The sequence below is a fragment of the uncultured Chitinibacter sp. genome, assembly GCF_945957625.1.
GTDB classification, from domain to species: Bacteria; Pseudomonadota; Gammaproteobacteria; order Burkholderiales; family Chitinibacteraceae; genus Chitinibacter; species Chitinibacter tainanensis.
On record NZ_CAMFLP010000008.1, the window covers coordinates 1 to 57,671 of the forward strand.

At 52.5% G+C, this 57,671-nt stretch carries 42 protein-coding genes and 1 tRNA gene (1 of these 43 running past the window's edge); 21 read left to right on the forward strand and 22 right to left on the reverse strand.

Annotated elements, in window-relative coordinates; all coding sequences use genetic code 11:
- The 3 genes from QV747_RS10315 to QV747_RS10325 form a co-directional block, all read left to right on the forward strand.
- A partial coding sequence (locus QV747_RS10315) for a type I secretion C-terminal target domain-containing protein (protein ID WP_288791502.1) occupies nt 1-1,497 on the forward strand: 1,497 nt, incomplete at its 5' end.
- Nucleotides 1,498-1,892: 395 nt separating this feature from the next.
- Nucleotides 1,893-3,203, forward strand: coding sequence for a sphingomyelin phosphodiesterase (locus tag QV747_RS10320; RefSeq protein WP_273432654.1), 1,311 nt, complete (start codon nt 1,893-1,895; stop codon nt 3,201-3,203).
- Nucleotides 3,204-3,205: 2 nt separating this feature from the next.
- Nucleotides 3,206-4,177, forward strand: a complete 972-nt coding sequence (locus QV747_RS10325) for a lipase secretion chaperone (RefSeq protein ID WP_273432656.1) — start codon at nt 3,206-3,208, stop codon at nt 4,175-4,177.
- Nucleotides 4,178-4,179: 2 nt separating this feature from the next.
- Here the strand turns inward: QV747_RS10325 and QV747_RS10330 are convergent, their stop codons facing one another.
- A complete protein-coding gene (locus tag QV747_RS10330) occupies nt 4,180-5,454 on the reverse strand; it encodes an alkaline phosphatase D family protein (protein ID WP_273432658.1) in 1,275 nt (424 codons plus the stop codon).
- Between the two features lie 160 nt (nt 5,455-5,614).
- On the opposite strand from QV747_RS10330, the gene QV747_RS10335 reads away from it, so the two are divergent.
- Complete coding sequence (locus QV747_RS10335) at nt 5,615-6,370, forward strand: ABC transporter substrate-binding protein (RefSeq protein ID WP_273432660.1); 756 nt, start codon at nt 5,615-5,617, stop codon at nt 6,368-6,370.
- A 117-nt stretch (nt 6,371-6,487) separates the two neighbouring features.
- On the opposite strand, the gene QV747_RS10340 is transcribed toward QV747_RS10335, so the two are convergent.
- A complete protein-coding gene (locus QV747_RS10340; RefSeq protein ID WP_273432663.1) occupies nt 6,488-6,946 on the reverse strand; it encodes a nucleoside deaminase in 459 nt (152 codons plus the stop codon).
- A 354-nt stretch (nt 6,947-7,300) separates the two neighbouring features.
- On the opposite strand from QV747_RS10340, the gene QV747_RS10345 reads away from it, so the two are divergent.
- The 3 genes from QV747_RS10345 to QV747_RS10355 all read left to right on the forward strand — a co-directional run bounded on the left by QV747_RS10345 (nt 7,301) and on the right by QV747_RS10355 (nt 14,604).
- Entirely contained in the window at nt 7,301-8,770 is a 1,470-nt protein-coding gene (locus tag QV747_RS10345; protein WP_273432665.1) for a site-specific integrase, read from the forward strand.
- Nucleotides 8,771-8,992: 222 nt separating this feature from the next.
- Nucleotides 8,993-14,116: an RHS repeat domain-containing protein gene (locus QV747_RS10350; protein ID WP_288791503.1), complete on the forward strand. Its 5,124-nt coding sequence runs from the start codon at nt 8,993-8,995 to the stop codon at nt 14,114-14,116.
- Nucleotides 14,113-14,604 (forward strand): hypothetical protein, encoded by a 492-nt coding sequence (locus QV747_RS10355; RefSeq protein WP_273432668.1) that lies wholly within the window; start codon nt 14,113-14,115, stop codon nt 14,602-14,604. Before QV747_RS10350 ends, QV747_RS10355 begins: the two co-directional genes overlap by 4 nt.
- A 207-nt stretch (nt 14,605-14,811) precedes the next feature.
- Here the strand turns inward: QV747_RS10355 and QV747_RS10360 are convergent, their stop codons facing one another.
- The 4 genes from QV747_RS10360 to QV747_RS10375 all read right to left on the reverse strand — a co-directional run bounded on the left by QV747_RS10360 (nt 14,812) and on the right by QV747_RS10375 (nt 18,472).
- Nucleotides 14,812-15,228: a lecithin retinol acyltransferase family protein gene (locus QV747_RS10360; RefSeq protein WP_273432672.1), complete on the reverse strand. Its 417-nt coding sequence runs from the start codon at nt 15,226-15,228 to the stop codon at nt 14,812-14,814.
- Nucleotides 15,229-15,441: 213 nt separating this feature from the next.
- Nucleotides 15,442-16,425, reverse strand: coding sequence for a hypothetical protein (locus tag QV747_RS10365; RefSeq protein WP_288791504.1), 984 nt, complete (start codon nt 16,423-16,425; stop codon nt 15,442-15,444).
- A complete protein-coding gene (locus tag QV747_RS10370; protein ID WP_273432678.1) occupies nt 16,418-17,422 on the reverse strand; it encodes a YqaJ viral recombinase family protein in 1,005 nt (334 codons plus the stop codon). Before QV747_RS10370 ends, QV747_RS10365 begins: the two co-directional genes overlap by 8 nt.
- A gap of 96 nt (nt 17,423-17,518) precedes the next feature.
- Nucleotides 17,519-18,472, reverse strand: a complete 954-nt coding sequence (locus QV747_RS10375; RefSeq protein ID WP_288791505.1) for a DUF932 domain-containing protein — start codon at nt 18,470-18,472, stop codon at nt 17,519-17,521.
- Between the two features lie 419 nt (nt 18,473-18,891).
- Here QV747_RS10375 and QV747_RS16650 point away from each other — a divergent pair, with 419 nt between their 5' ends.
- Nucleotides 18,892-19,467, forward strand: coding sequence for an inovirus-type Gp2 protein (locus QV747_RS16650; RefSeq protein WP_373317327.1), 576 nt, complete (start codon nt 18,892-18,894; stop codon nt 19,465-19,467).
- Between the two features lie 247 nt (nt 19,468-19,714).
- The gene (locus QV747_RS10380; RefSeq protein WP_273432682.1) at nt 19,715-19,957 is read left to right on the forward strand and encodes an AlpA family transcriptional regulator; all 243 of its coding nucleotides are present in this window, start codon (nt 19,715-19,717) and stop codon (nt 19,955-19,957) included.
- Between the two features lie 8 nt (nt 19,958-19,965).
- Here QV747_RS10380 and QV747_RS10385 read toward each other — a convergent pair whose 3' ends face one another.
- The 7 genes from QV747_RS10385 to QV747_RS10415 are packed head-to-tail and all read right to left on the reverse strand — an operon-like array spanning nt 19,966 to nt 30,369.
- Nucleotides 19,966-20,688: a M48 family metallopeptidase gene (locus QV747_RS10385; RefSeq protein ID WP_273432684.1), complete on the reverse strand. Its 723-nt coding sequence runs from the start codon at nt 20,686-20,688 to the stop codon at nt 19,966-19,968.
- On the reverse strand, nt 20,678-23,812 hold the full coding sequence (locus QV747_RS10390; RefSeq protein ID WP_273432686.1) for a type I restriction endonuclease subunit R: 3,135 nt from the start codon (nt 23,810-23,812) through the stop codon (nt 20,678-20,680). Before QV747_RS10390 ends, QV747_RS10385 begins: the two co-directional genes overlap by 11 nt.
- Before the next feature lie 56 nt (nt 23,813-23,868).
- Nucleotides 23,869-24,528: a hypothetical protein gene (locus tag QV747_RS10395; RefSeq protein WP_273432688.1), complete on the reverse strand. Its 660-nt coding sequence runs from the start codon at nt 24,526-24,528 to the stop codon at nt 23,869-23,871.
- Between the two features lie 10 nt (nt 24,529-24,538).
- Nucleotides 24,539-25,462, reverse strand: a complete 924-nt coding sequence (locus QV747_RS10400; RefSeq protein WP_273432690.1) for an endonuclease NucS domain-containing protein — start codon at nt 25,460-25,462, stop codon at nt 24,539-24,541.
- Nucleotides 25,463-25,491: 29 nt separating this feature from the next.
- Nucleotides 25,492-26,763 (reverse strand): hypothetical protein, encoded by a 1,272-nt coding sequence (locus tag QV747_RS10405; protein WP_288791506.1) that lies wholly within the window; start codon nt 26,761-26,763, stop codon nt 25,492-25,494.
- A 22-nt stretch (nt 26,764-26,785) separates the two neighbouring features.
- Nucleotides 26,786-27,976, reverse strand: a complete 1,191-nt coding sequence (locus tag QV747_RS10410) for a restriction endonuclease subunit S (protein ID WP_273430873.1) — start codon at nt 27,974-27,976, stop codon at nt 26,786-26,788.
- On the reverse strand, nt 27,967-30,369 hold the full coding sequence (locus QV747_RS10415) for a type I restriction-modification system subunit M (protein WP_273430871.1): 2,403 nt from the start codon (nt 30,367-30,369) through the stop codon (nt 27,967-27,969). The genes QV747_RS10410 and QV747_RS10415 overlap by 10 nt, the downstream gene beginning before the upstream one ends.
- A 161-nt stretch (nt 30,370-30,530) precedes the next feature.
- Here QV747_RS10415 and QV747_RS10420 point away from each other — a divergent pair, with 161 nt between their 5' ends.
- The gene (locus QV747_RS10420) at nt 30,531-31,826 is read left to right on the forward strand and encodes a hypothetical protein (RefSeq protein WP_273430869.1); all 1,296 of its coding nucleotides are present in this window, start codon (nt 30,531-30,533) and stop codon (nt 31,824-31,826) included.
- Nucleotides 31,827-32,059: 233 nt separating this feature from the next.
- Here QV747_RS10420 and QV747_RS10425 read toward each other — a convergent pair.
- A tRNA-Leu gene (locus QV747_RS10425) sits at nt 32,060-32,144 on the reverse strand.
- A gap of 188 nt (nt 32,145-32,332) precedes the next feature.
- Here QV747_RS10425 and QV747_RS10430 point away from each other — a divergent pair.
- Nucleotides 32,333-32,836: a hypothetical protein gene (locus QV747_RS10430; RefSeq protein ID WP_028448473.1), complete on the forward strand. Its 504-nt coding sequence runs from the start codon at nt 32,333-32,335 to the stop codon at nt 32,834-32,836.
- A gap of 79 nt (nt 32,837-32,915) precedes the next feature.
- Here the strand turns inward: QV747_RS10430 and purL are convergent, their stop codons facing one another.
- Nucleotides 32,916-36,869 carry a phosphoribosylformylglycinamidine synthase gene (gene purL, locus QV747_RS10435; RefSeq protein WP_273430866.1) on the reverse strand — a complete coding sequence of 1,318 codons (3,954 nt, stop codon included), beginning with the start codon at nt 36,867-36,869 and terminating at the stop codon, nt 32,916-32,918.
- A gap of 218 nt (nt 36,870-37,087) precedes the next feature.
- Nucleotides 37,088-37,966, reverse strand: coding sequence for an AraC family transcriptional regulator (locus QV747_RS10440; RefSeq protein ID WP_273430864.1), 879 nt, complete (start codon nt 37,964-37,966; stop codon nt 37,088-37,090).
- Nucleotides 37,967-38,175: 209 nt separating this feature from the next.
- Between QV747_RS10440 and QV747_RS10445 the strand changes: the two genes are divergently transcribed.
- A complete protein-coding gene (locus QV747_RS10445) occupies nt 38,176-40,710 on the forward strand; it encodes a family 20 glycosylhydrolase (RefSeq protein WP_273430862.1) in 2,535 nt (844 codons plus the stop codon).
- 65 nt (nt 40,711-40,775) lie between these two features.
- Here the strand turns inward: QV747_RS10445 and aceB are convergent, their stop codons facing one another.
- Together aceB and aceA are read right to left on the reverse strand one after the other, a co-directional pair.
- Nucleotides 40,776-42,428, reverse strand: coding sequence for a malate synthase A (gene aceB / locus QV747_RS10450; RefSeq protein WP_273430860.1), 1,653 nt, complete (start codon nt 42,426-42,428; stop codon nt 40,776-40,778).
- Between the two features lie 87 nt (nt 42,429-42,515).
- On the reverse strand, nt 42,516-43,796 hold the full coding sequence (gene aceA / locus QV747_RS10455; RefSeq protein WP_028448476.1) for an isocitrate lyase: 1,281 nt from the start codon (nt 43,794-43,796) through the stop codon (nt 42,516-42,518).
- A gap of 249 nt (nt 43,797-44,045) precedes the next feature.
- Between aceA and grpE the strand changes: the two genes are divergently transcribed.
- The 3 genes from grpE to dnaJ all read left to right on the forward strand — a co-directional run bounded on the left by grpE (nt 44,046) and on the right by dnaJ (nt 47,876).
- A complete protein-coding gene (gene grpE, locus QV747_RS10460; protein WP_273430857.1) occupies nt 44,046-44,600 on the forward strand; it encodes a nucleotide exchange factor GrpE in 555 nt (184 codons plus the stop codon).
- Between the two features lie 162 nt (nt 44,601-44,762).
- Nucleotides 44,763-46,685, forward strand: a complete 1,923-nt coding sequence (gene dnaK, locus QV747_RS10465; protein ID WP_028448478.1) for a molecular chaperone DnaK — start codon at nt 44,763-44,765, stop codon at nt 46,683-46,685.
- Nucleotides 46,686-46,757: 72 nt separating this feature from the next.
- On the forward strand, nt 46,758-47,876 hold the full coding sequence (gene dnaJ / locus QV747_RS10470; RefSeq protein WP_028448479.1) for a molecular chaperone DnaJ: 1,119 nt from the start codon (nt 46,758-46,760) through the stop codon (nt 47,874-47,876).
- Between the two features lie 123 nt (nt 47,877-47,999).
- Here the strand turns inward: dnaJ and QV747_RS10475 are convergent, their stop codons facing one another.
- Nucleotides 48,000-49,157, reverse strand: a complete 1,158-nt coding sequence (locus QV747_RS10475; protein ID WP_051258634.1) for an ABC transporter substrate-binding protein — start codon at nt 49,155-49,157, stop codon at nt 48,000-48,002.
- A 97-nt stretch (nt 49,158-49,254) separates the two neighbouring features.
- On the opposite strand from QV747_RS10475, the gene coaD reads away from it, so the two are divergent.
- From coaD to QV747_RS10495, 4 genes are all read left to right on the forward strand, one after another.
- Nucleotides 49,255-49,752: a pantetheine-phosphate adenylyltransferase gene (gene coaD, locus QV747_RS10480; RefSeq protein ID WP_028448481.1), complete on the forward strand. Its 498-nt coding sequence runs from the start codon at nt 49,255-49,257 to the stop codon at nt 49,750-49,752.
- Between the two features lie 68 nt (nt 49,753-49,820).
- Nucleotides 49,821-51,035, forward strand: a complete 1,215-nt coding sequence (gene purT / locus QV747_RS10485; RefSeq protein WP_288791507.1) for a formate-dependent phosphoribosylglycinamide formyltransferase — start codon at nt 49,821-49,823, stop codon at nt 51,033-51,035.
- 114 nt (nt 51,036-51,149) lie between these two features.
- Nucleotides 51,150-52,088, forward strand: coding sequence for a class I SAM-dependent methyltransferase (locus QV747_RS10490; RefSeq protein WP_273430880.1), 939 nt, complete (start codon nt 51,150-51,152; stop codon nt 52,086-52,088).
- A 47-nt stretch (nt 52,089-52,135) separates the two neighbouring features.
- The gene (locus tag QV747_RS10495; RefSeq protein ID WP_273430849.1) at nt 52,136-53,587 is read left to right on the forward strand and encodes an exonuclease domain-containing protein; all 1,452 of its coding nucleotides are present in this window, start codon (nt 52,136-52,138) and stop codon (nt 53,585-53,587) included.
- A 46-nt stretch (nt 53,588-53,633) separates the two neighbouring features.
- Here QV747_RS10495 and QV747_RS10500 read toward each other — a convergent pair whose 3' ends face one another.
- Nucleotides 53,634-53,834: a hypothetical protein gene (locus QV747_RS10500; RefSeq protein WP_047394637.1), complete on the reverse strand. Its 201-nt coding sequence runs from the start codon at nt 53,832-53,834 to the stop codon at nt 53,634-53,636.
- A gap of 201 nt (nt 53,835-54,035) precedes the next feature.
- Nucleotides 54,036-54,893, reverse strand: a complete 858-nt coding sequence (locus QV747_RS10505; RefSeq protein WP_273430846.1) for a PIG-L deacetylase family protein — start codon at nt 54,891-54,893, stop codon at nt 54,036-54,038.
- Nucleotides 54,894-55,102: 209 nt separating this feature from the next.
- Here QV747_RS10505 and QV747_RS10510 point away from each other — a divergent pair, with 209 nt between their 5' ends.
- Nucleotides 55,103-56,146, forward strand: a complete 1,044-nt coding sequence (locus QV747_RS10510; protein ID WP_273430844.1) for a DUF475 domain-containing protein — start codon at nt 55,103-55,105, stop codon at nt 56,144-56,146.
- Between the two features lie 104 nt (nt 56,147-56,250).
- On the opposite strand, the gene QV747_RS10515 is transcribed toward QV747_RS10510, so the two are convergent.
- Nucleotides 56,251-57,249: a TerC family protein gene (locus QV747_RS10515; RefSeq protein ID WP_047394631.1), complete on the reverse strand. Its 999-nt coding sequence runs from the start codon at nt 57,247-57,249 to the stop codon at nt 56,251-56,253.
- An 84-nt stretch (nt 57,250-57,333) separates the two neighbouring features.
- Here QV747_RS10515 and QV747_RS10520 point away from each other — a divergent pair, with 84 nt between their 5' ends.
- On the forward strand, nt 57,334-57,671 hold the 5' portion of the coding sequence (locus QV747_RS10520; RefSeq protein WP_273430841.1) for a TatD family hydrolase. It continues 445 nt past the right edge of the window; the window shows 338 of its 783 coding nt (coding positions 1-338); its start codon is at nt 57,334-57,336; its stop codon lies off the right edge, out of view.

Consider the following 57,671-nt stretch of genomic DNA (forward strand, 5'->3'; position numbering starts at 1 on the left):
AGCACCCTGACGCTGACCCTGGCCGACGGCACTGCCCTGAGCCCAAGCGACTACAGCAAAGGCCAATACAGCTACAGTCTGGATGGCGGTAAAACCTGGACCGTGTACACCGGCGCGATTGCGCTGACTGCCGGCACCAATGACGTTCTGGTGAAAACCACCACCGCAGTAGATGCAGAGACTGATCCGAATGAGCGTTTCTCTCTTACTGCGAAGCTAACCAGCTTGGGTAAAGACTATAGCGATGTTGGTGAAGCCATCATTCAGGATGTGCCGAAGAACAACTCGGTGATTGCGGTGGATGACTACACTTATGCTCGCGTAGGTCAGACTGTTACTTACAACGTGATGGGTAACGATCGTGATTTGGAAAATGATCCGATCAGCATTACCGGCACACCTATCGCAGAAAACGGCACTGTAGTGAAAAATGCAGATGGCACTTTGAGTTTTATTCCGAAGGCCGGCTTTATTGGTGATGCCAAAGTCACCTATACCATCACCGATGGCAAGGGTGGTTTTGATACTGCGGTGTGGTACATCAAAGTGGTGCCAAGCAAAGATGTGATCGGCGGTAGCGATTTGAACGACCAGATTACGGTGATGTATGGCGAAAGCCAAGACGGTAAAACCTTCTATGCCTCCTTGCAGGCTGGGGCGACCGTAAAAGACATGTATGGTAATGAGGTTACTAAACCTACTGCTGCGCTGGTGACCACTGATGGTGTGGATCAAGTCTTCTTTGCCGGTGCCTCAAATGATCATGTGGAAGCCGGTTCTGGTAATGATCTGATCTATATGGGCGATACACTGCCTAACAGTGCTAACCCTGCCGTCACTCAAGCGACATTGCTGGGATTGACTGTTATGACCACCGATGACGAAAAAGCATTGGTTGATAGTGCTAATGCCAGCTTAACTTCGATCTCTACGCCAACCCAGAATATTGCCGACTACGCAAATGCGGGTTCTGGTGATGATATTGTCTTTGGTGAAAAAGGTACGGATGTACTGTATGGCAACTCGAGCAATGACAAACTGTATGGTGGCGTAGATAACGATGCGCTGCGTGGTGGTGACGGCAATGACTTGCTCGAAGGCGGAGCTGGCCATGACGTACTGCGTGGCGACGCGGGCTCCGATGTGTTCAAGTGGACCTTGGGTGATCAAGGCACCGCAGGTACGCCAGCACGCGACATTATTATGGACTTCAATAATGCGCGCGCCGGCAATGCCGCTGGTGATGTTGATAAACTGGATCTGCGCGATTTGCTGCAAGGCGAGAACTCGAACAACATTACGCAATACCTGCACTTCGAAAAATCAGGTACCGACACCATCGTGCACATCAGCAGTAAAGGCGAATTCAGTGGCAGTAACTGGGTGGCCAAGGAAGATCAGGTGATTACGCTGCAAGGTGTAGATCTGACTACGGCTGGCAATGATCAGGCCATTATTCAAGATCTGATCAAAACCGGTAAATTGCTGGTGGATTAAGCGGTAGTTACTCTTAACGTTCAAAACGGCGACCCATGGTCGCCGTTTTTTTTGCCCTTGTGGCCGAATGCGTTGGCCAGCGAATGTACTGACGGGGGGGAGGCTGATCTACTTGCTGGTGTGCTGGCTGCGCCAAATGCAACAGTGCTTCGAGCTGCGATCAGATTTATTAGGTGGGCAAAAGTCGTTCGACTTTTGATCTTTTTGTGGGTATGGCCTTAAAGGTCTTTTATTTCTTGGTTTATATGGCTATACCCTGTGTGGTAATGTGGCGCATAGTCATGCTGTCGGCATGTTTTGAAATGACTTTTTTCTTTCATGCCCCTGCAACCTGAAATATGTCTAGATGTAACTTTTGCTACTTAAGCTGCCCGCTTTTGCCAAGGAGGTGGCTTATGCCGGTCTGGTTATGCTGGTGTGTATTGTGGCTGTGCGGTGTGGTGCACGCCGAAACTTATGTGTATGTGACGAACTCAACCGCGCATACGGTGCAGGTGTCGACCGTACAAAGCGGCGCTGGTAGTTTGGCCAAGGGTAGTACCTGGGGCACCGAGGCGACCGAGATTCCACCCTATGCCACCCGCAAAGTGCTGTGGATGAACCGCAATGTCGGCATCAAAAACGGGAAAACTTATTATTTTGATACCCGCATTAGCGCCGCTGGCAGCGTGGTTACCCTAAAGCAAAAACTCACCGGGACTTTTTCTTCCAGCAATTTAAGCCATTCGGCGAGCGACGCGAGCTTTACCGATCCTTGGTATGGCGATCGCGACATTCATACCCGGGCTACGCAATACGCTGGCCTGGCGAGCAAGGTGTCTTACCGGGCAGAATTTACCGGTGGCTACGATGATCTGTATTACATCATTCAGCCGGATAACCAGCCAGAGCGTGCCAGCAAAGATAATGAGTTCAAGCTGCTGACCTACAATCTGTGGGCCTTGCCGCCGGTATCAAGTAATAACTGCGTGCGCTTGGATGAAATTGCCAACAATCTGGCCGGCTATGATGCGGTGGCGGTGCAAGAAGCCTTTGATAACGATTGCCGCGCCGCTTTCCTGAATAAGCTGCGCACGCAATTTCCGTATCAATCGTCTCTGGTGGATATCCCCGACAATATTTATCAGGATGGCGGTACGCTAATTCTGAGCCGCTGGCCGATTTTGCAAGATAAAACCATCGTGTTTGATCAGTGTACCGGTTCGGATTGCTTGGCCAATAAAGGCGCCAATTACGTGCAGGTGCTGAAAAAAGGCCAGATCTATCATCTAACCAATACCCATGCGCCCTCATTTGATAGCGATGAAGCACGGCAGCTGCGCAAATACGCCTTTGGCAAAATTCGTGGCCTGCTCGATGCCCAGAGCGTCGCCAGCCAAGATGTGGTGCTGATTGCCGGGGATATGAACGTCAATAAATACAAATTCCCTGATGATTATGCGCAGATGCTCAGCATTTTGCGTGCGACGGCACCAAGCAGTACCGGCTACAAAAACACCTTTGATGCCGGGGTGAACCTCAATGCGGGCAATGGCCTATCGGGCGGCACGGTGGAGTATCTGGATTATGTGCTGGTCGGTAGCGGCACGCGCCAGCCACTGAGTGCGAGCAACGATGTGCGTATTTTGCGTACTTTGCGCCCAGAGCTGTGGTCGATCCGCGATTTGTCCGATCATTTTCCGGTTGCCGGTTTGTTTAGCTTTTAATCATGCGGCCGAACCGAATTGCGATCATCGCGCTGGCCGCGCTCAGCGGCCTAGCCTGGTATGCGCTAGCGCCACACTCAACCGCGCCTGCGCCTGCGCCGGCGTCAGCCGCCGCTGCGCACACTGCTGCGCACACTGCTGCGGCAAGTTTTCCGGCCCACTGGGGCCGGAGCACTTCGCCAGAGCTGGCTGCGCGGCAAGCTGCGCAATGGCAGGCGGCGGCGGGGCCAGTGCAGCAATGGGCCCAGCAAGGCCAGCTGCAGCGCTGGTGGCAACAGGCGCAGCAAGACTGCGCGCGCGCGGCCGAAACGGACTGCCGGGGTTATTGGCTAGCGGTGCTGGCGGCACAACCGGCAACACCGGCGCAGCAAGTGTTACTGCAAGCCTTGCAAGCGCTACCCAAGCTCAACGAAGCTGAGCCAAAACTGGTGCAATCGCTCAATACGCCGCTGGCCGAGCGGCTGGCTAAACTCAGCCAATTGCGCCAGCAGGTGATGGGGCCCGAGGCGGCCAAGGCGTGGTTTGGGCAAGAAGAAGCGCTGCTGGCGTATAAGGCCGCGGTGAATGATTTTGCCCGCCATGAGGCGAAAACCCTGCGCCAGCCAGCGCGGTTGCAAGCGCTGGAGGCGCTGCGGGTGCAGCATTATGGCGATTATTATGCTGAGCTGAAGGCCGCCGAAACACCGGCGCAACGCTTCGAGCTGGAATACCGGCTGGCCCTGCTGGATCAACCTAGCCCCGAGCAGGCCGCGCAGTTGCGTGAGCAGCTACTCAACCGCTATTTCGAGCCGCTGGCGGCCCGTGAGCGCGCCGAGCAGTTCCGCCAGCAGGCCCAGCAGCAACAGCAACGGGCGAATTATCAGCAGGGCTTGCAGGCGCTGGCGCAGCAACGGCAGGCACAAGGCTGGAGTGAAGAGCGTTATACGCAAGCCGTGGCGCAATGGCGGGCGCAGGTGTTTGGCCCGGGGGCCTGAGCTTAGCGCGTGGTGACCGGCCCTAGCGGCTGGCCGTTGGCGCCAAACCATTGCCAGCTGAGCGCGGCGCCACGAATCTGTACGCGCAGATAGTTATTCTCGGCATAGAACTGCCGCAGCTGCGTAGCGCCGTAGCCGGTTTGCTCGGGATCAGGCGGCGAGGTGAGGGCAGAGGTGGTGAGCTCATGCACGACTTCTTGGCCAAACTGGCGGGTGAATTCGGCGCTGTGATGGCGATCGCCGCTCATGTAGAGCAAGCGGCTGGCGGGCGGTTGTTGCAACAGTCGTTCGCGCCAGCGCTGCTGCTCGGCCGCCGCATGCGACCAGCCTTCTTCGCCCGGCGCGCCGACCCACCACTGGCTACCGCCCAGCAACAGGGTATGGGCAACATCGCGCTGCAGCAGTTGTTGGTGCAACCAAGCGAGCTGGGCCTCGCCAAAGAGCTGGCGCTGATAGGCCGGTGCACTGCGGCCGCGCCGCGCACTGCGGTTATCGGTGAACAAGAGCCGCACCTGCCCGAGCTGGAGCGCAAAATACGGCGTGGGGCTGGGTGGGTTGGCCCACATCAGGGGAAACACCTGCGCGCTCAGTTTCGCGCTGGGGGCGCTGCTGTCGGCGTCGTTCAGGCCAAAATCGTGGTCATCCCAAATGGCATAATTGGGCATGGCGGTCAGTAATTCGGCCAGCGCGGCATGCTGGCGTTGCCGCTGATAGGCGCGGCACATGGTGCCCGCCTGGCTAAGATCATCGGGCGCGAAGTACAGATGATCGCCCAACCACAGCATGGCCGGATTGGGCTGCTGGCGTGCATCGGCGACGATGCTGGCCAAAATCGGCTCTCGCCCAAACCAGCCCAGTTTTTGCAGGCAAGAGCCGATGTAGAGCGTGTGCTCGCTTGCCGGTGCGGCGACCGGTAGCTGAATGCGGCGTGCAGTGCCGAGCGTTTGATCGTTCGCGCGCAGTTGCGCGGCCAGTGTTTGGCCAGCGAGCTGGGCCGGCAGCTGAAACAGCGCGCTCGTCCAGCCCTCAAGCACCTGTAGTTGCAGTGGTGGGAGGTATTGCTGAGCCAGTTGCAACTGTAGTTTTAGATATACACCTGGTATGTATGCCCGTAGCAGCCAATTCATATTTGATGTTTGACCCAATACCCATTGAGCTTCGGCTTGCGTTTGGCAAGCCGGCAGGAGTGCGCCGGCGGCGAGCCCAGCTAAAAACTGCCGCCGGGGCAAGACTGGGGCAAGATCTAAACGGGTAGAAGAAGTGGCTGCTTGAGGCATGATCAATCGCTGGGTGCAAGGCTGGCACGGCAGTGCCAGCGGCTAAAGAGGGCGATTGTAATGCTTGGCGGTGCGCCGTGCATGCCTAAGCGCAGGTGCACTGGCAGGGCGCTATACACGCTGCTAGTCTGAGTGGTGTCTTGCTGACTCGGATAACCCCATGCCACGCTGCTGGCTACTCTTACTTTTGCTGTGCTGGTGCGCCACGGTGCCGGCGGCGCCGGCGCTGAGCATCACGCTGAGCAATGGTGAATGGCCGCCGTATATGGGCGAAAAGCTACCTGAAGGCGGGCGCTTAAGCTGGGTGGTGAGTGAGGCATTCGCGAGCGAAAATGTCAGTGTTCGCTATCAATTTATGCCCTGGGTGCGTGCGCTACATGATGCGCGACAAGGGCGGGTGGCGGGCTCGGTGGGCTGGTTGCTCACCCCTGATCGACAGCGCGATTTTCTGTTTTCCGACCCGCTCTACACCGGCCGCGTGGTGATGTTTTACCGCCGCGATAGCACTGCGCCCTGGTCGCCGTGGCGCCTGATCAAAGGGCGGCGGCTGGGCTTATCACGCGGCTATGATTATGGCGCGGCAGTGTGGCCGGCGCTCACCCAGCCCAGTGCGCAAAATACGCTGGATGAGGCGGTAGATGATCTGACCAATCTAAAAAAACTGGCCGCCGGCTATATTGATGGCTTTCCCTGCGATGAAGCCGTGTGCTGGAATCTGATTCAAACGCATTGGCCGCCGGCGGAGCAAGGCCAATTTGCCACCACCAAAGAGGCTCTGCACGAGTCGCCGATACATCTGGTGATTAATCGTCAGCATGAACACGCTCAAGAGTTGATCGAGCGCTTTAATCGCGGTTTGCATAAGTTAAAACGCAGCCCACAATGGGCACAAATCATGCCCGCTTCACCACGATAATGAGCCACCTTTTTCCCAGCAAAACCTAGTGCTACTCTCGCTGTGATTCAGCTTGGAGCTGGTTTTCAGTTAGTCGATCACCGCCGTTGACAACTGCACTTAGCGCCAGCTATTGCGCTAGCCCTCGGCATTCGCGGCTAAATGCTGACGCACTCCCGTACGGCGCACGTATTCGGTGAGTAAAGCTTGTGCCTCGGCCTGCATAAAGCCCGTGATCACCTGCAAACGGCTGTGTTTGTAGGCGTAATAGTCTGCATGTGGAAGCAAGCGCAATGCGCCCACATCGGGGTCGGGCCGGGCGATCACGATTGATTCAATGCCCACATTAATGATCGCCCCCAAGCACATCATGCAGGGCTCAAGCGTGGTGTAGAGCGTGCACTCGCGTTTATGTTCAGCTAGAAATGTCGCGATTGATTCAATGGCTGCTAGCTCGGCATGCCGCGTGTCATCGGCGGGAGTAGAGATAGCATTACGGCCCAGCGCAATAACTCGATCATGGTGAACAATCGCAGCCCCAATCGGTAAGTTGCCGGCTTCAAGCGCAATCGAAGCTTCATTAAGAGCGGCAAGCATAAACTCTGGAGCGGGATGTGCGGGCATGGCTGATGGCGAGGCGAGAAAGTAGCTAGAGCTTAGCATGTCCGCGTAAGTTTTAGCGTGGCAGTGTTGGTGCTTAGATCGCTGTGTTGATGCCGTGTTGTGATTGAGCAGGCTGGGGCTTGCCATCGGCCTGATTCTTGCGAGGCGCTTTTTGCTGTGATGACCTGCGTTCTGCTCAATACGTTTGAGTAGATGAATTGTGGGGTTCTGCGTTTGTGCGCAACGGCGCAGAAATGAAAAAAGCCCGTAAAACCTAGTAAATACATGGTTTTGCGGGCTTTTCTACTTGTCCTGCTAGAAGCAGGTGGCAACACGAGACTCGATTAGATGTCCAGTGCATTGATTTTATTGGGTTTGATGTGCTTTTTTATTGAAAAAGACCATCAAATGAACCAACAATGGCCAATCAATGGGCATCAAACGAGGGGGCTGCAGGTGGCTGGTATATCAAAATCTGACAATTTAAGCGTTCTGGCTTTGAAGAAAAAAATAGGTCAAGCCCAAGAATACATCGCCTCAGGACTGAAGTCACCACCGTGCAAAATTGCCTGTGGATTCGGCTTGTCTTTATGGGTGATGGGCGACTCTGGCTATTGGAAACTGCCGTATCGATATCAGGGTAAACAAAAAACCATATCACTGGGCGTCTGTAATCTGATTAAACCCGATCTAGCGGATGCCCGTGCCCGTGCGCTCAAGGCCAAAGAACTGTTGGCTGCTGGTGTAGAACCATGTTCAGCAAAAAAAGCAAAAGAGGGGAAAGTAGCTGCGGAGCTCTATCAGCAAGAAAATACTTTCGAAGCAGTGGCACGAGCATGGCACAAAAAAGAGGTCGAGAGCGGCACCTGGATCCCTAGTCATGCCGAGCGGATTATGAAGCGCCTCGTAGCTGATATTTTCCCGATCATTGGGAGTAGGCCCGTTGATACCTTAGAAACTCATGATCTGCTTCAGCCTCTGAATCTAGTGGCTCAGCGAGGTACTTATAGTCTTGCAAAAGCCTATCGGCAATACATTACCGTCATCATGCGTTATGCAGTGCAAATTGGCAGGATCAAATCCAACCCTGCCCTAGACTTGCAAGGCGCAATTCCAACGCGTAAGCCGGTTAATCGCCCTGCATTGCCGCTATCTGAGTTAGCTGAGCTGATTAGTCGGATTAATGCCTACCAAGGTTTAGTAACAGTTAAAACGGCCACCAAGTTTGCTTTATTAACCGGCGCACGTTCATCGGAGTTTCGCTTTGCTCGTTGGACTGAGTTTGACTTGGATAAAGCCATTTGGACGATTCCTGCTGAGCGTGATGAAGTTGAAGGGGTTCCAAATTCTGTTCGTGGTGAAAAAATGCGCCGTGAACGAATCATCTACTTATCTCATCAAGCGATTGAGCTGATTACGTTACTGCGTAAATTAAACGGCGATGCAATTTTTGTATTTCAAGGTCGCAAATTAGGTACCCCGATCAGTGAAAATACAGTCAACAATATGTTGAAGAAAATAGGATACAACACTGCTGCTGACATTTGCTTACATGGTTTTCGCACCATGATGGTTTCATCGCTCAATGAATCAAACCGTTATAGCCATGATGCTATCGAACGGCACATTGGACACGAAGGCGGTAGTGGCAATCGGGTAGAGCAAATTTATAAGCGGAATGCTTTGTATTTAGCTGAACGTCAGCGGATGCTGCAGTGGTGGGCTGACTATCTTGATGCCAACTCGCAAGGGAGATACATTCCACCTGATGTATTTTCTAATGAAACAACCGACATGCAAGCAATCAAGGTGGCTTGATGTTTTTTCTATATTTTTATGTTTTTTGATAGTTTAAATTAATGGCTTCGACATTGGCCATCAAGCATCTCCGCTGAGATCGTGCAGCACTAGAACTCACCACAAATAACTAAGGCCGCAACCTGATGGGATTATGGCTAGTAAATGAGCAGAATTTGAGTTGTAAGCTTGCATGGCACATGGGTAAAATGGCAAGAATAACAACAAGTTTTGGTATGAGTTGTGCTCCGAATTATCCTCTGCTCTGTACTTGGCCTTTTTTTGAACTCTGCGCATGGTGAAGCAACTGTTAGCGGCGCAGGTTTACCCGTCAAAAACATTTTCATGGAAGACAATCTTCCAACGAAACGAACAAGCTCCCCTGATGCTCACTATGAGACTATTGATCCATTCAGTGGGCGTCTCAAAATTAATATCCCAGTCCTTTCGTGGCAGGGAAATGGCCATTTGCCGATAAACCTGAGCTGGAGCTATAGGCAGGGCTCGCCAGAGAGTAGGGGTATCTTTGTTCCACGAGTGAAATTCTCAGGTCGTGATGAGAATTTATGTGGAATCCCCGCGCAGCATTCCCGTACAGAGGGGTTTTATCAGTACGACGGACTACAGCCCGTCATAGAAATGCCTGATGGCTCGACTTTCGAGCTATATGCAAAAGATTCAACATTTCAGGCGTTCATCTCCGCAAACCAATGGCGACTGACCTGTTCAGGGCCCAATACTGCGCAGCTAGATTCGCCTGATGGTTTAAGTTATCGGCTGGATCAAAAACATATTGTTGAGCATCAGCAAACGGATTATCTGCCGGGCTACTTCTCTAAATGCCAAGTTGGGAACTTAAACACGTGCACTGAATATGGCACGACATCGAGCACAATTTCGTACCTATCGCCAAGTCAAATTAAGGCTCCAAATACGGAGAGTCTAAGTCTGTCCTATCAGGGGGGGCGGTTGGTTCAAGTTTCAGCCTCTGATGGCCGTCTTGTGCAGCTCAGTTATTCTGGTGCAATACTGACGGGGCTTCGTGCAGGTGATCGTGCTTGGCAATTCTCTGGCTATGCCTCTACAAATCCACAAGTCGTAAACGAGCCTGATGTCGTTATTACGAATCCAGATGGCACAACTTGGAAAGTAGGTTTTTATCAAGCTTCAAGGGTACCTGCACTCAGGCCCCTTGATATGTTCGTGGGTATTCCAAATCGACTAACCACACCGCAAGGTGGCGTAATTAACTATGAGCACGGTTGGCAACCCTATGATGTTAATGCATATGCCAATCTGAACAGTCCTGCTTGTTTGCGTGTTGATGCCTCCCCCGCAGACAAAGCCCAGTGTAAAGGCATTATCAAAAATGCTTTGGTTGGTAACGCGCTCACTTCAACAGCCGCTGTTTGGAAAAAAACGACCTCGGATGGTGGTGTTTGGGTCTATAGCACCTATGCACCTGGTGCAGATTTATTCATCAATCGTAATTCAACGACTCCGCTTGATATTCGAAAAGTAATCCGTCCAGATGGATCATCTGAGATTACCAGCTATATGAATGCTGCCGATGTGCCTAGCTGCGCTACAGATCGCTGGAAAATCGGATTACAAAAGAAAAGTGAGCTGCTTGATCAAGCCGGTAATGTACTTCAAACCACAGAGTTTGGTTGGACCTCTTTAGTCATCAATAACTTTGGTCATCACTATCTGACTTTAAAAACCAACGATGAAATGAGTTGCGTTGGTCAGCAGGTTCGACTTCCTCTAAACGAACGTAAGACTACAGTACGCCAAGGCAGCTCATATTCGGTTCAAACAAGCTTCGATGCCTTTGCTCGTCCGCTGACTGTTCTGGCCTCAGGTGATGGGGTTAATACGTGGACGCAATATGCATACGAAACACCCGCATCTGCTTGGCGATTAGATCGCGTGAAGTCAGAGACAATCAGTCCGGGATCTGGCCAGCCTGCGCACTCGGCCATCGCACGTTCATTCGATATCTATGGCAATTTGCTGCTTGAAAACAAAAATGGTGTGGTGACTGAGTATGATAATTTTCCAAATGGGGAAGTCAGGTCAGTAAAAGATCCGCGGGGTTTAGTCACGACCTATGACAATTACTATCGTGGCGTCCCACAAATTGAAGTTAAGCAGCTTGCCACAGGAAAAGAAGGCCCCTCCTGTCCGGCCAATATTAACTCAGTTACCACGAGTCGAACTGTTGATGATTTTGGCAATATCACGTCCGTGAAGGATCCTCGGGGCAATACGATCTCATATCGTTACGATAACATGAGTCGCCCCATCACAGTGACACCAGCCAGAGGCAGTGCCACGACAATTCAATGGACCCCAACATCGAGAACTGCTACCCGTGGTGGTACGACAGACTTTCAAAGTTGGGATGGTTTTGGTCGTACCAATCAAACGATAGTGAATGGATTCATCACAAGCAGTGTGATTGACAGCCTAGGCCGAAAAATCTACCAAAGTTATCCGGGCACACCCAATGAAGGGGACAGCTTCACCTATGATGCCCTGGGGAGAGTCACAAAAGAAACTCATGCTGATGGTTCGTATCGGAGTTATAGCTATCAAGGTAGTGAAGTTGCGATCACAGAGGAACGTGGGGTAAAGACAACCTATCAATACCGTGCCATTGGCGACCCAGATGAAAAGAAATTGGTTCGTGTGTCCCCGGCAATAGTGAATGACACAGTGATTATTGAGCGCGATATTTTGGGTAAAGTAACTAAAGTTACTCAAAATAATGTATCTCGAACCTGGAGCTACGACAGCAAACACTATTTAGTGCAAAGAGCTGACCCTGAGCTTGGAGTTACAACATTTGTTAATGACCCAGTTGGCAACGTGCTGACCAAACAAGTCAATCAGCTGCCTGCAACAAGCTTTACCTATGACGGAAACAACAAGCTAAAAAGCATTTCATTCGCAGATCAATCAGCTGAGCCAGCATGTTTAAAATATGATGAAAATTCAAATCTGATCGAGCAAAAGACCAACTCTGTTACTCGCTCATTTGAATATGATGCAAATAATAACCCAACGAAAGAGACCCTATCCACCGCAGGGTCAACTTACTCGCTGCAGTATGAGTATGATTCAAATGACTTTAAGACTGCGTTGGTTTATCCAAATGGACAGCGTATTGAGCTTGCGCCAGACTTGTTTGGTCGCCCAACCAAGCTGGGCTCATTCATCTCAGGCATCAAATATAATCCTCGCCATCAGGTGCTTCAGTACTACGGTGCAAACGGCCGTAATAATGTTTTTGAGTTTACCGGACGAGGTTGGCCTAAATCCCAAAAACTAGCATTGATTAATGATCAGGTTCCGCAAGAGCCTGTGGCGCCTGTTCCGCCTGCCCCATTTAATCAAACGCCACCTACTGCGCCGACTCCACCGGCACCTCTGGCATTTCCTGAGCCTGGTGCAACAATGTCAGCAGATACTGCTTGCCGAGCACTGTACAGAGAACCACTCCTCAGTGACTTTAGTGGACTTAATGGCGCGGCAGATCGCTATCGCGCTGCTTTTGCAACTTGGCAAAGTGAAATGGCAGGCTGCACAACCAATTGGAATCAAAGAGGTGTCGTCTGGAGTGATGGTCAAGCCGGATGCCGTGCCGCTAATCCTGCTCCCCTGCCTTCACAATTTGTACGTCCCGAGCAATATCAAAGCGCACTGAATACTTGGACAAACACGAAGCTGAATCCGTGTTTGGCCGACTGGCGTCCTAAGGCTGCCGCATGGGCGACCTATCGTGGACAAGTTTACACCTACAACCAACAAAATCAGCAATATCAAACCAACTTAGCAAACTACAACCAATCCCTGCAGCAGCATCAGCAAGCGACAGTAGCGTATAACCAAGCTAAGGCAAAATATGACCAAGATTTGGCTGCATATAAAGCTTCAGTGGCTTCACGGCTGCTAGTTGATACTAACTATTCGTTTGATGGCGTCGGAAATCTTAAGGAGATCAGGGATAACGTTTACCCGAAATGGAATCGAGTCAATCGCTACGATGAAGTTGACCGCCTTGTCGTCTCTGATGGCTACTGGGGTGAGGGTGATATCTACTACGATGGAAATGGCAACATAGTGAAGCAAGTTGCTGGCGACTATCGGATTGAATACACCTATGACGCAACGCAAAAACTTAAGTCTGTTACTGGGAATAAATCATTCGCCATGTCTTATGATGGCTGGGGCAATCTGATCAGCCGAGGTGATGGGCAAAGTTATCAATTCGATTCGGCAGGCAATTTACGCTGGGTTAATAAAGGTACCCCAAGTCAGATTTCATATGTCTATGATGCTGCGGGAATCCGCGTTCTCACAAACGGAGTAGGTCAAAATAAACTCGAGTTTACGGGTTTAGATGGATTGCTTTACTTCGAGAAAGATCTATCGCTTGGAACAAGCATCAATCATCTGTATATGGGGCGCCAAAAGCTTGTTGATGTAGAAGCGTATGGTACAGCCACATATTTCCATAATGACTCCCTTGGAAGTCCAATCGCAGCCACCGATGCCAGTGGGAAGCTGTTATGGCGAACAGCATTTACCCCATTCGGTGAGAAAACGCATGACGGTGCAACTGGCCCGATTAAAAACCAGCAATGGTTCACTGGCAAACCACATGAGGAAGCCACAGGTCTGAGTTACTTCGGTGCCCGCTGGTATGATCCGGTGCAGGGTCGTTTTACTGCGATGGATCCTGTCGATTGGAACGAAGCCAACCCGATCCATAGCTTCAACCGCTACGCGTACGCAAACAATAACCCGTTTAAGTTTGTGGATCCGGATGGACGTTACGCCGAGCTTGCGATTGAAGGGGTTAGTATTTCCTTAGGGGTCAAATCCTTAGTAGCGAATGTGCGAAAAGGCAACTACTGGGCGGCTGCTGCAGATGCGCTGGGTGTTGGAATTGATAGTCTTGCAGCAGCATTTCCCGGCCCACCGGGTGTGATTGGGTTGGGGATTGGCATGACAAGGAATGCCAGTGTAGCTAGCCGATTTTCAATCAGAGGTTTGGATCATGGCGCACGTCACCTAGTCAGGGAAGGTCTAATATCCGCTCCGCCTAATTCAAAGCTAGCACGAGCAGAAATGCAGAGTATTGTTGAAAAGCTAATGCAAAGCGCCCCAGTTGCGAAGAATTACGAAATGACCAGAGGGGATGCTGTGGTTGATGTCTATCTTGGTACTGTCAAAGATAAGCAAGTCGCTGTGTATATTGCAGCCCAAGATACACAAAATGCAAAAGCCGGAGACATTGTTACCACAATTACCCCTAGTGCCGAGCAGATCAACTCTTACGGTAAGGTGAATCAATGAAATGCAGAGATTTTTTTTCTAACTATGAGTTCATGCCAAGCATGGGTGATCCGAGACAGCTGTCCATTTTTATTTGTGGACTATGGGGGTTTGAAGTAACTCTCGATGAAGAAATGATAAAGGAGACTCTGGAAGAAAAGATAGCCTCAAATTCAATTGATGTAATCAATGGCGATTGCTACAGGGGTGTTTTCATTTTTATTGATATTGATTGTGACGATTTTTCGAAGATTAAAAAAATCGCAAGGTTGGTCTTTGATGAGCTAATTGCTCTTGGTGCGGTGGCTGTTTTTTTAACCAACGAACTTTGGGTTGAAAATGTGATATATGGCAATACGGCGGATGAGGGGGCGTATGTTCTCGGTTTTCAAATAGGTGATGATTATGAGTATGGGGAAATTGTTGATGATGAGGTTGTTTTTCTTAATTCATCCGCCATTGATCGTTTTTTTAAAACAAAGTCGAAATTAAAACTTGTTCAATCATGAAATTCCATTCACAAAGCTCCTACGACGCCATCGACCGCTTGATCCAAGCTGATTCGCCTAGCTATGGCTCTGGCTCGGCAAGGCGTCGCACACCAAATTGGTAAGGCATAAACAGCGAACCATTCGTGGTTTGGTTTAGGCCAAAAAAATAATCCCCATACGACAAGGCTACTCCGTTGTGGAGTAGCCTTGTTTGCATTTATGCCTTCAAAAAGAATACTGATTTCGACCGGCGAATAGCTTGGCAGCAATCACACACACTGGCACGACGCTCACTGCTACCGCATCAATTAATCGACTGACTTGATGGCTGTGGTGAAAGCCTTGTATACACCACGTAGCAAAGTGCTCGCAGTTGTTCAGGATCACGCTGTACCATTCTTCGCCAAGGCGTGATTTGGCCCGCTCGACGGTTTTATCACGACTAAAGGCGCGAAATGGATAGGTTTGAATGGTGCAGCCATTGCCTTGGCAGAAGGTTTCAAGATCGACGACTTCAATCACCCCTTTTTTGTTTCTGCCAAATGATGATCCCGAGTAATGGATGACTTTATTACGGCCAATAAAAATGCCGTGGTGCGAGTAGCCGATACGGGCTGAAATCAGGTGGTCGCCTTTTTCCATGATGTTGCTCCAAATAAAAATAGCAATAAAAAAGCCCCAGATTTCTCTGGGGCTGTGTTAGCTGTGTGGGTAGGTTATTGATCGGTGTGCGGTACAGCAGGGGCTGGATACGGCACTCGTGTTTGCGGTGGTTGTTTAGATCGGCAGTAGCCTTTGATTAACTTTGCGCACAACAAACCCGCGGCAAAGACCAAGGCAAAGGCGATCAAGGTGTCAGTGGTTGAGTTTTGATTCATGATGACTTTCTCCTGTTGTGGATGCGCCGAGGCGTGGGGTTAAAGTGGTGGGGCGAATAGTAGGACTGGCTTGGCTGGTGTTGCTTTTAGTGCTTTGGTTCGGCTTATTGCTGGTACTGGTGTTTTGAGCAGGTGATGCTTCATCGCCGACTTCGGCGTCTGGATAAAACTCTTCCAACACCAGCGGCATCTCTTCCGCACTGTCTTCAAATTGCCCATTGCCGAGCAAGGCTTTGGCGGCCTGTTCAAGTTGCGCGATATTGATTCCCGCTTCGGCATATTGCTGTGCCGCTTGATGTGCAGCAGTCACCGCACTGACCAAGGTATCGTCATCGCGTAAAGTCAGATCAACATAAAACACTGGCGCTCGATACGATTGCGTGGTGCTTTTAGCGCGAAGTTTCAGTTGCAATGGCAAGAACCGCGCCAGGCCATTCGACACCGCAGCGAAGTACTGCAACCGAGCTGCTAGTGTTCGCACCGAGTTGTAACCGGTAGTGCGAAACATAAACGAACCTAGCTCATCGTTTTGCCCTTCCACTTGCACATTCAATCGGCCATACAATTTGCAGCCTTTTTCTTGTGCGTACTGACAACGCTCGGGCGTAGGGCAGGTTACTTCCTCAATGCCTTCGCCCGAAACCCGTTTAGCATATTCACCATTGCCCACGCACAAAGGCCGTCCGGTTTGCCGATCAAATGCACTGAACTCAGCACGTAGATTCAGATCGCTGTCGTTAAACAGCAATTTCACTGGAATCGAACGAATCTTGTTGTTTGGGCTGGTTTCAGCCAACTGGGCATGCAGCGGGTGCAAAAGCCAGCCGTCTTTACCTTGAACCTGTGTGGTCAACGTAAACCCATCGTCTTTTTCAGGCACCCACTTGTCTTTCTTTTGCACCAAGCGACCAATACTGATCCGACCAATCACCGGTGGTGTAATGGCTAACCCTTTAATCATGATGAGGCCCTCCAGAAGGAATGAGTTTTTTGGGCTGTATTAAGAAACGCCGCGATCCTTCGACTGACTTGATGTACTGCTGAACAATCTCGGGGTGTTCGGCACTGAGCTTGTCCAGATCCGGTGTGAGCCGATCTTTGGCTTTTTTCCAGGTAATGCGACCGGCAGCGAAGATCGCAGCAGTCGCTGTGCCTAGGGCGTTTTGCAGGCGTTGCCGGATCAATGCTTCTTTGGCTTCGACTTCTTCTTTACGCTCACGCAACTCGATCAAGTTGCTAAACAGCGCATTGAATTCCGCCGATTCAGACAGGTCGATGGTTTGTCCGTCGTCACGCGGAAACAGCCATTGCAAAGCGGCACTGGCATCGTCAGAGCCATCGGGATCAGGTTGAATATCGGCAGTGACGTGTTTCCAGAATTGCGTTTCCAGCTGGATCAAATCCGCAATCTTGGCGTCATCGCGCTCAACCCGATAAATCCGAAAGTCCTGCCCACCAATCAACACCGCCACATCGGCCCAAGCAAAACCGGTTACGGCCAGTTGATGCAAAACCTGGCATTGATACGCCAGTGGAATGCCGTCTTCCCACTGCGGTGCCATGTGATAGCTGGCGGTTTTGATTTCGAGTACGCCAGTGCCTTCCGGTTGACCCAGTACTTCCCGATCCAGATTGGCCAACATAAAACGATGCTCGGGATGCTGCAGAATCGCATTCACTTTGCGCACCTTGTAGCCCGTGCGCTCGGCATAGACGGAAGCTAAAACGGGTTCGAGCACCGTACCCCACAACACCGCCGGTTTATCGACGATGTCGTCAGGTTGTTTGCGGTGAGTTTTTTCTAGCCACAGGGTGAGTGGGCTTTTGTACGCACTAAAGCCAATCGCAGCTGCGGCATCAGAAGACCCAATGCCCAGTTCACGATACTGCAGCCATTGTTCACGACTGAGATTGACGGTGGATGCCAGCCGAATGGCTTGGCCATAACGTTCACGCATGATGAGACCTCCAAAAGCAAAAAGCCCCGCTGGCTAACCAGTCGGGGCTTGTGATTAATGTGTTGAATGAAGTAAATAAACGACGAACAGGGTGGCTTATTGCAGCAAGGCCAACGCTTGATTCAGTGCCTTACCTTTTAGTTGTGCACCTTGGCCAAACCACGCTGAATCGAGGCGGTAATCCTGACTACGCGCTCGGCGCTGGTGATCAACAAATTCAGTCACTGCATTGAGTGCACCCCAAGCCGTACCGCGACTACTCGCCAACAAAGAGCCCATCCCGGCTCCGCTATACAGCGCCTTTACTTGTTGCATGGCACGGGAAACGGTGGGGTTATCCAGATCAAGGATTTGTTCACCCAGTACTTCACCAAAGTACTGTGCTGCTTCACTGGCAGAGATTGGGCGTTGCGATAGTTGCTTGAGATTGCCAATGAACTGCTCCCAGCCCGACAAGCCCAACCCCAAAGCTTCTTTCACCGCCTGCGGATCAAACTTGGTTGAGTGCGGCACCTTCACTGCGCCACTGCGTTCACCTACCGCCATTTGCAGCGTGTTATTACACACCACCCGCACCGACGTGAATTGCGCCGTCGTGCACATCGACCCATCGCAACTGGTGGCTAGCAACAAATAGGCCTTCACCCGATCATTGCCACGCAGCAGGCTTTCTTGCCCAGTGCGTGCCAGTGCCCAGAGTTTCTTGCCGCCTTTCAGTACCCCAGCCGTTTCCAACTCAAAACCACCAGCCTCAACCAGATCTTTATAAAAGTGCAGCACCTCATCGGGCTGCACCACCTGATAGCGATTCGACACCACCGACAACGGTGCCAGCGTATCGGATCGATACAGCACCTTGGCATCGCTGTGCGAGCGAATGTGCATGCCGGTGTTCGATACATTGAACAGCACATCGCTTTGATCAATCGACCACTCCATCCCAGCCTCACGCAACCACACCTCCAACGGCTGCTGCTCAGTTAAACGATTACCCAAACCGTGCCACGGGGTGTCACGAACGAAAGCCATAGATTCGACAAGATGAGCCATTTGATTTCTCCAGATATAAAAAAGCCCAAGTCGAAACTTGGGCTGTATTTGATTGAGCAGTAAAAAATCTCTCTGAGCAATATGCTTTGAAGCGAGTTGTTTTCTGCTTCGATTTGCATACTTCACGGAGGTTATATATGTCTGTTTTTATTTTGATTGTGTTTATAACTTGCTACATCGCACCTTGTGAGAATTGGGGCGTTTTTGACCTGGTAGGCTGCTGATTTTTGCTGGGTTGCAGTCCTGTTTTTCTTTGGGTGTATTTATGGTTTTAGTTGTTATTGTTTTTGATCTTATTTATTGCATAGATAAAGCAACTGACGCTGATATCTTTATTTACATTACGTAACTAAGTTAGTTTGGGGTGAATGATGAATGTCCGAATTGGTACGGGCAGGGGTGCTGCTCGTTGTTGTAGTATGAATCGCTATTTGAATTATCTATTTGGATTGCACTCACGAATATTGGTTGTGAGACTGGATTTAAGTTTTAGGGTTGATAGCAAATACCGATCTGATCTCGATCTGTGTCGTAGCGCACTAGATCGACTACTCAGAAATAAAGCACATAACAGCATGTTTGATCATCTCGTTGGTTATGTTTGGCGACTGGAGCTGGGGGAGCAGAATGGCTGGCATTACCACTGCATGTTTTTCTTCGATGGTGCAAAACGTAGGATGGATATTCCGTTAGCAGATGGGATTGGAGAGTACTGGAGAGATCTAATCACAGACGGAGAGGGAAGCTACTGGAACTGTAACCGGCATAAATCTGAGTATGAGCGCTTCGACAGACTGGGTATCGGCATGGTCCATCATGCAGATGAATCTATGCGAGATGGTCTAGAGAGGGCTGCTCAATATCTGTGCAAAATGGATAGAAATTTGCTTCGTGCTTATCCAGATGGTCTGCCTACACGACGCTGGTTTGGTCGGGGTGAGATTTCTGCTGAGCGTAGTAGCAAGCCAAGGCTAGGTCGTCCCAGAACATGTTGAGGTACCAATCAGCTAGGAAAAAAATTCCGTAGACCCTGATGTTTTGAGAGAAGCAATACAGCGATGGTGTAGGTGACGGTAGGGATGAATTATTCAGCCTGTTACCGTTGGATGAGCGCCGCTATATCCCTTGTAAATGCTATAAAAACATCTAAGTTTTCATTAAAAATACGACTGACTTTTACAGATTTCAACCTTGATCAGCCCCGCATTTGCGGGGCTTTTTTATTGCTAGGAGATAAGCATCATGACCACAGAAAACACAGTACGTTTCTTGCGAATCAAAGAACTCACTCAGCTCATCGGCATGGCACGATCAACGATTTATGACCGACTCAACCCAAAATCAAAACGCTACGATCCAACTTTTCCTGTGCCGATTAAGTTAGGGGTTGGCACCACAGTTTGGGCATCGAATGAGATAGAGGCATGGATGAAGGCGTGCATGGAGGCTGCTCGGGTTGGCGCTCAGCCAGCGATTGCAGCATGATTGGCTAGCTAATATCGCCACTCTTCTTGCGCCAACATCCCCTGATTTAACTCGTCCCGCAGTACTCGCCAGTTGCCCAAGTGCAGATCCATCAAGGCCATAAATCGTTCGTTGTGATGCCGCTCTAGCAGATGAATGAGCTCGTGCACCACGATGTATTCAATGCATTGCGGTGATTTCTTTGCCAGCTCAAGATTAAGCCAAATTCGTCCCGTCTGAGTATTGCAACTACCCCAGCGTGTTTTCATTTTGCGAATGCCGCAAAAGCTAGGTGTTACATTTAATGCCGGCTGCCATTTCTGCAGCAATTCATCAACGATGGCTCTGAGTTGTTTGCGATACCATTGATGCAGAATTCGTTCTTTTTGCGCTATCGATTTATCAGCGTGGCAATTTAAAACAAGATGGCGGCTACCACGTAGACTAATTTGGCCCCGCTGAGCAATTTCAACTTTGAGGCGATAGGCCTTGCCCAAAAAGAAATGAGTTTCGCCAGAAACCATTTGCCTTGCTGATTGGCGCGGCTGGTTTTGAAATTTCAAACGTTGGCGTTTAACCCAGCCCAATTTACCAATGACCGCTAAACGAATTGCTTCATCGCTAACGGCTAATGGGGCTGCAACACGCACTCTGCCATTGGGTGGGTAGACGCCCAAGTGCAGATTTTTAATATCTTTACGGTCAATTTCAACGGCAATACCGCTAACGATAATGTGGTGCTCAGTACTCATTTTGATGCTTAATTAGCTCTATCAGGCGGTCGAGCATCTTATCCATTTCATCGTCCGATGCAACATCAATCTGTGGCAAATAATTCGGGCTAGGTTCGCTGTCCACGCCAGTACTCTCAAGCGCAAACGATTCCAGGGTCAGTCGCATCGCATTGCGGATCTTTCTTTGCTTGATATTGCTGCTGCGCCAATCGTCCTGCTTGCTAGCCAGAATGACTTTGTTAAGTCGGACTGCCAGCTCTTCGTTTTTATCCAGATTGTCGTACAGCGCCTTTTGCGCAGCAGTGTTCAGGCTAGCTGGGTAAGTGCTGGTGCCCATCGGGTTTTTGGCTTTGCGGGTTAGCTCAACCACTTTGGTCAGATATTCCTGATACTTGATCGCGCCATTGCGGCGTTGTTCGATGAGCGCATCAAGTAGGGCCGACATTGTTTCGTAGTACTTCGGATTGATCGGCGTTTCGTCGATAATCAGCTTGCGTACGTTATTTTCAATCGTTTCAGCCATGCTGTTTTCATTGCCGCGAATCGCTTTAGGCAAGGTTTCAACCGCATCAGTGCCACGCTCTACAATCAGCTGGATCAGCGACATATCGTCAAAGGCCGAAATCTTCTCGCTTTCTTCAGCGCGAATATAGCTGTCGATCAAGTGCCGCATCGCGGGTTCGTAGGTTTTCAGGTCGATGTAATCGGCACTGTGGATCTTGATCTCGCTGCGTACTTTTTCGAAATGATCGACTTCCTGCTTGATCGTTTCAATCTCTTTCGCGCTATAGCCTGCTTCGGTCAGCTCGCTGGCGATATTGGCATAGGTGCGGATCAATGTCGCGGTCAGTTTGTAGAGCGCTAAACGTTTGGCTTCATTCGTTTTCAAGTCTTCGGCAGAGCCATTGCCGCAGAAGAATCGCTGATACGCAGGGCTATCTTTTGGTGGCTCTACCGGCTCGCATAGCGCCTTAATCGCTTCGCGTGCGTCTTCCAGATCGGCAGCGGCCATGCTCAGGCGATCTTCCAACAAGCCTTGCACATCGTCTTTGTCATAGCCATCGAGTGCGCCGCTGGTGTAGTCGCCGATGGAGTCTTCGAGTCGTTTGAACAAATCTTGGTAATCGATGATGTAGCCGTACTGCTTGTCTTCACCATCCAGTCGGTTCACGCGGCAAATGGCCTGGAACAAGCCGTGGTCACGCATCTTTTTGTCGATATACAGATAGGTCGCCGACGGTGCATCAAAACCGGTGAGCAATTTATCCACCACGATCAGTAGACGCATCTGGCCTGGCTCGTCGATGAATTTCTTTTTGACCTCTTTTTCAAACTGCTCTGGGTCTTTGCCCGCTAACATTTGATTGTAGATTTGATACTGGCGCAGCCGTTCGGTCAGCCCTTCACCAGTGCTTTCGCCTTTGATGTCGGCAGGGGATGGTTTGTAGCTAGTCACTATCGCGCATTGCTCGCCCATACCGGCTTTGCAAAATAGCTCGTAGCATTTGCAGGCTTCAAAAATACTGCTGGTCACCAGCATCGCATTACCGCGCCCATTGGCAAGGCGGTCGCGGGTTTCCATGTCGAACAAAATGTCGTTCACGATTTTTTCTAGCCGTGATTGGCTAGACAGCACTTTTTGCAAAGTACCCCAGCGCGCTTTGAGCTGCGCTTTGGCCAAATCGGTTAGCCCTTTGGTTTTGGCCGCAAACCATTGATCAATCTTGGCTTGTGAAGTGACGCTTTGATCAATGTCGCGTGCCTCGTAGCGCAGATCAAGCACCACGCCATCACGAACCGCTTCGTTGAATTTGTAGGTATGGATATAGCTGCCAAATACCTCGATTGATTTTTGCTTGTCTGATTTCAGCAGCGGCGTACCGGTAAAACCGATAAACACCGAGTTAGGCAGAATCGATTTCATTGCCTTGTGCAGCTCACCCGATTGTGTGCGGTGGCACTCGTCGACGAACACGTACAAATCGCCCTTGGGTGCAAAGTCGGCAGGCAAGCTTTTTTTCACTTCCTCGATGTACGCTGCGATATCGCCAACGTCTTCACCGTCTTCCTTGCCGCCGAATTTATGAATCAGCGAGCACATTAGCCACGGGCGAGTATCGTTCAGCTGGGCGATCAGATCAGCGCCGCTCTTGGCGCGGCTGATTTCTTCGTTGACGCCTTTGAAGACTTTTTCGATCTGCTCATCAAGTTCGGTGCGGTCGGTGATGATGAGTACGCGCGCGTCTTTGATATTTTCGCGTATCCATTTGGTCAGCCACACCATCGTCAGGCTTTTACCTGAGCCTTGCGTGTGCCAGATAATGCCGCCTTCGCGACGTTTCAAATATTGCTGTGCTTCACGTACGCCAAAGTACTGGTTTTGGCGGCAAAGCTTTTTTACGCCCGCATCAAACACCACAAAATCGTGGATTAGCTCCAGAAAGCGTTTTTTCTCGCAGATCTGCAATACATGCCGATCAAGCAGGTTTTCCACCGTGCTCGGCTCTTTCCATTCCAGATAGTATTTCTCGCGGGTTTCAATCGTGCCATAACGCACGCCCTGCGTATCGTTGCCCGCCATCACCAGCTGCATAGTGGAGAAAAAAGGTTGGATGAATTCTTTTTTCTGGTTATCCAGATTCTGGCGTATGCCTTCGGATACCGAAACGGTGGAGCGCTTGAGCTCCAGCACACCCAGCGCAATGCCATTGATATACAGCACAATGTCGGGCCGCTTGGTGCTCGCCTTGGCGTCCGCGCCTTTTACCGTCACTTCTTCGGCAATCGCGAAATCATTATTCAGCGGAGCTTTCCAGTCGATCAACCACACCGTCACCGTGTTCTCGCCAATGTCGGGTTTCACCTTCACGCCATAGCGGAGTAACTCGTACACCGCTTTGTTGCGGTCATACAGCGAGAGCTGGGTATTGTTCACCGTCTTATCAAACTCATACAAAGTGCGGCGGATCAGCGCATCATCCACGCCTTGTTTGGTCAACCAAGCATTGAGTTCGCCTGATTCAACATTTCGATTTCCATCGCTCTTCTCCCAGTTGCCCAGATAACCATAGCCCAGTTGATCTTTAAATAATTTAACGATGCGATTTTGCGTTGCTCTTTCGATTTGACCAACTGTGCTCATTTCGGGCTTTCCGAATTATATAGATAACTAATAAAAAGGCTTAAGAAAAACGGGAGTTACTGAGAGTAATGCTGGGCAATTTTTATTATTGAAATGCTGCCCACGGCCCAAAATGCAAGTGCATTAATAAACATCAAAGAGAGGGTGGTAAAGATAACAAGCATTCCCTGTTGTATCTTGCTTAGATTAAGCTCTTCCCCAAGAGCATTTGCAATGCTAACAAATCCATAACCATACTTAATACAAAAAACTATACATAACAAGCTGGCGATCGTTAGTGTTACTCCAATCCAAATGACTCCCCACCATGGTGAGGGCCGTATTACAGCAGCAACGGAGGCTGAAATGGCCATAAATAAAAAAATCCGCGTGGTTTCTGAGAAGTGCGACCACCAGAGATCGAGGAATTTCTTTTTGGTGTTTACATGCTCTTCAATATCAAAAAGATAAGGCAAATGAAGGATGTTGTAAAAACGTTCAAAACAAGCCAAGAGAAGCAGCATTGCTGGAAATACTGTGAATAAAAGTGCATATGAAATTTTCTGTGTATATGCAAGGCTTGAGCTTTGAAAGAAAAGTCCAGAAATCCATGCTTCTATCAAAGCTAGAAATGGAGTAAAGAGAGCCAAGGTTAGTGCAAATGCTCTGAAGATAGGGTGATAGATAAAGCTGCTTGCGTCCTTTTTATATTTAGATTTGCGGCAATAGTTTTTCATTGTCAAACCTTTAGTTTTTATTTAACTTAAAACTAATCTGATACCGATAAAAATCCACATTCCCCACTGCAGCCAGCGCCCTGCGAATTCGTTGGTCGTCTTCTAGCGCGATGATTGCGCCGCGTACGGTTTGGTTTTCTTCGGCGAGCTCGCTCATCACAAAACCCATATAGCGCAGCACTTGGCCGACAACGGCGTCGCTGGCGCGGCCTTTTTTTAGTTCGACGACTAATAGCTGCTTTTTGTCTTTGCTGATCGCCAAAATATCCATCGGCCCTGTATCGCTTGGGTATTGCTGGCCGATGGGCTCGCCATCCTCGGTGAAAATATCGTAATCCTTGCCCAGCTCGGTTTGTGCCCAGTTGGCGACGAGAAAGTCTTCCAGATGCTTTTCCAGCGCAAACGACGTTGGGTCTTCGATTTCGGGATCGGTGCTAACTAATTTAGGCGCGGCCTGCTGGCCGAGCAGGCTGTCGATCTCGCTGGCGTATTTGCTAATCGTGCTGACCGTACCAATCGAGCCGCAAGAGTTACGCAGCGCTTCGCTCATGTCGCTGCGCGCAATCGCGGCGAACCAGCGCACGGCGCGGCGATGCGGCAGGATTTCACCCGCCAGATATTGGTAATCGGCCAATACCTCACCCACGCGATACGTACCCTGCCCATCGGGGCAGAGCACGATGTCGCCGTTTTGAATGCCTTTCGATACCGTCCACAGCGCACCGCATGCCAAACCCGCCGCGACTTTGCTTTTGCTCGGGTTGATTGCCAGCCATTGCGGCACAAAGGTGTGATTAAACTCGCGCCAATCTTCGCTGAGGTGCGGCTGTAAATCTTGGTGAACGCTAAAGTGAGCTCCGATGAAGTTGCCAGCAAAGCAATCGGCAGCGTACATCGAGTTGCGGCCTAGCATGACGCGGTAGTAGTTTTTCATGTCAAATTGCAGTGTTAGGTGATAATGAATTAAGCTTCAACAGCGTCTTTACGAGCTTCTGCTTTATGAGCTTTTGGTTCTTCGTCCTTTTTCAAAATCGCCATCACTTTCTCTTTGAGGTTCGGTGTGATCTCGATTGCTTCTTTAAACTCTGCTGATTTTAACAATTCATGCATTGGGCTTCCGTGGACATCCCGTTCAATAAGGCGCAGAGGTAACTCATCTAAGCGACCAAGCGCAGTTGAAAATAGCTGAGCTTCAAACAGCGGGTCGAGTCTTGAAGCTTCATTTCGATAGCCTTCATATGCTGTTGATAATGCCGCTTTATAGCCATAATCTTCAGCCAGACGAAAACGTTGTCCAACTTGCTTTGTTGCTACCCATGCCAGCCATACCGCTGGAGCTATAGAAGCAGCCCCCAACGTTAAATTAACTAGTAAAATTCCCCAGTCAGGTTTTTCTTTAATTGCAGAAATAATTTGAGGGAAGCGCTCATGTGCGAGCAGGCCAGCAACCAGCAACGCACACAATAAGATGAATGCCCAATAAAACATAGTTTGATTTAGTTGTGCTGATTTTTCTGAAAACGCTTGGGCCAAACCCTGCGATGTTGCGGCCCTGTAGGCTTGATTTACACGATTTAGAGTTTCATTAGCTTCTTTTTTTACTTCTTCCAGCGAGGTTTTAATTTTGGTTATTTCAGCTAGTTGACGTTCGGCTTCACCTTCTGACTTTGTTGCATTGTGTTTTGATAGCTCGATTTCCTTAATTGCGGAATTCAAATCGGCCATTGTTAGAGGGAGATTCTGTGCCGCTTCAAATGCGGCATTAATAGCAGTTACTTTATTTTCTACGTTCTCTATTGTCGTGGTGGCTTCATCCAGGCGCTTTTGAGCTACAGTAGCGCTTCTACTAAGTGCAGAAGGTAGTAATAAGGAGGCTTTGATTTGGGCTGGGGTTAGCTGAGATTCAATTTGCACTTCAATGCTGTAAAGAAACGCGGAAAGAGCATCGCCAGCTTGTGGTCCTGAAAATAAATTTGCAGCTGAATGCTGTGTTGCATTTTCAACTTTTGGGGTTAGATCATCAAAAATCTCTTTTGCATCTTCGTTATCACCCCAGTCAACTGAATCAATTTTATCAGCCAGAAGTCTGGCCATAAAAGCAAAATCTCTCTTGTCGAGTGATGGGGATTGCCATGACCAACTATCAGAAAGCTTGGACGTTTGCGGTAAGCCTTGTAATGCTTTAGATAGTTCCCTAAGTTTATTAGATAGTTTTTTTGCTGATTCAGATGACATTTGGTTAGCCCATTTTATCAATTTAAATTAATCTAGTTTTCCCAGTTAAAAGCTCTTGCATCATGCCTTGCTTGAGGGCACGGGTTTTGTCGCGGCGGGCTTCGAGGGCGGTGATTTCGGTGTCCATGTCGGAGAGGGTCTCCGCAATGGCGGTTTGCTCTTCTTGTGTTGGTGGTACTAGGACCTTGAGCTGCTCCATAAAGCCCTTTGTTAAATGCAACATTGTTCCGCCATTCGTGGAGTTTTGTTTCAATTCTTGGGTTATTTCTTCAAGCTTATGATAAATAAAATATTTATCCGTTGAGCTTGGATCTGTTTCGATTTTCCAAATGTGGTAGTGGAATATTGCTTTTTCGCCAAGCCAAATATGCGGGCCAAACGTCGCAGACCACATGAAAAGTAGGTCTCCATATTCACAATACTGACGGCTTGGAAGTTGTAGATCTGAGTGATAATAATTTTCACCGCCAGTTAAATTCTGAAGACGAATTACAGGCGTACCAGAATTTTTCCATTCATGAATCCCGTATGCTCGTCCATTAATTAATGTGCAAATACTCCCTAATGGCCGAAGTTCCCACTCTCCACTAAATCCCGGTAGGCGGGTTTGGGCGGTTAGGAGTTGTTGCATGGCGGCTTGTTTGAGGTCGCGTTTTTTGGCGATCAGCGCGTCGAGCTGAGCGAGCAAGGTATCGACGTCGGAGAGCGCTTTTGTAATTGCTTTTTGCTCTTGCAAGCTTGGAGTGCAAATTACATATGGAATAATGTGTTTATTATTAATTTGTGGTATTGATGTTGTGTCTGCGACACTATCAAGCCCATAAAAATTTAAATAGTAAAATAGAAATTCGCTATCTAAAACCTCATGAGTAGTCAAAGCCATTAAATTAGTATCCATGAAAGATGGATTTTTTAATAAGCGAATTTTATTTGATAGAATTGATGCCCCTCTTTTGGGGAAGATAATACTGCCTGCAGGAACTGCTTTGTTGGATTGAATAAAGTAGTCAGTCAACTCAGCATACTTTTCTCCATTATTCAATTGTTCGACCTTAAAGTAAGGTAAACCGGAAGTATGGAAATCAAACTTGGATGGACTTTCTCCGCTTGTAATACTGACTAAGTCGCCTAGTTTTTGAGTGGACCAATCCTCTGGAATCAACCCCACTTCCGTCTGCTTATACCCCTGCGGGATGGCTTTGCTCAGTTCCATGCCAACCCCATTTTTTTCAGGTGTTCGGCCACTTTGGCGCTGAGTACGTCCACTTCTGCTTCCAGTTGCGGCAACGGCGTGACGTAGCGCTCGGCCAGCTCTTTGATGCGGCGCGTTAAGGTTTGGCTCACGCGGTCTAGCTCGCCCTGTACGCTGGCCTCTAACGCGGCCAGCCATTTGTGCTCGACGACCAGATTGCAAACTTCCACTTGGCTGATCTGGCGGTATTGCTGTACGACTTTGGTGTCGAGAGTTTTTTGCGCGTCTTTCAGCTTTTTGCTGGCGGCTGCCTCTAGTTCAGAGAGGGCAAGCCATGCTTTGAGCTGGGCGAGCTCTTCGGCTGCGCTGCTGTCTTTGGCAATCACCTTAGCGCGATCTTTGACGCTTTTGGCGCTGAGTTTGCCTTTTTCGGTTTTGGCTTCACATAGCAGGCCGTCTTCAGCGCCGTGCTCTTCTTCCATTTCTTCGAGCTGGCGGGTGAAGTCATCGCGCTGGCTTTCCAGCTCGGTCAGTTGTGCTGCCTCGGCGGCAAAGTAGTGGGAGATGATCAGCTCTTTGGGCAGTAGATCGGTATTGGGGGATGGATTAGAAGGGGCATTGTTCCAACCCAACCAGCCGCCGTCAGAAATCACCATTTGTACGTCGTCTTGCAACGTAGTGGCCCAGTAGTCGAGCAGGTGCTGGTAGAGGTCGTAGTTATCAATTAGCGGGAGGTCAGCATGGCTGGCCAGTAGATCCTCTGCGATGGTGTGGATTAGCTGCTTAGGCTTGGTGTAGGGGTTGATGCCTTTAAGCTGCGGTAATACTCGTTCGCGCCAGCCGCTGAAATGTGCTTTGGCATTAACATTAAAGGCGATGAATTCGGGGTGATTGAAAATTGTGGTTTTGATGTCGCTGGTGGCCACAGTGAGGTTGCTGTAGTCAGGGTATTGGCTTGCAGCAAAGAGCTGTGAACGCATAGCAGGCAATACCTGCCAATACGCTTGCAGCGCATCAATATCTCGATCTGGGATGCCACCGCGCAAATGGGCTGCGAGGTCTTGTAGATCTTCGGCGTCACTGGTGTCGATGTAACGCGGCAGATTCAGGTTGTAATCATTACCGGCGATTTCGGCCAGCGGCACGAGGCGGCTGTATTTGGGCGTTTCGTGTTGCTGGGTAAAGGTATCGACGATTTTGTGAATGTCTTGTTCGCGTAGGCGGTTTTTATTGCCGTCTTTGAGAAAGCCTTTGCTGGCATCGATCATAAAGATGCCCTTGCGTGCGGCAGCGTGCTCTTTATCCAGCACGATAATGCAGGCCGGAATCCCGGTGCCATAAAACAAATTGGCAGGCAGGCCGATGATGGCTTTGATATAGCCACGGCTCACGATCTCTTGCCGGATGCGGCCTTCAGCCCCGCCACGGAACAGTACGCCGTGCGGCAAAATCACGGCGGCTTTGCCGGTGGATTTAAGCGAGGTGAGCATGTGCAGCAAGAAGGCGTAATCGCCGTTCTTTTCGGGCGGCACGCCAAATTCAAAGCGCTTGTATTCGTCTTCCAGCGGATTGAGGCCATTGCTCCAGGCTTTGGTCGAAAACGGCGGATTGGCAACGATAAAGTCGTGGCGCTTGAGGCTGCCATCAGCTTCTTTGAAATAAGGGCGCGACAGCGTGTTGTCTTGCCAGATTTCTGCCGTAGGGCAATCGTGCAAGATCATGTTCATTTTGGCCAAGGCGCTGGTGGCGTTGTCCATTTCCTGCCCGTAGATCGTTAGATCGAGCGAGGTGGCGTGCTTAGCTTCGTCGTGCGCTTTTAGCAGCAGCGAGCCCGAGCCGCAGGTCGGGTCGTAAATGGTTTGATCGCCTGATTTGGCCTCGTGCAGATTAAGCACTTTTGACATTACGCGTGAGACTTCGGCTGGCGTGTAAAACTGGCCTTTGGATTTACCCGAATCAGTGGCGAAATGGCGCATCAGGTATTCATAAGCATCGCCCAGAATATCGTCGCCATCGGCACGGTTGCCCGCGAAATTGAGGTTGGGGTTGTCGAAAATGCTGATCAGGTTGGTGAGCCGATCAATCATATCCTTGCCCTTGCCGAGCTTATCTGGATCGTTGAAGTCGGCTACATCGATCACGCCTTTCAGATCGTTGGCTTCGGCCAGCTTGGCGATAATGATGTTGATTTTGTCGCCGATCTCTTTGTCGCCCTTGAGCGCAACCATATCGGCAAAGCTACCGCCTGCAGGTACTTCGATCAGCGAATCCCTGCCCCTGTATTTATCCGAGACATATTTCACAAATAACAACACCAGTACGTAGTCTTTGTACTGGCTGGCATCCATCCCGCCACGCAGCTCGTCGCAGCTTTTCCATAGGGATGAGTAAAGTTCAGATTTCTTGATGGCCATGAGGTGCTCGGTAAGGTATTGCAATGGCATTAAACGCAAGCAAAACGCCACGTTTAGCCGAAAATAAGATGGGTATTATCATACCGTGCTGACGGGTAACTTTCTATAAGTTGTTAGTGAGGTGATATGCTGAAGGCAGAATTTGTGTGCGGGAGATTGGGGTGAAAGCTGCGGAGAAAAAGAAGTATTTAATCAAACTAGCAGAATCAAAGCCGCGAACTCTAAGAGGCGTTTTTTATTTTGAGGGGCGATTTGTAGATCGTGTAAGAGTGGAGCGGTTAGGCTTTAGTGAACCGCTATTTGTGAAGATAATATTGTTTGCTGATAAAGTTAAAAAGTATGCGCGTTATTCTGAATTGCTAAATTGTACCGGGATTCATTTTCTTGATGTGTTGCCATTTGAGGTCAAAATGGTCAAGGGGCGGAAGGGCTTCTGGTTGGAGGTCGAGAGAGAGGAAGTTGGGATCCTTGATGGTGCTAAAGATCTTCATCGTGGGTATTTGCTTTCAGAAAGCTATCCTTCGTTGAGTGATACTCATTTTGATTTTACTCCATTGCTGGAGTACGTTTTAAATTCCGTTTGTTTTGTACAGCTGCTGGATGTGTTGAGAGGGTATGCGGGAAATCATTACAAAAAGTCCATGTATAAAAGTGAACTTGAGCTTGTTTCTGCATTAAGAATAGAGCTTGCACCTGTGTTGAGCGACATGATTGACTATGTAAAAAACGAATCAAATCGACTGGGAATGAAGATTAAGGCGTGGGATGCGACTTTTAATAAAAATTATTTAAGCCTTGAAAGGCAGCTGAATGCATTTGTGCGGGATGGTGTTGAGCGATATGTTGCTGAGTTGAAGTTGTTTTATCCGATTTTTGATAAGAATAACAGAAGGGTCTACTACGATTTACATCAAGCTAAAAATCATGTGTTTGAATTGTTTGGGGGTAGGTTTAAGACTCTGACTGATAAGGTAAATGGATGCATCTGGAAGGTTGAGTATGCAGAAGAGGGGGTGCAACTGCTGTTGGTTCTTTTTCTGCGAGTGGATGAAGTGGATGATCCAAGTTTGCTCCGCAAGCAGCTGGGGGAGTGCTGGGCAAGAGATGTGGTTCCTGACTCAATTGGTGGTTATGCAGTCTCATTCTGGGGTCTAAAAAAAAGCGAGGAATTTCCTATTACTAAGCTGCAATATGGTCAAGATGGTTGGTATCAAAAAGTCAAAGACATAGTAAGCAGTGTTTTGGTGCAGGACTTGGTGTGGCGTCATCGTGCCGAGGTTTTGAATCCTCTAGCTGATGAGGAGCAAGGCTCGGTAGAGAGTGGCGAGCTAGGTGAGGGCGGTGAAGTGGTGCTGCGTAGACCAAGGTCTTATGCTTTCATTGGAAAGCCTCAAGAGCGTACTAGGTTTAGTCAGTCCAGAGGGAGTAATCTCAAAACTCCAAAAGCCAAGCCATAGCAACCAACTGATGTGCTGTTCTAACGTTTGCTTTTGTCACTATGGTTTGAGTTATGGATGACAAAACGAGCAGGGTAGTTGTGATTGTTGGTCAAAAAAAGAACCAACAAAAAGACCAACAATGAAGTTGGACTTGGTTGTAAACTGTAGGATTGCGTTGGACACAAAAAACCCCGCAAACCTAGGTTTTACGGGGCTTATCGTACTTCTTTGGACACCCTTGGAAAGGGTGATGGTGCGCAACACGAGACTCGAACTCGCACGCCTTGCGGCACAGCGACCTCAACGCTGCGTGTCTACCAATTCCACCAATCGCGCACTAACTAACACTCACAAACGCTAATGAGGTATGCATTTCGTGAGGAACGGAATATTAACGGCTCGGCGGCGCTTTGTCTAGTGCTGTCTGCAAAATCGCGACTTTGCCGTGCCCGACTTGATGCACATTAAAAGGGCAGTCACACTCTTGCTATACAGTGTGTCGCAACCCCATTGGAGAATATGTGATGACAACTTCCGCTCGCTATCGCGTTTATGCTCGCGCCAGCACCAAATTGCCAGAATCTCTGCGCAGCAACGATGGCATTCGCCAAGCTCTGTCTGCCGTTGAAGAATATTTCCCGCTGAAACTGACTCTGGAAGATCAGCATTTTGAATTGCTGAAAGCCAGCTCAAAAACCTTTGCCCGTTATATGGTGCCAGGCAGCTTGGTAGACGCTTCATTCCAGTTTGACGCTTTGTGCGAGATTTCGAGCGAGCTGTTTAAAGAAGTGCGCGATGTACGCAAAAAAGTAAAAGACATCGTCAGCGATTACGAAGATGAGCTGGAAAGCGATCACGTGGGTGCGCTGCAGTATGTGAAAGAATTCCGCTCAGAAATGGGCCCGGCTTTGGCTAAATCGATTGTGTTGCGTCGCTTTGCTAACTGCGTTGATGCGGTGCTGTTGGCGCAAATCCAATACTCAGCTGAGAACGTTGAGATCGAGCTGCACATCGAAGAGCAAAAATAAGCTTTTCGCGTTTTAAGTAATAAAAAAGCCCCGCAGCGCGGGGCTTTTTGCTGACTGGCCATCGCGGCCAGTGCCGGGCTTAGCCGATGAAGGCACGTGCATTGCGGAACATCCGCAACCATGCGCCATCTTCGCTCCAATCGCTTGGATGCCAGCTGTTTTGTACGGTGCGGAATACGCGCTCTGGGTGCGGCATCATGATGCTAAAGCGGCCGTCGGCGGTGGTGACGCCGGCGATGCCTTGCGGGCTGCCATTTGGATTGAGCGGGTATTGCTGGGTTGGCTTGCCGTGGCTATCGATGTAGCGCATGGCCACCAGTGCCTGGCCGATATCACCTTGCTGGCTGAAATTGGCAAAGCCTTCACCGTGGCTCACCACCACGGGCATCTGGCTACCGGCCATGCCGTTGAAGAACAGCGATGGCGATTGCGGTACTTCCACCATCACAAAGCGTGCTTCAAACTGCTCGCTCTGATTGCGGGTGAACTTTGGCCAGTGTTCGGCGCCCGGAATAATACCCGACAAGTTCGCCATCATCTGGCAGCCGTTACACACACCCAGACCGAAGGTGTCGGTCCGCTGGAAGAAGGCCTCAAACTGCGCCCGCGCGGCGGCATTGAACAGAATTGATTTGGCCCAGCCTTCGCCGGCACCCAGTACGTCACCGTAAGAGAAGCCACCGCAAGCCGCCAGGCCCATAAAGTCGCGCAGCTGGATGCGACCACTGATGACGTCGCTCATGTGTACGTCGGTAGCGGCAAAGCCGGCGCGGGTAAAGGCGGCAGCCATTTCCACGTGACCATTCACCCCTTGCTCGCGCAGGATGGCAACCCGCGGTTTCGCTCCTTTGGCAATGTACGGCGCAGCGATGTCGTCGCTTGGGTTGTAGCTCAGTTTGGCAAACAGGCCTTTGTCGGCTTTGTCGGCGATACGGGCGTATTCGGCATCTGCGCAGGCAGGATTGTCGCGCAGACGCTGGATTTGCCAGCTGGTTTTGCTCCAAGCCTGATGCAGGCTGATGCGTGATTCATCCAGTAGCAGACGATTGCGCTTTTTGATTTTCAGCTTGTCGTCAGAATTGGTGGTGCCAATGACATGCAGCTCGCCAGCCAGTTGCGCCTTCATAAATGCGGCAATCACGGCGGCAGTGTCGCTACGGCGTACTTGCAATACCGCACCCAGCTCTTCATTAAACAGCACGCCCATCACGCGGCCGTTTTCGGCGCGCGCCACGTCTTCCGGTGTGATTTCGTGTTGCTGACGCTGACGCACGCGGCGGTCAATACACAGCTCGTCGATTTCCAGCGTTACGCCGCAATGCGAGGCAAACATCATCTCGGTCACAGCGGCAATCAGGCCGCCATCAGAGCGGTCGTGGTAAGCCAAGATTTTGCCGTCTTGATTCAGCTGCTGCACGGTGGCAAAGAATGATTTCAGATGCTCGACGCTCACCACATCCGGCGCCCAGTTACCCAGCTGATTGTGCACTTGTGCCAGTGCCGAGCCACCTAGGCGGCATTTGCCGGTGCCCAGATCGATCAACAGCAGGTCGGTATCGTGCTCGGTAGAGAGCTGTGGGGTCAGCGTTTTGGTTACGTCCGTTACTGGCGCAAAGCCGGAAATGATCAGTGACAATGGCGCCACCACGGTTTTCTTGTCGCCGTTTTCTTCCCATACGGTTTTCATCGACAGCGAGTCTTTACCCACTGGGATCGATACGCCGAGCTGGCGACACAAATCCAAGCCCACGGCCTTCACGGTGTCGTACAGATTGGCGTCTTCACCCGGGTGGCCCGCTGGGGCCATCCAGTTGGCGGAAAGCTTCACATCGCCCAGTTTGGCGATCGGCGCGGCAACCAGATTGGTCAGCGCTTCACCCACGGCCATCCGGCCAGAAGCTGCGGCGTTGATCAGTGCCAGCGGGGTGCGCTCACCCATGGCCATCGCTTCACCTTGCAGGGTGTTGTAGCCCATCGTGGTGACCGCTACGTCGGCCACAGGCACTTGCCATGGGCCTACCATCTGGTCGCGTGCGGTAAAGCCGCCCACGGTACGATCGCCGATATTGATCAGGAATGATTTATCTGCCACCGATGGCAGTTGCAGTACTTTGTACAGCGACTCTTTCAGATCCAGCGCCGATGAATCGAATACTTTGAGCTCGGGTTTAACCCGCGCCACATCGCGGGTCATTTTGGGTGGTTTGCCCAGCAGCACGTCCATCGGCATATCGACTGGCTTGTTGCCGAAATGCGGGTCTTCTACAGTCAGATGGCGCTCGGTGGTGGTGTGGCCAATCACGGCAAACGGGCAACGCTCGCGCTCACAGATTGCCTCAAAAGTCAGCAAATCGCTTGGGTGAATGCCGAGCACGTAGCGCTCTTGCGATTCGTTCGACCAGATTTCTTTCGGCGCCATGCCGTGTTCTTCGATGTTGACTTTGCGCAGGTTAAACACCGCGCCCATGCCCGCGTCGTTCACGAGTTCTGGGAAGGCATTGGAAATGCCGCCCGCGCCCACGTCGTGGATCGACTGAATTGGGTTTTTGTCGCCCAGCTGCCAGCAGCGGTCGATCACTTCCTGACAACGGCGTTCCATTTCTGGGTTGCCGCGCTGTACCGAGTCAAAATCGAGGTCCGCCGCGTTCGCGCCGGTATCCATCGACGATGCTGCACCGCCGCCCATCCCGATCAACATGCCCGGGCCACCAAGCTGGATCAGCAACGAGCCATCAGGCAGGCCGTTCTTGGTGACGTGGGCGTCGTTGATGTTGCCCAGTCCGCCGGCGATCATGATTGGCTTGTGGTAGCCACGGCGCTCGCCGTTCACGTCCAGCTCAAAGGTACGGAAGTAACCGGCCAGGTTCGGGCGGCCAAATTCATTATTAAATGCCGCCGCGCCAATCGGGCCTTCGATCATGATGTCGAGTGCCGAAGCGATACGATCTGGCTTGCCGTAAGCCGGGTCTTCCCAGTCTTGTACATAGCCAGGGATATTCAGATTCGAAACGGTAAAGCCACACAAGCCCGCTTTCGGCTTCGAGCCGCGACCGGTGGCGCCTTCGTCACGAATCTCACCGCCCGAGCCAGTGGCTGCGCCGGGGAACGGAGAAATCGCCGTTGGGTGATTGTGGGTTTCCACTTTCATCAGAATGTGGGTTTTTTGCGTTTCAAAGCCGTATTCCGCGCCGTTGCTGGCTGGGAAGAAACGCTCGATTTGCGCCCCTTCGATCACCGATGAGTTGTCTGAGTAGGCAACCACCGTGCCTTCTGGCGAGGCTTTGTGCGTTTCGCGAATCATGCCAAACAAGCTGTAGTCTTGCGCTTGGCCGTCGATGATGAAGTTCGCATTAAAAATCTTGTGACGGCAATGCTCAGAGTTGGCCTGCGCAAACATCGTCAATTCAACGTCGCTGGGGTTGCGACCCAGCTTGGTGAAATTGGCCACCAAATATTCGATTTCGTCGTCCGACAGGGCCAGGCCGTATTCGCCATTGGCGCGCTCCAGCGCGGCGCGACCACCGCCGAGGATATCCACGGTTTCCAGTGGTTTGGGCTCAAAGTGGCGGAAGAGCTCGTGGCCGGCTTCCAGACCGCGGAAAACCTGCTCGGTCATCCGGTCGTGAATCAGTGGCAGCAGCAGATTTTGTTCGGCGGTCGACAGCGGCTGGCCATCGGCCTTGCTAGCGTACAGCGCCATGCCGCGCTCGATGCGGGCGATTTTGCCATCCAGACCGCAGTGCAGTGCGATGTCGGTGGCTTTGGAAGACCATGGCGAAATAGTGCCCAAGCGGGGCAATACCAACAGCGGGGTGCCGCTAGCCAGCTCGGCTGCCGCCGGCTCGCCGTAGCTCAGAATGCGCGCCAGTACCGCGTGTTCTTCGTGGCTTAGTTCGGCAGTCAGTTCGGCAAAGTGCCAGTATTCGGCATACAGGTTGACGCTCAGCCCTTGCGCGGCCAGCGCTGAGGTGAGTTTTTCAATCCGGAACGGTGACAGCGCGGTACCGCCGCGTAGTTGGAGCACATTGGCCATGTCTTGTTAACCCAGAAATGTGGCAAAAAGTACGTAATGATACCGAAAATTGCCTTGATTTAGGGGAAAGAAAACATCTGCTTAGCCGCAAAACCGCTGGCTTGCAAGGCGCGTCATGCTACTGGCAGACCCTTGCAGGGGCATCTGTGGGGCGGTGGGGCGTTGCCGAAAGCTCTGGCGAAAGTCGCTTTTTAGGGTATTGCTCTGTGAGGTTTGAATCAGTTTGCCTGGCTGGCAATACCCCGGGTGGGTTTCCCAAGGCAGCTGTGCTGGCGAAAATCGCTCGGGGTTTGGCCGGTATGCGCTTGGAAATGCCGGTAAAACAGACTGCTGCACGGGTAGCCACTTTGCGCCGCCACCCAAGCTACGCCGCGTTCACTGCTCACTAAAAGCTGGCAGGCGTGGGCAATGCGCAGGCGGGTCAGTTCGTGACTGAAACTCGATTGCAATTGCTGGCTAAAAAGGCGCTTAAGCGTCGTGACGCTGCAGGCCGCGGCGGTGGCCACCTCATCCAGCGTCAGCGGGGTATGAAAATGCGCCTGCATATGTGCCATCGCTCGCTCCAGGCGGCGATCAGGGGTGGCCGCGGTGGCTTCACCGGCAATAAAGCGGGCGGCACGGTCGTGCTGCAGCGCCGCCAGAATATCCAGCAAGGTCGTCAGCCGCTGCAGGCCTTGTAGTTCATGCAGATGTGCCAGCTGGCGAGCCAGGCTTTGCGCGCAGCTGGGGCTAAACACCACGCCTTGGCGAATGCTGGCCAGCCATTGGCACAGCGGACGGATCTCGGGCAGACCATGTTCGGCCAGTGCGACCAGCCAATCGAGGCGAAATAAGACGACTTGCAGCTCGATATCGCGGGCATCTGCCCGTGGGCCGGCTTGCCAACTGTGCGGCTGGTTGGGCGCTACCAGCGCCAGATCACATTGCTGAAAGTGCGCGCGATCACTGCCGATTTGCCGCAACCCTTGCGCGCCCAAGGTGAGGGTAAGCTCAAATTCAGGGTGAAAATGCAGATTAAACGGAATCTCAGCGGCCACATGATGATTCAGCCGCCATGCATGGCCTTGCGAATTACCGATCCATTCCCGTATCAACATGCTTGTTTCCCCTTTTGAGCTGATTGTAGGGTGAATTGGGCTGATAGTGGAATAGCCGCGCCAGCTGCGGTCTATAAATACGCTCAAGCAGCGCTGGCGCAGCATTCGGGCGACAGCGGCTGACCTTGGCTTGGCAGAGCGCGCATCGCGCTTCTACACTGTCTGGGTGCAGGGTCAACCCACTATTTCATCCTGAGGGAGAATACATAATGAATAAGCCAGCTGGTGCGCACCTCCATTTAGCCTGGGCATGTAAAGCCAATGCCCACAACGGTGATAATTTTCTCGCCGCGCTCACGCTGACCAATCTGTCAGATCAAGTGCTGCCAGCCTCAGGCTGGGCGTTGTACTTCAACACTTGCCGCAAAATCAAACCCGAAACGGTCACTGGTAACGTGCTGGTGACGCACATCAACGGCGATTTCTGGAGCTTGGCGCCGGCTGCAGGTTTCGCGCCGCTACAACCGGGCGAATCTCGCACTTTTGATTATGAAGGCCTGTTTTGGGTGATTAGCGAAACCGATGCGCCACTCGGTTTCTACATTGTGTACGACCCCAATACCCCACAAGCGCAGATGCAAGTGATTGGCGACCCGCATATCGCCCCATTTGCCACCGAAGGCCAGCGCAATCGCAATGACAGCGACGAAGTTGCCCTTGCCAGTGCCGGCAAGACCTTTGCCGATAACGCCGGCCTGAGCTTGTTGCCGGCCGAAGCAGTGAGCAAAATTACCCCGACGCCGCTGCAATATACCGCCGGTGCCGGGCAATTTGTGATCAATGCCAGCACCTATATTGTGCATGGTGCAGAGCTGGCGAATGAAGCCGCCTTATTGCAGGCTGCGATTAAAGATGTCAGCGGGCAAACGCTGCAACGCGCCGCCTTCAAGCCGGCTGGCGTGGCCGCGATTGAGCTGAAAATCGCGCCCGTGGCAGTGAAAGACACGCTGGCTCCAGGCGAAGCCTATCAGCTGCAAGTGAGCGCAGAGGGCATCGTGCTTACCGGCGCCAGCGCCGCAGGCGTGTGCAATGCCATTCAATCACTGCGTCAATTGCTGCCAGTTGCTGCGTATCTGAACCCGCAAGCCGAGCTGGCCGTGGCCGCCTGCCAAGTGCAAGACGCGCCGCGCTTTGCCTATCGTGGTTTGCATCTGGATGTGGGCCGTAACTTCACCAGCAAAGAAACAGTACTGCGTCTGCTGGACTGCATGGCGCTGTATAAACTCAACCAATTCCATTTCCACCTCACCGACGATGAGGGTTGGCGCCTCGAAATCCCTAGCCTGCCGGAGCTGACCGAGATTGGTAGCTTGCGCGGTTACACCGCGGACGAAACCGATAACCTCGTGCCATGCTTTGGCTCGGGCGGCGACGTAGCGGGTAAAGCCGGTAGTGGCCATTACAGCAAAGCCGATTTCATTGAAATCCTGAAATACGCCACCGCGCGCCACATCGAAGTGGTGCCCGAAATCGACGTACCAGGCCATGCCCGCGCCGCGATCAAAGCCATGAATGTGCGTTACACGCGTTTGATGGCCGAAGGCCGCGAAGCCGAAGCCAAGCAATACCTGCTGTGCGACTTTAACGACGCTTCGGTGTATGAATCCGTGCAGCTATGGCACGACAATGTGATCTGCATTGCGCTTGAGTCGTGCTACAACTTCATCGAAACCGTGCTGCACGATGTGAAAGCCATGTTTGAAGAAGCTGGCGCGCCATTCACCACCATGCACACCGGCGGCGATGAAGTGCCTAATGGCGCGTGGGAAAAATCACCGATTTGCCAGGCCTTTATGCAAGAAAAAGGCATGACCAAAATCGTTGAGCTGCAAAATTACTTCCTCGCCCGTTACCGCGATCTGCTGAAGAAATATGGCCTGGTATTTGGCGGCTGGGAAGAAATTGCGCTGGTGAAAAAAGAAGTCAACGGCGAGCATACGCACGGCCCGAATCCTGAGTTTGTGAACGCCAATTTCCGGCCGTATGTGTGGAATAACGTATGGGGCTGGGGCCAGGAAGACTTTGCTTACCAATTGGCCAACGCCGGCTACAAAACGGTATTGTCGAACGTCACCAACCTCTACTTCGATCTGGCCTATGCCAAAGATCCGCTAGAGCCCGGTTACTACTGGGGCGGTTTTATCGAAACCCGTGGCGCGTATGAATTTGTACCGCTGGATATTTTCACCACGGCGACCGTCAATCTGTTTGGCAAGCCGCTGGATAAAGACAATATCGCCAGCAAAGTCCGCCTGACGCCAGAAGGGATTAAAAACATCATCGGTATTCAAGGCCAGTTGTGGGCAGAAAATATCCGTGATCGTTCGCGGCTGGAATATCTGGCCATGCCACGGATTATCGCGCTGGCTGAGCGGGCGTGGGCGAAAGACCCGGCTTGGACTTCGATTGCCGATGTGGCCGCGCGCCAAGCCAAAATGGACGCAGACTGGAACGAGTTTGCCAACCGTTTGGGCCAGCGTGAGCTGCCACGTCTGGATGGCTTCCCCCGTGGGGAAAGCTTTGGTGGCTACGGCTATCGCATCCCATTGCCAGGCGTGAAAGTGGAAGCCGGCCAGCTGTATGCCAATGTAGCGGCACCAGGCTTGGCGATTCGCTACACCACCGATGGCTCAGACCCAACTCCGGCGTCGCCGCTGTACACCGGCCCAGTAGCGGCAACGGCGACAATGAAAGTAGCGGTGTTTAGCAGCAGTAACCGTCGCAGCCGCGTGGTTAGCGTGTAATTAACTGCGGCAGCAATAAAAAGCCCCGCTTTGGCGGGGCTTTTTTGTGACCTGAGTGAGCGAGATTACGCCAGCCGGCGGTAGCCAGGCAGGGTGAGGAACTCAACAAAGTCTTCGCTGGTGGTGATGTCGCCAAACAATTTGGCGGCCTCGGCCAGTGTGGCGCTGTAGCGGCCTTGTTGCTCCAGCTTGGCGACTTCTTCTTGCAGAAGGGTATTAAACAGCGCAACGTCGACTTTACGCCCATCCTCCAGCACGCCTTTGGGCGAGCGTATCCATTGCCAGATTTGCGAGCGGCTGATTTCGGCGGTGGCTGCGTCTTCCATCAGGTTATGGATCGGTACACAGCCCATGCCGGCCAGCCAAGAGGCTAGATATTGCACCCCCACGCTAATGTTATTGCGCAGACCCTGCTCGGTGATTGGGGCTTCAGGGTGAAAATTCAGCAGGTCGGCCGCGCTGACCTGAATATCCTGGCGCTGGCGGTGAATTTGATTGGGGTATTGCCCCAAAGCCTTGTTCCACGCTTGCATTGCGACAGGTACTAGCCCGGGGTGTGCCACCCAGCCGCCATCATAGCCGTCACCGGCATCGCGCTCTTTATCGGCCTGCACTTGCGCCATGGCTTTGTCGTTGGCCTCGGGGTCGGTTTTGACCGGGATATACGCCGACATGCCACCAATTGCGGGCGCGCCGCGCTGATGGCAGGTTTTCAGTAGCAGCAGCGAATAGGCGCGCATAAAGGGCACCAGCATGGTGATCTTGCCGCGCTCGGCCAGACAAAAATCCTGATCGAGGCGGAATTTTTTAATGCAGCTAAAGATGTAATCCCAGCGCCCGGCATTCAGGCCGGCCGAATGCTCGCGCAATTCGTAAAGGATTTCGTCCATCTCAAACGCTGCCAGAATCGTTTCGATCAGCACCGTGGCCTTGATGCAACCATGCGGGGCGTTTAGCTCGCGCTCGGCCCAGTTAAACACATCATTCCACAAGCGGGCTTCAAGGTGCGATTCCATTTTCGGCAAATAAAAATAGCAGCTACTGCCAACGCTGAGACGATATTGCAGGTTATGAAAAACGGTGAGACCGAAATCAAATAGCGAGCCTGACATCACCTCGCCATCAATCTGTAGGTGTTTTTCCTCCAGATGCCAGCCACGTGGGCGAATGATCAAGGTGGCGATGTCTTTATTCAGGCTGTAATGCTTGCCCTTGGGGCTGGTGTAGCTGATGCTGCGGCGATAGGCATCAAAGACATTCACCTGCCCATCGAGCTGATTTTCCCAGGTGGGCGTATTCGAGTCTTCAAAATCTGCCATAAAGCATTTCGCGCCGGAATTAAGCGCATTGATCATCATTTTGCGCTCGACCGGGCCGGTGATTTCGACCCGGCGATCTTGCAGGTCTTCCGGTAGCGGGTTGATCTTCCATTCGCCGTGGCGGATGTGCGCGGTGGCTGGCAGGAAGTCGGGTTTTTCCCCTGCATCGAGCTTGCGCTGGCGCTGGATGCGCGCCTGCAACAAGGCCTGGCGGCGCGGTTCAAACTGGCGATGCAGGGCAGCCAGAAAATCGAGGGCTGCCGGACTAAGTATCTGGCGATGTTCGGGGCTGAGCTGGCCAATAAGCTGGATACGCTCTGCGGTGGCGGTCGTCATCTGCGGGCCTCCCATCAGCGCCAGCGGCAAGCGCAGGCGCGGTAAGCGGGGTTGAAAAAACACGTGGCGCAACCCTAAGCTCGGGGCTTGATATAGAGCAGTCGAGGTGGCGCGCACGTGCAAGGGCTCAAGCAAAAGTGATGTTGGCCATTAATGGAATTGCTCGGCTTCGGTCGAGCCTTTCAGTGCCGTTGTTGAAGACTGACCTTGCTGGATCACCTGGGTGACCTGATCAAAGTAGCCGGTGCCCACTTCGCGCTGGTGTTTCACGGCGGTAAAGCCACGCTCTGCCGCGGCAAATTCGGCTTGTTGCAGCTCGACAAACGCGCTCATGCCCGTGCGAGCATAGCCGTGGGCCAGATTGAACATGCCGTAGTTGAGGGCATGAAAGCCCGCTAGGGTAATGAATTGGAATTTATACCCCAGCGCGCCGAGCTCCTGCTGAAACTTGGCGATGGTGGCGTCGTCGAGGTTTTTCTTCCAGTTAAACGAAGGCGAGCAATTGTAGGCCAGCAGTTTGCCCGGGTATTTGCTGTGAATGGCCTGCGCAAACTGGCGGGCGTATTCCAGATCGGGTTTGCCGGTTTCACACCAGATCAGATCGGCGTAGGGGGCATAGGCAAGCCCCCGCGAAATCGCCTGCTCCAGCCCCGGGTAGGTTTTGTAAAAGCCTTCGACCGTGCGCTCGCCGGTGCAGAAGGGTTTGTCGTTGTCATCCACGTCGCTGGTCAGCAAATCAGCGGCCTCGGCATCGGTGCGCGCCACGATGATGGTCGGTACGCCCATCACATCGGCAGCCAGCCGCGCAGCCACCAGTTTTTCCACTGCCTCGCGGGTTGGTACCAGCACCTTGCCGCCCATATGCCCGCATTTTTTCACGCTGGCCAGCTGATCTTCAAAATGCACGCCAGCAGCGCCGGCTTCGATCATGCCTTTCATCAGTTCAAAGGCATTTAATACGCCACCAAAGCCGGCTTCGGCATCGGCCACAATCGGGGCATACCAATCAATGCTGTCATCGCCCTCGGCATGATGAATCTGGTCGGCCCGCGCCAGCGTGTGATTAATGCGGCGTACCACTTGTGGCACCGAATTGGCCGGATACAGCGATTGATCGGGGTACATCTCGCCAGCGATATTGGCGTCGGCCGCGACCTGCCAGCCAGAGAGATAAATTGCCTTGAGCCCAGCTTTCACTTGCTGCATGGCCTGATTGCCGGTGAGGGCGCCCAGCGCGTGTACATAGGGCGTATCGTGCAGTAAGCGCCAGAGCTTCATTGCACCATGGCGGGCAATGGTGTGCTCCTGCAGCAAAGTACCGCGCAGGCGCTCGACATCGGCGGCTGAATACGGGCGGCGAATGCCGGCCCAGCGCGGGTTGGTTTTCCAGTCGTGTTCCAGTGCTGCAATGCGGTCAGTGGCGGTACTCATGATGCGCTCCCTGTGGTGAAGACGGCAGATCTGATCAATACGGCAAGCTGTGTTATTGATTGAAGCAGGTAATTTTTGCATCGCAACAAATTTTGCGATGCAACACAAATTGTAGTCGAAAAATATTCACTACATATCGGGTGAATTACTTAGCTGACTGATGGCAGGGGTGGATTTTTTTTCTTCAATAACCCTTGAAAAGGTATGGCTTATCCCAATCTTGGCTGTCATTCGTAGCTGGAGGTCACCATGAGCCAAGAAGTGAACACAGAAAACCAAACCGAGCAGCAAACCGAGCAGTCGGCCAACCCCGAGCTTGCCACTGAAAATATTGCCGCTGATGCGAGCCCAAGTATTGAAGAGCAGCTGAACCAAGCGCTGGCCGAGCTAGAAAAAGCCCGTCAGGACATCCTGTATGTGCGCGCCGAGGCAGAAAACGCTCGCCGCCGTGCGCTGGATGAAAACGATAAAGCCCGCAAATTTGCGATCGAAAAATTTGCCCGCGAGATCATCAGTGTGAAAGACGCCATCGATATGGCGCTGCTGGATCAGTCGGGTAACTTTGATGGCCTGAAAATGGGTGTGGATCTCACCGCCAAGGCACTGACCAGTGCGTTCGAGAAATTCGAGCTGGTCGAAATCAACCCGATGGGTGAAAAACTCGATCCGAATAAGCATCAGGCCATTTCAATGGTACCGAGCGACGAAGAAGCCAATACCGTCGTACAGGTCATGCAAAAAGGTTATGAGTTGGCTGGGCGCATTTTGCGTCCCGCCATGGTGGTGGTGGCTGCCGCGAAGTAAGGCGGTAGCGGCAGTCCGGCCACTTGGCCAAGCACTGCATCAATCGGCTCTTGAAATGGGCCAGCTGATCCCCACTTAGCAGACATGGTTATTTGACAACATCCGGTGGCGTTAATCACAACAGAATCAAGCCACTGGGTTTAGAGATGAAGGAAAGAAAAAATGGGCAAAATTATTGGTATTGACCTGGGTACAACCAACAGCTGTGTGGCCGTAATCGAAAATGGCCAGACCAAAGTGATCGAAAACGCCGAAGGCGCGCGCACTACGCCATCGATCATCGCTTATCAGGAAGATGGCGAGATTCTGGTGGGTGCACCTGCCAAACGCCAAGCGGTGACTAACCCGAAAAACACGCTGTACGCGGTAAAACGTCTGATCGGTCGCCGCTTCGAAGACAAAGAAGTGCAAAAAGACATCGATCTGATGCCTTTCTCAATCATCAAAGCCGACAACGGCGATGCTTGGGTTTCTGTGCGCGATAAAAAAATGGCACCACCGCAAATCTCAGCGGAAGTGCTGCGCAAAATGAAAAAAACCGCCGAAGATTACTTGGGCGAAGAAGTGACCGAAGCGGTGATTACCGTTCCGGCCTACTTTAACGATAGCCAACGTCAAGCCACCAAAGACGCCGGCCGTATCGCGGGTCTGGAAGTAAAACGGATCATCAACGAGCCAACCGCTGCTGCGCTGGCATTCGGCATGGACAAAATGGAAAAAGGCGATCGCAAGATCGCGGTCTATGACTTGGGCGGTGGTACGTTTGACGTGTCGATCATCGAGATTGCTGACGTTGATGGCGACAAACAATTCGAAGTTCTGGCTACCAACGGTGATACTTTCCTCGGTGGTGAAGACTTCGACCAACGTCTGATCGACTACATCATTGCTGAGTTCAAGAAAGAGCAAGGCATCGATCTGAAAAACGACGTGATGGCACTGCAACGTCTGAAAGAAGCGGCCGAAAAAGCCAAGATCGAACTGTCTTCTAGCGCGCAGACCGAAATCAATCTGCCATACGTGACCATGGATGCAACCGGTCCAAAACACTTGGTGCTGAAAATCACCCGCGCCAAATTTGAATCTCTGGTAGAAGATCTGATCACCCGTTCGATCGAGCCATGCCGCATCGCCCTGAAAGATGCGGGCCTGAAAGCTAGCGACATCGATGATGTGATCTTGGTCGGCGGTCAAACCCGTATGCCAAAAGTAATGGACGCGGTGAAAGAGTTCTTCGGCAAAGAGCCACGTCGTGACGTGAATCCAGACGAAGCCGTTGCAGTGGGTGCAGCGATTCAAGGTGCGGTACTGGGCGGCGATCGTAAAGACGTACTGCTGCTGGACGTGACGCCGCTGTCACTGGGGATTGAAACCTTGGGTGGCGTGCTGACCAAGCTGATCCAGAAAAACACCACCATCCCGACTAAAGCGTCACAAACCTTCTCGACAGCAGAAGACAACCAAAGCGCCGTGACCATTCACGTACTGCAAGGTGAGCGTGAAAAAGCCTCGGCGAATAAGTCGCTGGGTCAGTTCAACCTGGGTGATATTCCACCAGCACCACGTGGTGTGCCACAGATTGAAGTGACTTTTGACATCGATGCCAACGGTATCTTGCACGTGAGCGCGAAAGACAAAGCATCGGGCAAAGAAGCGAAGATCACCATTCAGGCCTCTTCAGGTCTGTCTGAAGCTGAAATTCAGGCCATGGTGAAAGACGCCGAGCTGAACGCGGAAGAAGACAAAAAACTGGCTGAGCTGGTGCAAGCCCGCAATGCAGGTGAAGGCATGATTCACCAAGTGAAGAAAATGCTGTCTGAAGCCGGCGACAAAGTTACTGCTGACGAAAAAGTGGAAATCGAGGCCGCCATTACCGCGCTGGAAGGCGTGGTAAAAGGTGACGACAAAGCGGACATCGAAGCGAAAACCGAAGCGCTGATGAAAGCCAGCCACAAAGTCGCCGAGAAAATGTATGCCGAGCAAGCAGGTGCGCAAGCTGGTGCCGAAGGCGCACAAGCCGCGGGCGATAGCAAAGACGACGGCAACGTGGTTGACGCCGAATTCACCGAAGTGAAAGACAAGTAATTAACCGCTCAGGGGCACAGAACCGGCACGCAGGTGCCGGGCTGTGCCTTTTTGTTTCTTTAGGTGAACAGCATGGCAAAGAAAGATTTTTATGACATCCTGGGCGTAAATCGTGACGCCTCGGATGATGAAATCAAAAAGGCATACCGCAAGCTGGCGATGAAATACCACCCGGACCGCAATCCGGACAGCAAAGATGCCGAAGAGAAATTCAAGGAAGCCAAAGAAGCCTACGAGATTCTCTCTGATAGCCAGAAACGGGCGGCCTACGATCAATACGGCCACGCTGGGGTCGACCCACAGGCCGGCATGGGTGGTGGCGGCTTTGGTGGCGGTGGCTTTGGCGATTTCGCCGACATTTTTGGCGATATTTTCGGTGGTGGTCGCGGCGGTCGCAGTAATGTCTACCGCGGCGCTGATCTGCGCTACAACATGGAAATCACGCTGGAAGAAGCGGCGCGTGGGGTAGAAAAGCAGATCAAGATTCCATCGCACGAAGAGTGTGATAGCTGTCACGGCACGGGCGCCAAGCCAGGTACCGAGGCCAAAACCTGCCACACGTGTAATGGCCACGGCCAGGTGCGCGTGGCGCAAGGCTTCTTTAGCCTGCAGCAAACCTGCCCAACGTGTCATGGCACGGGTAAATACATTCCGGATCCTTGCCGTAAATGTAACGGCACTGGCCGCGTTTCCACCCACAAAACGCTGGCGGTGAAAATCCCCGCCGGGGTGGATGAGGGAGATCGCATTCGCCTGTCGGGCGAGGGCGAGCCTGGGGTGAATGGCGGGCCACCGGGTGATCTGTATGTCGTTACGCACATCAAGCAGCACGCGGTATTCGAGCGTGAAGGCAATGATCTGCATTGCGAAATGCCGATCAGTTTTGCCTGCGCGGCACTAGGCGGCGAGATCGAAATCCCGACGCTGTCGGGCAAAGCGCGCATCACCATTCCGGCCGAAACGCAAACCGGGCAAGTATTCCGGCTGCGTGGCAAAGGGATCAAAGGCGTGCGCAGTGCGATTACCGGCGATTTGATGTGCCACGTGGTGGTGGAAACCCCAGTGAAACTCACCGGCCGCCAGAAAGAGCTGCTCAAAGAGTTTGAAGAAATCAGCCAGGGTGATTCGGATAAACACAATCCGCGCGCAAAATCTTTTATGGATAAGGTAAAAGATTTCTTCGCCTCTTGATGGGGTATTGCCCTGTTGGTATTTTATTTAATACATTACGGGGCAATACGGCGGGTGGGTATCTATCCACTAGCAAGAAAAAAGGCCATTCGAAAGAATGGCCTTTTTGTTGAGTGCGTGGCGTTAGCGGGTAAGTGCACCCGTCGGTGAAATCATGGTCAGCTCACCAAAATTAGAGCCATTGCGTTTGTTGCCGGTGTAATCGACCACAAAGCCACCCAAGTCATAGCGATTGAGCGAGCCCAGCGCATTGTAAACGGCTGTACGTGTCGGTGATTTGCCGGCGCGTTTCAGAGCTTCCACGATGATCCGCGCAGAAATATAGCCTTCCAGCATCGCATAGCTTGGGTACTTGGAAATCGCGGCCAGCGATTCTTTCTTACCCGACATCCCTGAGCCGAGCTCGGCGTACACATCATCTTGGAATTCTTGCACGATGCGTGCACGGGTGTTGTAAGGGTAGGGCAGCACTTGGCTAATGCCGAGGCCGTGGGCCGTTCGCTTACCAATCTGTTTACTGATGTCTTCAAACTGCACGGCCGAGAAGGCGTACAGCTGCGAGGTGCCACCGTTGTTTTTGTAGTTTTCCACAAAGGTGGCCGCTGGCTTGGTATGAGCCACCAGAATCACCACTTCGGGATTAACTTTGGCCAGATCTTTGGCCGCTTTGCTGGTGTCGCCACTGGCGCGGTCATACCAGGCTTCGGCTTGCAGTTTCAGCTGTTTTTTAGCCAGCGCCGCTTTCAGTGCGGCTACGCCCGATTCACCAAAACCATCTTTTTGCGCTAGTACGCCAAACTTGGTAATCCCCAGGTTTTCGGTCAATAGCTTCACAATCCGCTCGGCTTCCTGGTTAAAGCCGGCGCGCGTGTGAAATAAATACGGGCTGCCAGGGCTGCGCAAAAACTCGGCCCCGCTGTGTACGCCCACCAAAGGAATGCCGGCGTTTTCTAGAGTTTTGGCTTTTATCAGCGCATTGACATTATCAGTGCCGTGGTAGGAAATCAGCGCGACGGCATTTTCTTTGTCGATGAAATCTTGGGTGTTTTGCAACGTGCGTTTCGGATCATCCCCATCATCGCGGACCAGATGATTAATCTGTTCGCCATTGACGCCGCCACGGCCATTTACCTGGTTAAAGTAAATTGAAGCACCCAGTGCCAAGGCCTTGCCGGTCTCGCCGGCGATCCCGGTGGTGGGTACAGACTGGCCAATATTGATATCGGCTTGAGCGCCGCTAGCCAGGGCCAGACTTGCCGCAATAATGAGTTTTTTTAACACGATGCACGCTCCCCTTTGCATGTGAATCTATGCGGCTCATCTTAAATTAATGTGGGCTGGTGGTATAGTGTTGGCTGAATTTCGCGGAGATTTTGCAATGCGCGTAGGCGTTTATGCCGGCAGTTTCGATCCAGTGACCAAGGGTCATTTGTGGATGATTGAACGTGGGGTGCAATTATTTGATGAAATGATCGTCGCGATTGGTGAAAATCCCGACAAAAAATACACCTTCAGCCTCGAAGAGCGCCTGTCGATGTTGCGTGAAACCACCAATGGGATTGCCAATCTGCGGGTCGAGGTATTTCAGAATCGTTTTCTGGTGGATTACGCCCGCGAGCAGGGCGCGCAATTTATTTTGCGTGGTATTCGCGAAGCGGCCGATTACGAATTCGAGCGGAAAATGCGTTACGTCAATGCCGATTTGGCACCGCACATTGATACTATCTTTTTAATGCCACCGCGCGAGATCGCGGAAATCAGCTCGACCATGGTCAAGGGCCTGGTAGGCCCGCAGGGCTGGGAAAGTGTGGTGAAACAATATGTGCCTGACCCAGTGTTTATGCGCCTTTTGCATGGCCTCAAAGTCGGGCAGTAATCTGAATTGAATATCGACTGGGCTGCCTGCGGGTGGCCCTTATTGTCGCTGGAATAAGGAAAAACGCTATGCGTATCGGTACGCCATTGAGTCCGTCGGCCGTCAAAGTGATGTTGCTGGGCTGCGGTGAGCTGGGCAAAGAAGTCATTATCGCGCTGCAGCGCCTCGGGGTTGAAGTGATCGGTGTGGATCGCTATCCCAATGCGCCGGGCATGCAAGTAGCCCATCGCAGCCACGTCATTGATATGAGCGACGCTCAAGCTTTGCGCGCGCTGGTGGAAGCCGAGCGTCCGCATCTGATCGTGCCGGAAATCGAGGCGATCGCCACCGATGAATTGGTTCGCATTGAGGCGGATGGCTTGGCGACGGTTATCCCGACTGCGCGGGCCACACAGCTCACCATGAACCGCGAAGGTATTCGCCGGCTGGCGGCAGAAGAGCTGGGCTTGGCCACTTCGCCTTATCGCTTCGCGAGCTCTCTGGCCGAGTTGCAGGCCGCGTGTGCCGAGATTGGGTTTCCGTGTTTAGTCAAACCGGTAATGTCTTCCTCGGGCAAAGGCCAATCGCTGCTTAAATCGGCCGCCGATGTCGAGACCGCTTGGCAATACGCGCAAGCCGGTAGCCGCGTCGATCACGGCCGGGTGATTGTGGAAGGCTTTATCGATTTTGAATATGAAATCACCCTGCTCACCGTGCGCTCGCAAGGCGAAGACAACGACATTCTGACTTCCTTCTGCGCGCCGGTCGGCCATGTGCAGGTGAAGGGCGATTATGTTGAAAGCTGGCAGCCGCAACGCATGAATCCGCTGGCCCTGCAGCGTGCGCAAGAAATGGCACGCAAGATCACCACCGCGCTGGGCGGCCGTGGTTTGTTTGGGGTTGAGCTGTTTGTGAAAGGCGATGAGGTTTGGTTCTCGGAAGTGAGCCCACGTCCGCACGATACGGGCCTCGTTACCTTGATGAGCCAGTATTTTTCCGAGTTCGAGCTACACGCCCGCGCGATTTTGGGTTTGCCGGTGGATGTGGGGCAACGCGAGCCAGCGGCCAGCGCCGTGATTTATGGCCGGATGGATGAAAGCGGTATCGCTTTTGATGGGGTGGCCGCGGCGCTGGCGGTACCGCGCAGCGATTTGCGCCTGTTTGGTAAGCCCGAAGCCTTCGAGCGTCGCCGCATGGGCGTGGCGCTGGCGGCAGGTTCGGATACCGATGTGGCGCGCGATCGCGCCAAGCTGGCGGCCGGGCTGGTGCAGCCGGTGTCGATGGCGGATGAGCCCACGGCCTAAAGGCCGATTTGCGCAGCGAAACAGCCCGGCTAGCCCGGGCTGTTGCATTTTCCCCGCCAGCGCACGCGGGCAGCTGTTAAACTGCGGCCTTATATAGTTTGCAGTGCACATACCATCATGGATCTCGCCAGTTATCGTAATCGTTTAAACAAAAATGCCCGCCATTGGGGCAAATGGGCCCGCCGGCAAGGGCTGCAGTGCTATCGCATTTATGATCGCGATGTGCCTGAGTTTCCGATGATTGTGGATGTGTATGGCGATCGCGTGCACCTGCAGGAATACGATACCGGCTGGGTCGAGAGCGACGAAGATTATTCAACGTGGATCGACCAGATCCACGCCGCCACTGCCGAAGTGCTGGAAGTGCCGCTAGAACACGTGGCACTGAAAATCCGTAAACGGATGAAAGGCCTCACCCAGTACGAAAAGCAGGAAGACGCAGGCGAGTTTTTTGTGGTGGAAGAAAACAGCCTTAAATTCGAGGTAAATCTCGAAGCCTATCTCGATACCGGCCTGTTTCTTGATCACCGCAATACGCGCAAACGCGTCATGGGGGAGGCGGCAGGTAAACGCTTTTTAAATCTCTTTAGCTATACCGGCGCCTTTAGTGTTTATGCGGCGGCGGGCGGTGCGGCGAGCAGCACCACGGTGGACTTATCCAATACTTATCTGGATTGGGCGGGGCGCAATTTTGCGCTGAACGGCATGGACCCGGCCGTGCATCAGCGCGTGCGCGCCGATGTGTTCGAGTTCTTGCGCGAAGCCACTTGCAGCCCGCAGCGCTACGATCTGATCGTGATGGATCCGCCGAGTTTTTCCAATTCGAAAAAAATGCTGGGTGTGTTGGATGTGCAGCGCGATCACGCCTTTTTGATCGAAGCGTGTCTATCACTATTGGCGCCCAAAGGGGTGCTGTATTTCTCGAATAATCTGCGCAGTTTCGAGTTGGACCCCATGTTTGTCGGCCGCTGTGAAAATCTAACGGCGCAATCGGTGCCGGAAGATTTCCGCAACAAGCGGATTCACCAGTGTTTCCGTTTCGTTAAAGATTAAAGGCCGCTGGCTGGCCGCGTGGCTAGCCATGCTGGATGGAACGTCGCATGTCTCACCCGATTTATCCGGCCCCGCTGGTGCTGCTGGATCTGGAAACCACTGGTGCCAAGCCGGCGGTCGATCGCATTACTGAAATTGGGCTCTTGCAGCTCGATACCGATGGGGGTATTGAGCGCTGGAGCTCATTGGTAAACCCTGAGCAGCCTATACCCCTGTTTATTCAGCAGCTCACCGGGATTGATGATGCTATGGTGCGCGATGCGCCCCGCTTTGCCGCGGTGGCCAGCGAACTGCTGGCCAAGCTGCAGGGGCGGATTTTTGTCGCCCACAATGCCCGCTTTGATTACACCTTTTTGCGCAATGAGTTTCAGCGCCTGGGGCTGCCGTTTCGGGCCAAAGTGCTGTGCACCGTGCAGCTCTCGCGCAAGCTTTACCCCGATGAATTCAAGCACAGCCTGGATGCACTGATCACCCGCCACGGCCTGCAATACAACGGCGAGCGGCATCGCGCGCTGACCGATGCGGAGCTGGTGCAGCAATTTTTAAGTGCCGCGGTGGCCGAGCTGGGCGCGGCGCGGGTGCAGCAGGCGATTGATGAGCTGATTCGCCCACCGGCCTTGCCGCCGCAGCTGGACGAAAGCCAGGTGGATGATCTGCCCGATACCGCCGGTGTGTATCTGTTTTATGGCGCCAACGATGTGCCGCTGTATGTTGGCGCGGCGAGTAATCTGCGTCGGCGGATTTTGCAGCATTTTGGCAAAAAGGCCACCGATGGGCAGGCCGCCCAGCTGGCGGCGGCCTTGCAGCGGATCGATTGGATCGAAACCAGCGGCGAGCTGGGCGCTAGCCTGCGCGAACAGCGCTTGTTGCGCGAGCTCAAGCCCCGCTTTAATCCCGGCGCGCGGCAAAAAGCCGATCAAACGCAGGTGGTGTGGTCGCTCACACTGAATCCAGCTCAGCCAGAGGCGCCGCTGCAGCCCCAGCTGATCACACTGGGCGAATTGCGCAGCCCGCATGGCGAGCTGTTTGGCCCGTTTCGGGGGGCACGTGAGGCGCAAAATATCCTCAATCGCATCGCCAAAGGGCAGGGTTTGTGCCGACAGCTGTTGGGGCTGGAAAAACCGCGCAAAGGCAATGAGGTAAGCCCGTGCTCTGCATTAAGCACCGGTGATTGCCGTGGCGGCTGTGTGGGGCGCGAACCGGTGAGCCTGCATAATGCCCGTTTGCTGGCCGCGCTGGCCAAACACAAAGTCACGCCGTGGCCGTATGGCGGGCCGATTTTGCTGGCCGAAGGCCCGAGCTGGGCGCCGGTATGGCAGGTCTTGGATCAGTGGGTATACCTGGGTGAAGTATCAAGTCAGGATCAATTGGATGAGCTGCTTGCAGCACCATACCCCGCTTATGATTTGGATATGGCCAAACAGATTCGCGCCTTGCTACGCAAGCCACTGGCGCTGACGGTGTATCAGCCCGGGATGCAGCTGCCGCTGGCAGAATAAGCCGCCTTGAGTTGAGCGAGGGGGCACTGCATCGTGCGTCTGGCGTTTAATGAGCGCGATGTTCCGCCCGGCGCCAGCACGCCTGGGCACTTTCATCCGGCCAGCAGGCCACTTGTGGCACGCTACGGGCATGATCAAACCAGCTATGCGACCCCAGTGTTGGCGGCACCACCCATTGCGAGGCCAGGCTGGCTACGGCAGTGGTGGCGACCACGGCCGCCAGTAAGGCGATTTTTCGGCTAAGCATACGGGAAACCCCTAGTAGAGCGATTTAGGGTCTTAGTATCTGCTTTCGCGGTTTTGGTATCAACGTTCAGTTTGGTATCAGATGTGGCGGTGCAGTTCGGATCAGCAGGGGCGATTTTTTGGCTGACAGCTTTCACTGGGCGAAAAAAGCCAGCTGGTAGGCCAGCTGGCTTGGGCGTTGCGCGCAGCGCTGGGGTGGCGCTTAGGCCAGTACCGCCTTGATGTCGTCGCTTTCGCTGATGGTGAATTTCTGGCTAGTAGGAACCACGGCCTGACCATCAAAGCGGCCAATGTGGTAAATCGTGCCAAACGAGAAGGTTGGCGCCGCCGCACCTTGGCCACCACAGACTTCGGCGCCACGGCGAACATTGTCGGCCATCCAGCCCGGCAGACGCAGGTGGTATGGATTGCGACGGACTTCTTCCACGTGGCAAGCCAGTGCGGCGATCAGATCGGCAGTATCTTGCTGATTGGTCGCGATCAGCGCATTAGGTGCTTCCATCTGACGCCAGAATTCGCTTTGTACCAGCACACAGCTGTGGTTGGCGGCTTTCAGCGCATCCACCACCAGATAGTGAGTGCCGATATGGGCTGAGTGGTAGTCATTGTCGTGCGGGCATACCACCACTTGCGGTTGATGCTGGCGAATGATTGCGGCCACCACGGCCACTTTTTCGGCCCAAGCGGCAGGATCTTCGCTGCGGGTTTTGGTGGTGACGCTCATCAGACCACCCGGAATGGTTTCCAGCAGGCCCCAGCCCAGATAATCGCAAGCATTTTTCAGCTCGGCCCAGCGTTCTGGCTGGCGTTTCAGGTTCGAGCCTTGAGTCACCGCCACGTTATAGACTTTAAAGCCGGCTTCACGGCCCAGACGCAACGGCAGCGCGCCGATAATGCATTCATCATCGGGGTGCGGGGCAAAAATCATGGCGACTGGCGCATCTGCGGCCACTGCTTGGGCAGCGCTACCCAGAGTGCTCAGATCGGCAAACAAAGGCGCGTCGGCTTTTTGCAGCAATTCGTGGTGGGCTTGAACGAGGGCGAGATACGGGTTGCTCATGCTAGGCTCCGAGAGTTGAATGAGGCGGCCGGCGAGCGGGCCGCGCGAACAATACCGCAGAGTATAGAGCCTCTACCCCAGCCGACCAAGCGCTTTGCCACTTTCGTGACAGCAATTCTGATCTGGCGCAGAGATTGGCCCCCTGCGCCGGCCGGCGGGGCAGGGGGCAAATGCGGCATAATGACGGCTGACTTTAGGATGGACAGCGCATGCGGTATTTTTCTTCTTCGTTTATGGTGACTTTGCTCGGCTTGGGCCTGGCGGCGCTGATCGGTGGCTGGGGCGGTTTGTGGATTGCATTTAATCTGGCTTTGCTGGAAACCAGCCTGAGTTTTGACAACGCGGTGGTGAATGCCTCAGTGCTGCGGCATTGGGATGAAAAATGGCGGCGGCGCTTTTTGCTCTGGGGCATGCTGATTGCCGTGTTTGGCATGCGGGTGGTGTTTCCGCTGGTGATTGTGGCGGTGATTGCCGGGCTTTGGCCGCTGCCCGGGCCCGTTTCGCTGTATGAATACTTTAGCAGCGGGCACTGGCCGGCTAGCGATGTGCTGAGCATGGCCCTGCTGCAGCCTGAGCGTTATGCGGCGATTTTGACTTCGGCACATATCGAAGTAACCGCATTTGGCGGAGCTTTTTTGCTGCTGGTGTTTTTAAATTTCTTTCTCGATTACGAAAAAGACACGCATTGGTTTAAGCCGATTGAGCAGCTGTTGGCGCATTTGGGCAAGCTGGAAATGGCCTCGGTATTGGTGGCTTTGCTGGTGCTGCTGCTCTTGGCCAGCCATTTGCCGGTGGCCGAGGCGCTGCGCTTTTTGCAGGCCGGTATCTGGGGTGTACTGGTGTATGTGTTGGTGGATGGGCTGGGTGATCTGATTGGCGATGCTGGCGCTGCGGCCAAAACCGGGATTGGTGGCTTTATTTATCTCGAGATTTTGGATGCCTCGTTCTCGTTTGATGGGGTGCTGGGTGCGTTTGCGCTAACCAAAAATATCTTTCTGATCGCAATTGGCCTAGGCATTGGCGCGATGTTTGTACGTAGCTTTACCTTAATGCTGGTTGAAAAAGGCACGCTGACGGCGTTTAAATATCTGGAGCATGGCGCTTTCTGGGCGATTGGGGCTTTGGCGGCGGTGATGTTGCTGGCCGCGCGCTGGCATATTCCCGAGGCGGTAACCGGTGGCGTGGCCGCAGTGCTGATTGTGATTGCGGCGATTCATTCATGGTTGGTGCGTGATAAGGGTATTGCTCAGTAAGCCTGAATTAATATGGCGTTTGCGCTGATACGTGGCTGGGGTATCAAGATAGCGCCCAACAAAAACCCCGCAGAAGCGGGGTTTTTGTTGAAGTAGCGCGATGCTTAATGTGAAGACTGCTCGGGGATTGCCTCGCCGCGGGTTTTCCACAGCGAGTAGAGCACGCCCGCCAGCAGCAAGCCAAAAGTCACGCCCAGCGACACGGCGGTTGGAATCTTGAAGTCGATCAGGCCTTCGTGATTGAAATACACCAAGCCGACTTTCACACCGATAAATACCAGCACTACCGAGAGCGCGTATTTCAGGTAGTGGAAGCGATGCACCATCGCCGCCAGCGCGAAATACAGCGCGCGCAAGCCCAGAATCGCGAAGATATTCGAGGTGTAGACAATAAACGGATCTTGAGTAATCGCGAAAATCGCTGGGATACTATCCACCGCAAACACCAGATCGGCGGTTTCTACCAGAATCAGGGTCAGGAACAGCGGGGTGGCCCACCAGCCAGGCGTCAGGCCATGCGCCTCGCCGCGCACCCAGAATTTCTCGCCATGCAGCGTCGGGGTGAAGCGCATATGGCTGCGCAGCCACTGGTAGAATTTATTGTCTTCCAGCTTGCCGTGTTCATCATCACTCATCAGCATTTTGATCCCGGTGAAGATCAGGAAGGCACCAAACAGCACCAACACGGCCTGATATTTCGCCACCAGCACGGCACCCAGGCCGATCATGATGGCGCGCATCACAATCACCCCCAAAATGCCCCAGAACAGCACGCGATGCTGATACATGCGCGGCACGCCCAGGCTGGTAAAGATCAGGGCAATCACAAATACGTTATCCATCGAGAGGGATTTCTCGATCAGATAGCCGGTGATGTATTCCATCCCCGCGGTCGCGCCTTTGTACCACCACAGCCAAGCGCCAAACGCCAGGCCCATCGCGATGTAAAATGCCGAAAGCTTCAGGCTCTCGCTCACGGAGATTTCGTGCTGATCTTTGTGTAATACGCCCAGATCAAAGGCCAGCAGGCCAATCACCAAGCCAAAGAACATGAGCCACACCCACAAAGGGTAGCCGACCCACAGTTCAAGTAAAAATGCCATATCGTTTCCTTACCCTGTTAGCGAATATTCAATACTGTCATCAGTATAAGGCGCCAAGCGCCAAACTTAACTATGAGTGATGCGATGCCAATTAGTTTCATTGACAGTCACTGTCATTTGGATGCGCCCGAATTTGATGCCGACCGCGACGCCGTGGTGGCCCGCTCGCGCGCGGCCGGGGTGACGCAATGGCTAGTACCTGCCGTTAGCGCCGCCACCTTTGCCAGCACGCGACAGATGCAAGTGCAGTATGGTGCGTGGATCGCCTACGGGCTACATCCAATCTATGTCCATACACATCGGGATGAGCATCTCGATTTACTGCGTGCGCAGCTAGCGCAGGGTGAGGCGATTGCCGTCGGGGAAATCGGGCTGGATTTTTTTGTGCCGGGGCTCGATGCCAACCGGCAAATTGCCCTTTT

What these genes read in the sequence shown, in the direction of transcription:
- QV747_RS10320 (WP_273432654.1), top strand. Translation starts at nt 1,893, where the DNA reads ATGCCGGTCTGGTTATGCTGGTGTGTATTGTGGCTGTGCGGTGTGGTG.
- QV747_RS10325 (WP_273432656.1), top strand. Translation starts at nt 3,206, where the DNA reads ATGCGGCCGAACCGAATTGCGATCATCGCGCTGGCCGCGCTCAGCGGC.
- QV747_RS10330 (WP_273432658.1), bottom strand. Translation starts at nt 5,454, where the DNA reads ATGCCTCAAGCAGCCACTTCTTCTACCCGTTTAGATCTTGCCCCAGTC.
- QV747_RS10335 (WP_273432660.1), top strand. Translation starts at nt 5,615, where the DNA reads ATGCCACGCTGCTGGCTACTCTTACTTTTGCTGTGCTGGTGCGCCACG.
- QV747_RS10340 (WP_273432663.1), bottom strand. Translation starts at nt 6,946, where the DNA reads ATGCTTGCCGCTCTTAATGAAGCTTCGATTGCGCTTGAAGCCGGCAAC.
- QV747_RS10345 (WP_273432665.1), top strand. Translation starts at nt 7,301, where the DNA reads ATGTCCAGTGCATTGATTTTATTGGGTTTGATGTGCTTTTTTATTGAA.
- QV747_RS10355 (WP_273432668.1), top strand. Translation starts at nt 14,113, where the DNA reads ATGAAATGCAGAGATTTTTTTTCTAACTATGAGTTCATGCCAAGCATG.
- QV747_RS10360 (WP_273432672.1), bottom strand. Translation starts at nt 15,228, where the DNA reads ATGGAAAAAGGCGACCACCTGATTTCAGCCCGTATCGGCTACTCGCAC.
- QV747_RS10365 (WP_288791504.1), bottom strand. Translation starts at nt 16,425, where the DNA reads ATGATTAAAGGGTTAGCCATTACACCACCGGTGATTGGTCGGATCAGT.
- QV747_RS10370 (WP_273432678.1), bottom strand. Translation starts at nt 17,422, where the DNA reads ATGCGTGAACGTTATGGCCAAGCCATTCGGCTGGCATCCACCGTCAAT.
- QV747_RS10375 (WP_288791505.1), bottom strand. Translation starts at nt 18,472, where the DNA reads ATGGCTCATCTTGTCGAATCTATGGCTTTCGTTCGTGACACCCCGTGG.
- QV747_RS16650 (WP_373317327.1), top strand. Translation starts at nt 18,892, where the DNA reads ATGAATCGCTATTTGAATTATCTATTTGGATTGCACTCACGAATATTG.
- QV747_RS10380 (WP_273432682.1), top strand. Translation starts at nt 19,715, where the DNA reads ATGACCACAGAAAACACAGTACGTTTCTTGCGAATCAAAGAACTCACT.
- QV747_RS10385 (WP_273432684.1), bottom strand. Translation starts at nt 20,688, where the DNA reads ATGAGTACTGAGCACCACATTATCGTTAGCGGTATTGCCGTTGAAATT.
- QV747_RS10390 (WP_273432686.1), bottom strand. Translation starts at nt 23,812, where the DNA reads ATGAGCACAGTTGGTCAAATCGAAAGAGCAACGCAAAATCGCATCGTT.
- QV747_RS10395 (WP_273432688.1), bottom strand. Translation starts at nt 24,528, where the DNA reads ATGAAAAACTATTGCCGCAAATCTAAATATAAAAAGGACGCAAGCAGC.
- QV747_RS10400 (WP_273432690.1), bottom strand. Translation starts at nt 25,462, where the DNA reads ATGAAAAACTACTACCGCGTCATGCTAGGCCGCAACTCGATGTACGCT.
- QV747_RS10405 (WP_288791506.1), bottom strand. Translation starts at nt 26,763, where the DNA reads ATGTCATCTGAATCAGCAAAAAAACTATCTAATAAACTTAGGGAACTA.
- QV747_RS10410 (WP_273430873.1), bottom strand. Translation starts at nt 27,976, where the DNA reads ATGGAACTGAGCAAAGCCATCCCGCAGGGGTATAAGCAGACGGAAGTG.
- QV747_RS10415 (WP_273430871.1), bottom strand. Translation starts at nt 30,369, where the DNA reads ATGGCCATCAAGAAATCTGAACTTTACTCATCCCTATGGAAAAGCTGC.
- QV747_RS10430 (WP_028448473.1), top strand. Translation starts at nt 32,333, where the DNA reads ATGACAACTTCCGCTCGCTATCGCGTTTATGCTCGCGCCAGCACCAAA.
- purL (WP_273430866.1), bottom strand. Translation starts at nt 36,869, where the DNA reads ATGGCCAATGTGCTCCAACTACGCGGCGGTACCGCGCTGTCACCGTTC.
- QV747_RS10440 (WP_273430864.1), bottom strand. Translation starts at nt 37,966, where the DNA reads ATGTTGATACGGGAATGGATCGGTAATTCGCAAGGCCATGCATGGCGG.
- QV747_RS10445 (WP_273430862.1), top strand. Translation starts at nt 38,176, where the DNA reads ATGAATAAGCCAGCTGGTGCGCACCTCCATTTAGCCTGGGCATGTAAA.
- aceA (WP_028448476.1), bottom strand. Translation starts at nt 43,796, where the DNA reads ATGAGTACCGCCACTGACCGCATTGCAGCACTGGAACACGACTGGAAA.
- grpE (WP_273430857.1), top strand. Translation starts at nt 44,046, where the DNA reads ATGAGCCAAGAAGTGAACACAGAAAACCAAACCGAGCAGCAAACCGAG.
- dnaK (WP_028448478.1), top strand. Translation starts at nt 44,763, where the DNA reads ATGGGCAAAATTATTGGTATTGACCTGGGTACAACCAACAGCTGTGTG.
- dnaJ (WP_028448479.1), top strand. Translation starts at nt 46,758, where the DNA reads ATGGCAAAGAAAGATTTTTATGACATCCTGGGCGTAAATCGTGACGCC.
- coaD (WP_028448481.1), top strand. Translation starts at nt 49,255, where the DNA reads ATGCGCGTAGGCGTTTATGCCGGCAGTTTCGATCCAGTGACCAAGGGT.
- purT (WP_288791507.1), top strand. Translation starts at nt 49,821, where the DNA reads ATGCGTATCGGTACGCCATTGAGTCCGTCGGCCGTCAAAGTGATGTTG.
- QV747_RS10495 (WP_273430849.1), top strand. Translation starts at nt 52,136, where the DNA reads ATGTCTCACCCGATTTATCCGGCCCCGCTGGTGCTGCTGGATCTGGAA.
- QV747_RS10500 (WP_047394637.1), bottom strand. Translation starts at nt 53,834, where the DNA reads ATGCTTAGCCGAAAAATCGCCTTACTGGCGGCCGTGGTCGCCACCACT.
- QV747_RS10505 (WP_273430846.1), bottom strand. Translation starts at nt 54,893, where the DNA reads ATGAGCAACCCGTATCTCGCCCTCGTTCAAGCCCACCACGAATTGCTG.
- QV747_RS10510 (WP_273430844.1), top strand. Translation starts at nt 55,103, where the DNA reads ATGCGGTATTTTTCTTCTTCGTTTATGGTGACTTTGCTCGGCTTGGGC.
- QV747_RS10515 (WP_047394631.1), bottom strand. Translation starts at nt 57,249, where the DNA reads ATGGCATTTTTACTTGAACTGTGGGTCGGCTACCCTTTGTGGGTGTGG.